Source organism: Methylosinus sp. Sm6, assembly GCF_019802345.1.
Lineage (GTDB): Bacteria > Pseudomonadota > Alphaproteobacteria > Rhizobiales > Beijerinckiaceae > Methylosinus.
Genome location: NZ_JAINDZ010000031.1, coordinates 1 through 52,301 on the forward strand (window position 1 = coordinate 1; position 52,301 = coordinate 52,301).

41 protein-coding genes and 2 pseudogenes are annotated in these 52,301 nt (G+C 65.0%); 20 read left to right on the forward strand and 23 right to left on the reverse strand.

Going from position 1 to position 52,301, the window contains the following annotated elements:
• The first annotated feature begins 3 nt into the window (after window positions 1-3).
• Window positions 4-468 carry an IS200/IS605 family transposase gene (tnpA, locus tag K3F48_RS18020; RefSeq protein WP_255609332.1) on the forward strand — a complete coding sequence of 155 codons (465 nt, stop codon included), beginning with the start codon at window positions 4-6 and terminating at the stop codon, window positions 466-468.
• 269 nt (window positions 469-737) lie between these two features.
• Here the strand turns inward: tnpA and K3F48_RS18025 are convergent, their stop codons facing one another.
• The 6 genes and pseudogenes from K3F48_RS18025 to K3F48_RS18055 form a co-directional block, all read right to left on the reverse strand.
• Window positions 738-1,148, reverse strand: coding sequence for a type II toxin-antitoxin system VapC family toxin (locus tag K3F48_RS18025; RefSeq protein WP_222576819.1), 411 nt, complete (start codon window positions 1,146-1,148; stop codon window positions 738-740).
• A complete protein-coding gene (locus K3F48_RS24515; protein ID WP_255609313.1) occupies window positions 1,145-1,948 on the reverse strand; it encodes a recombinase family protein in 804 nt (267 codons plus the stop codon). Before K3F48_RS24515 ends, K3F48_RS18025 begins: the two co-directional genes overlap by 4 nt.
• Window positions 1,949-1,989: 41 nt before the next feature.
• Window positions 1,990-2,184, reverse strand: a pseudogene (locus K3F48_RS18040) (DDE-type integrase/transposase/recombinase); the annotation flags it as partial.
• Between the two features lie 144 nt (window positions 2,185-2,328).
• On the reverse strand, window positions 2,329-4,098 hold the full coding sequence (locus K3F48_RS18045) for an ATP-binding protein (protein ID WP_222576820.1): 1,770 nt from the start codon (window positions 4,096-4,098) through the stop codon (window positions 2,329-2,331).
• Between the two features lie 129 nt (window positions 4,099-4,227).
• A complete protein-coding gene (locus K3F48_RS18050) occupies window positions 4,228-4,929 on the reverse strand; it encodes a response regulator transcription factor (RefSeq protein WP_222576821.1) in 702 nt (233 codons plus the stop codon).
• Between the two features lie 125 nt (window positions 4,930-5,054).
• Complete coding sequence (locus K3F48_RS18055; RefSeq protein WP_222576822.1) at window positions 5,055-6,398, reverse strand: methyl-accepting chemotaxis protein; 1,344 nt, start codon at window positions 6,396-6,398, stop codon at window positions 5,055-5,057.
• 706 nt (window positions 6,399-7,104) lie between these two features.
• On the opposite strand from K3F48_RS18055, the gene K3F48_RS18060 reads away from it, so the two are divergent.
• The 9 genes from K3F48_RS18060 to K3F48_RS18100 all read left to right on the forward strand — a co-directional run bounded on the left by K3F48_RS18060 (window position 7,105) and on the right by K3F48_RS18100 (window position 17,407).
• Window positions 7,105-9,033 carry a methyl-accepting chemotaxis protein gene (locus tag K3F48_RS18060; protein ID WP_222576823.1) on the forward strand — a complete coding sequence of 643 codons (1,929 nt, stop codon included), beginning with the start codon at window positions 7,105-7,107 and terminating at the stop codon, window positions 9,031-9,033.
• Window positions 9,034-9,047: 14 nt separating this feature from the next.
• Window positions 9,048-10,583 (forward strand): chemotaxis protein CheW, encoded by a 1,536-nt coding sequence (locus K3F48_RS18065; RefSeq protein ID WP_222576824.1) that lies wholly within the window; start codon window positions 9,048-9,050, stop codon window positions 10,581-10,583.
• A 10-nt stretch (window positions 10,584-10,593) separates the two neighbouring features.
• Window positions 10,594-11,676 (forward strand): chemotaxis response regulator protein-glutamate methylesterase, encoded by a 1,083-nt coding sequence (locus K3F48_RS18070; RefSeq protein WP_222576825.1) that lies wholly within the window; start codon window positions 10,594-10,596, stop codon window positions 11,674-11,676.
• Between the two features lie 52 nt (window positions 11,677-11,728).
• Window positions 11,729-12,361: a HEAT repeat domain-containing protein gene (locus K3F48_RS18075; RefSeq protein ID WP_222576826.1), complete on the forward strand. Its 633-nt coding sequence runs from the start codon at window positions 11,729-11,731 to the stop codon at window positions 12,359-12,361.
• Complete coding sequence (locus K3F48_RS18080; RefSeq protein WP_222576827.1) at window positions 12,358-13,212, forward strand: protein-glutamate O-methyltransferase CheR; 855 nt, start codon at window positions 12,358-12,360, stop codon at window positions 13,210-13,212. Before K3F48_RS18075 ends, K3F48_RS18080 begins: the two co-directional genes overlap by 4 nt.
• On the forward strand, window positions 13,212-13,583 hold the full coding sequence (locus K3F48_RS18085; RefSeq protein ID WP_222576828.1) for a response regulator: 372 nt from the start codon (window positions 13,212-13,214) through the stop codon (window positions 13,581-13,583). Before K3F48_RS18080 ends, K3F48_RS18085 begins: the two co-directional genes overlap by 1 nt.
• Entirely contained in the window at window positions 13,580-16,258 is a 2,679-nt protein-coding gene (locus tag K3F48_RS18090; RefSeq protein WP_222576829.1) for a chemotaxis protein CheA, read from the forward strand. The genes K3F48_RS18085 and K3F48_RS18090 overlap by 4 nt, the downstream gene beginning before the upstream one ends.
• Complete coding sequence (locus tag K3F48_RS18095) at window positions 16,258-16,494, forward strand: hypothetical protein (RefSeq protein ID WP_222576830.1); 237 nt, start codon at window positions 16,258-16,260, stop codon at window positions 16,492-16,494. The genes K3F48_RS18090 and K3F48_RS18095 overlap by 1 nt, the downstream gene beginning before the upstream one ends.
• A 61-nt stretch (window positions 16,495-16,555) precedes the next feature.
• Window positions 16,556-17,407 (forward strand): ParA family protein, encoded by an 852-nt coding sequence (locus K3F48_RS18100; protein WP_222576831.1) that lies wholly within the window; start codon window positions 16,556-16,558, stop codon window positions 17,405-17,407.
• A gap of 48 nt (window positions 17,408-17,455) precedes the next feature.
• On the opposite strand, the gene K3F48_RS18105 is transcribed toward K3F48_RS18100, so the two are convergent.
• Entirely contained in the window at window positions 17,456-17,830 is a 375-nt protein-coding gene (locus K3F48_RS18105) for a response regulator (protein ID WP_222576832.1), read from the reverse strand.
• Between the two features lie 193 nt (window positions 17,831-18,023).
• Window positions 18,024-19,118: a diguanylate cyclase gene (locus K3F48_RS18110; RefSeq protein WP_255609319.1), complete on the reverse strand. Its 1,095-nt coding sequence runs from the start codon at window positions 19,116-19,118 to the stop codon at window positions 18,024-18,026.
• Window positions 19,119-19,501: 383 nt separating this feature from the next.
• Here K3F48_RS18110 and K3F48_RS18115 point away from each other — a divergent pair, with 383 nt between their 5' ends.
• Window positions 19,502-20,167 (forward strand): transposase, encoded by a 666-nt coding sequence (locus K3F48_RS18115; protein WP_222576857.1) that lies wholly within the window; start codon window positions 19,502-19,504, stop codon window positions 20,165-20,167.
• A 47-nt stretch (window positions 20,168-20,214) separates the two neighbouring features.
• On the opposite strand, the gene K3F48_RS18120 is transcribed toward K3F48_RS18115, so the two are convergent.
• The 5 genes and pseudogenes from K3F48_RS18120 to K3F48_RS18140 all read right to left on the reverse strand — a co-directional run bounded on the left by K3F48_RS18120 (window position 20,215) and on the right by K3F48_RS18140 (window position 26,293).
• Complete coding sequence (locus tag K3F48_RS18120) at window positions 20,215-21,765, reverse strand: transposase (RefSeq protein WP_222576834.1); 1,551 nt, start codon at window positions 21,763-21,765, stop codon at window positions 20,215-20,217.
• A 51-nt stretch (window positions 21,766-21,816) separates the two neighbouring features.
• Window positions 21,817-22,209: pseudogene (locus K3F48_RS18125) on the reverse strand (LLM class flavin-dependent oxidoreductase); the annotation flags it as partial.
• A gap of 189 nt (window positions 22,210-22,398) precedes the next feature.
• Window positions 22,399-23,148: an ABC transporter ATP-binding protein gene (locus tag K3F48_RS18130; RefSeq protein WP_222576835.1), complete on the reverse strand. Its 750-nt coding sequence runs from the start codon at window positions 23,146-23,148 to the stop codon at window positions 22,399-22,401.
• Window positions 23,136-23,879, reverse strand: coding sequence for an ABC transporter permease (locus K3F48_RS18135; RefSeq protein ID WP_222576836.1), 744 nt, complete (start codon window positions 23,877-23,879; stop codon window positions 23,136-23,138). Before K3F48_RS18135 ends, K3F48_RS18130 begins: the two co-directional genes overlap by 13 nt.
• Window positions 23,876-26,293, reverse strand: coding sequence for a DUF3604 domain-containing protein (locus K3F48_RS18140; protein WP_222576837.1), 2,418 nt, complete (start codon window positions 26,291-26,293; stop codon window positions 23,876-23,878). The genes K3F48_RS18135 and K3F48_RS18140 overlap by 4 nt, the downstream gene beginning before the upstream one ends.
• 91 nt (window positions 26,294-26,384) lie before the next feature.
• Here K3F48_RS18140 and K3F48_RS18145 point away from each other — a divergent pair, with 91 nt between their 5' ends.
• From K3F48_RS18145 to K3F48_RS18165, 5 genes are all read left to right on the forward strand, one after another.
• Complete coding sequence (locus tag K3F48_RS18145; RefSeq protein ID WP_222576838.1) at window positions 26,385-27,407, forward strand: ABC transporter substrate-binding protein; 1,023 nt, start codon at window positions 26,385-26,387, stop codon at window positions 27,405-27,407.
• Between the two features lie 131 nt (window positions 27,408-27,538).
• The gene (gene soxC / locus K3F48_RS18150; RefSeq protein ID WP_222576839.1) at window positions 27,539-28,810 is read left to right on the forward strand and encodes a sulfite dehydrogenase; all 1,272 of its coding nucleotides are present in this window, start codon (window positions 27,539-27,541) and stop codon (window positions 28,808-28,810) included.
• Window positions 28,797-29,324 (forward strand): c-type cytochrome, encoded by a 528-nt coding sequence (locus K3F48_RS18155; protein WP_222576840.1) that lies wholly within the window; start codon window positions 28,797-28,799, stop codon window positions 29,322-29,324. The genes soxC and K3F48_RS18155 overlap by 14 nt, the downstream gene beginning before the upstream one ends.
• A gap of 313 nt (window positions 29,325-29,637) precedes the next feature.
• Window positions 29,638-30,738, forward strand: a complete 1,101-nt coding sequence (locus tag K3F48_RS18160; protein WP_222576841.1) for a fatty acid desaturase — start codon at window positions 29,638-29,640, stop codon at window positions 30,736-30,738.
• A 55-nt stretch (window positions 30,739-30,793) separates the two neighbouring features.
• Window positions 30,794-31,561 carry a phosphate/phosphite/phosphonate ABC transporter substrate-binding protein gene (locus K3F48_RS18165; RefSeq protein WP_255609325.1) on the forward strand — a complete coding sequence of 256 codons (768 nt, stop codon included), beginning with the start codon at window positions 30,794-30,796 and terminating at the stop codon, window positions 31,559-31,561.
• A 49-nt stretch (window positions 31,562-31,610) separates the two neighbouring features.
• Here K3F48_RS18165 and K3F48_RS18170 read toward each other — a convergent pair whose 3' ends face one another.
• Genes K3F48_RS18170 through K3F48_RS18180 form a run of 3 tightly spaced genes read right to left on the reverse strand, consistent with a single transcriptional unit; the run spans window position 31,611 to window position 34,687 of the window.
• Window positions 31,611-33,035 carry an ABC transporter substrate-binding protein gene (locus K3F48_RS18170; RefSeq protein WP_222576858.1) on the reverse strand — a complete coding sequence of 475 codons (1,425 nt, stop codon included), beginning with the start codon at window positions 33,033-33,035 and terminating at the stop codon, window positions 31,611-31,613.
• A gap of 33 nt (window positions 33,036-33,068) precedes the next feature.
• Window positions 33,069-33,911 (reverse strand): ABC transporter permease, encoded by an 843-nt coding sequence (locus K3F48_RS18175; RefSeq protein WP_222576843.1) that lies wholly within the window; start codon window positions 33,909-33,911, stop codon window positions 33,069-33,071.
• Window positions 33,908-34,687, reverse strand: coding sequence for an ABC transporter ATP-binding protein (locus K3F48_RS18180; RefSeq protein ID WP_370631449.1), 780 nt, complete (start codon window positions 34,685-34,687; stop codon window positions 33,908-33,910). Before K3F48_RS18180 ends, K3F48_RS18175 begins: the two co-directional genes overlap by 4 nt.
• Window positions 34,688-34,827: 140 nt before the next feature.
• Between K3F48_RS18180 and K3F48_RS18185 the strand changes: the two genes are divergently transcribed.
• From K3F48_RS18185 to K3F48_RS18195, 3 genes are read left to right on the forward strand one after another with little or no spacing between them, the layout of a single operon-like run.
• Window positions 34,828-36,564, forward strand: coding sequence for a fumarate reductase/succinate dehydrogenase flavoprotein subunit (locus tag K3F48_RS18185; protein ID WP_222576844.1), 1,737 nt, complete (start codon window positions 34,828-34,830; stop codon window positions 36,562-36,564).
• A gap of 7 nt (window positions 36,565-36,571) precedes the next feature.
• The gene (locus K3F48_RS18190) at window positions 36,572-36,805 is read left to right on the forward strand and encodes a ferredoxin family protein (RefSeq protein WP_222576845.1); all 234 of its coding nucleotides are present in this window, start codon (window positions 36,572-36,574) and stop codon (window positions 36,803-36,805) included.
• A 5-nt stretch (window positions 36,806-36,810) separates the two neighbouring features.
• Window positions 36,811-37,782: a HEAT repeat domain-containing protein gene (locus tag K3F48_RS18195; protein ID WP_222576846.1), complete on the forward strand. Its 972-nt coding sequence runs from the start codon at window positions 36,811-36,813 to the stop codon at window positions 37,780-37,782.
• 11 nt (window positions 37,783-37,793) lie between these two features.
• Here K3F48_RS18195 and K3F48_RS18200 read toward each other — a convergent pair whose 3' ends face one another.
• The 7 genes from K3F48_RS18200 to K3F48_RS18230 form a co-directional block, all read right to left on the reverse strand.
• Window positions 37,794-39,164, reverse strand: coding sequence for an amidase (locus K3F48_RS18200; RefSeq protein WP_222576847.1), 1,371 nt, complete (start codon window positions 39,162-39,164; stop codon window positions 37,794-37,796).
• A 684-nt stretch (window positions 39,165-39,848) separates the two neighbouring features.
• Complete coding sequence (locus K3F48_RS18205; RefSeq protein ID WP_222576848.1) at window positions 39,849-43,004, reverse strand: efflux RND transporter permease subunit; 3,156 nt, start codon at window positions 43,002-43,004, stop codon at window positions 39,849-39,851.
• Window positions 43,001-46,105, reverse strand: a complete 3,105-nt coding sequence (locus K3F48_RS18210; protein ID WP_222576849.1) for an efflux RND transporter permease subunit — start codon at window positions 46,103-46,105, stop codon at window positions 43,001-43,003. The genes K3F48_RS18205 and K3F48_RS18210 overlap by 4 nt, the downstream gene beginning before the upstream one ends.
• Entirely contained in the window at window positions 46,102-47,397 is a 1,296-nt protein-coding gene (locus K3F48_RS18215) for an MdtA/MuxA family multidrug efflux RND transporter periplasmic adaptor subunit (RefSeq protein ID WP_222576850.1), read from the reverse strand. The genes K3F48_RS18210 and K3F48_RS18215 overlap by 4 nt, the downstream gene beginning before the upstream one ends.
• A 46-nt stretch (window positions 47,398-47,443) precedes the next feature.
• On the reverse strand, window positions 47,444-48,949 hold the full coding sequence (locus tag K3F48_RS18220) for a PepSY domain-containing protein (RefSeq protein ID WP_222576851.1): 1,506 nt from the start codon (window positions 48,947-48,949) through the stop codon (window positions 47,444-47,446).
• Window positions 48,950-49,155: 206 nt separating this feature from the next.
• Window positions 49,156-50,292 (reverse strand): GTP cyclohydrolase II RibA, encoded by a 1,137-nt coding sequence (gene ribA / locus K3F48_RS18225; protein ID WP_222576852.1) that lies wholly within the window; start codon window positions 50,290-50,292, stop codon window positions 49,156-49,158.
• Between the two features lie 67 nt (window positions 50,293-50,359).
• Complete coding sequence (locus K3F48_RS18230; protein WP_222576853.1) at window positions 50,360-51,202, reverse strand: class I SAM-dependent methyltransferase; 843 nt, start codon at window positions 51,200-51,202, stop codon at window positions 50,360-50,362.
• 297 nt (window positions 51,203-51,499) lie between these two features.
• Here K3F48_RS18230 and K3F48_RS18235 point away from each other — a divergent pair.
• Window positions 51,500-52,301: aryl-sulfate sulfotransferase (locus K3F48_RS18235; protein ID WP_222576854.1), on the forward strand; the 802-nt coding region annotated here is incomplete at its 3' end.

Here is a 52,301-nt window from a genome sequence, read left to right on the forward strand (position 1 = left end):
CGCCTGATCCTGCCGGCCAAAGCCGGAAATCCCAGTGTCCGCCTCGATCCAGCTACACCACGCTCTGGGACACGATCCAAATACCACGTCGTGTTCATCCCGAAATGCCGCAGGAGGACGCTTTATGGGGAACTGCGGCGACATCTCGGGGAAGTGTTCAAGAGACTGGCCGCGCAGAAGGAGAGCCGGATCGAGGAGGGGCATTTGATGCCCGATCACGTGCACATGATGATCGCGATCCCACCGAAATATGCAGTGTCGCAGGTGGTCGGATACATCAAGGGGAAAAGCGCGATCCATCTGGCGCGCGTTTACGCGGAGCGTAAACGCGGCTTCGTCGGTCAGCATTTTTGGGCGAGGGGGTATTTCGTCTCGACCGTAGGTCGAGACGAGGAGCTGATCCGAGAATATATCCGCAACCAGGAACGAGAGGATGCGCGATTGGATCAGTTGAATCTGTGGCGATGACGCCGCGCGGCCGCCTTTAGGCGGCCAACAGAAGTTGGGGCCGCGTCAGCGACCCCATAGCCGCTTTGAGCGGCTCACATCCTAAAGCCCCCGGCTTTGCCGGGGGATACTTACAGGACGAGCATTTCAGTCTGGGGCGAGACGCGCTCGGCGCGGCGTGGCGCTCGACAGTTTGGCGACCGATCGCATCTCGCAAGCCGGCGGACGAATTTCTCTCGAAATCCACGACGTTTCTGGAGCCGTCATGCGACTTGGCGGCCCGCCTTGAACTATCCGGCGACGTCCCAGTTTTCCATTCTCAGCGGTTCAGGAACACGAGAGAACGCCTTATCCTTCGTCACCAGCACGGCGCTTGCGGCGACGGCGTGGCCGGCGATCATCATGTCGAGCGGTGCGAGCGACACGCCCTTCGCTTCGCACGACGCTCGCAGATCGGCGTAGGTCCGCGTCACGTCGCTATCCCAGGCCAACACATCGACCCGCAAAAGAAACTGCCTGACGCGCTCGGTCAGGACAGCAGGGTAGTTGCGCTTCGCGAGGCCATAGAGCAACTCGCCTTCCGTCACGGCGGATATGGCGATCTCCTCCATCGGGAGCGAAGCCAGCCGATGGCTAATTTCCGGCCGGTCTCCCCTGATGACATGGCTCGCGATATTAGTGTCGAGCAGATATAAGCTCATTCCTTCCAGCCCTCGAAGGGATCGCGGACGGAATCGCGGTCCTGGCGCGGCTGGTCGCGGTCAGCCGGACCCATGAAGTCGCCAGGCACGTCGCCTTTGCCGTAAAGCTCGAACAGGCCGTCCCATGAATCCGGCTTGCTGGAGAGGATCACGTCGCCCGTTTTCGGGTCACGGCGCACGAAGACCTCACTCCCCTCGAAACGGAATTCCAAGGGAAGTCGCACCGCTTGGCTGCGTCCGGTCGTAAAGAGCTTGGCGGTTTTCGTTCCCATGGTCGCCTCACAACGCTGATAGCTACCATGATATATGGCAACGACGGTAGATATCAAGATAGGAATCGGCAGGCAGCCATCCATTCTGGCAGAACCGACCATATGACGGGTCATCGTGGGATCTTCCACATAAAACGCACTCCAAGAAATTATCTTGGATGGTGGAGTGGCGCGGGCATGGGAGACGAACCGTGAGATCGTCCCGCGGTGGACATTGAAGAGCCGGGCCATTTCGGCGGCAGATTTGCGCCTGGAGGCGACGGCTTCGACGATTTCTTTCTTCTGCTCCGTGGATATCCGAGGCTTTCGGCGGGGAACGCGGCCTTTCTCGTGGGCTTCGCGTAGGCCGGCACGGGTGCGCTCGCGGATCACCTCGCGCTCGAACTCGGCGAAGGAGCCGAGCATCTGCATCGTCATGCGGCCGGCGGGGCCGGACGTGTCGATCGACTCGGTGAGCGAGCGGAACTTTGCTCCCATGGCGTCGATGCGTTCGAGAATGACCCGCAGATCCTTGAGCGAGCGCGACAACCGATCGGCCGCGTCACTCGCTTCACCGCTCGATGGTCCTATTCCACAATATTATTGAGGTATTTGATGCGGCGGATTTCGATGTCCGCTTCATGCTCCGCATTATCGCTTTCGATCGCCGCCGTGTTGGCGCCGCTCTTTTCGATCGTGATCTTCTCCAGCGCGCCATGTTGCCCGATCGCCTTGCGCACGAAGCGCAACGCGGCTTTGCAGTCCCTCTTGGCCGTTAGCAGGAAATATCCCACTATTCCGCCTGCTCCACGTCCGGCGATCGTAGCCCCAACCGACCCGCAATAAAAATTTGCGACAGAGCCAAATTTGCACCGCAGCCACAAAAATGACCGCCCGACGGCTGCTCGCTGACGCGGCGGCTGGACCCGCTATTGCCGATCGTCGCCCTCGTCGAAACGTTGGCCGCGGACGGGGGTCTCCTGCCGGGGAAACCAGAGCCGCACATTCGTGCCCTTTCCGGGCTCGGAGGCGATCGACACGGCGCCTCCGGATTGCTCGACGAAGTCGAAGACCATGCTGAGGCCGAGCCCGGTTCCGCTTCCCGTCTCCTTCGTCGTGAAGAAAGGTTCGAAGGCCCGCGACAGTGTCTCGCGATCCATGCCGTTGCCGGTGTCGGAGACCGTGATCGACACATAGCGGCCGGGATTTAGATCGATAGGCTTGGAAGGTTGCCGGGCGTCTATCTCGACGTCCGCCGCCTCTATGGTGATCGAGCCGCCGCTCGGCATGGCGTCGCGGGCGTTGAGGCAGAGGTTGAGAATAGCGTTCTCGAATTGCGAGACGTCGGCCAGAACGTAGAGCGGCGCGCCGACACTGATGGAGCAAACGGCGATATGGCTTCCGATCACGCGGTCGAGGAAGGATGTCAATCCTGCGACGACCTCCGCCACGTCGATCACGCTCGGATCGAGCGGCCGTCGCCGCGCGAAAGCCAGCAGGCGGCTCGTGACGGCCGCGGCCTTCTGGGCGGTGACGCGCACCAGCTCGGCCCAGCTGCGACGCGGGTCGTTCGCCAGCAGGCCTGCCTCGAGCGCCTCGGCATTGCCCATGATGACCGTCAGCAGATTGTTGAAGTCGTGCGCGACGCCGCCGGTGAGCTGGCCGAGCGCGTCGAGACGTTGCATGTGCCGAAGCCGTTCATCGGCGGCTCGCTGCTGCGTCACATCGGCGATCATCGCGCAAAAGGCCCGCTGATCGCGCCATTTTATCGCGGCGACCCGCAGCTCGAGATCGAGCCGCGCGCCGTCGAGCCGCCGCGCCGTGAAATCGAATCGCGCCGGCGCGGGCCGCGCAAGCGCGAGAGCGGTCAGATGGATGGTCAAGCGCTGATGCGTGTCGGGCGTCAGATGTCGAAGCAGCGCGACGCGCAGATCGGTCCAGGCGAGAATCCCGCGCTCGTCCGCATAGCCCAGCAGTTCCGCCAGCGCCTTATTGGCGGCGATGGGCGCGAAATTCTGATAGACGAGGATCGCGAGCGGGGATTTGTCGATCAAGGTCTCGAGAGCCTCCCCGATCTCCTGCCGACGCTCTCGCGTCAGCCTGTCGTCGGTGATGTCGATATGAAGGACGAGCGCGCCTCCGGAAGCGTCGTCGGTCAGAGGCGCGACGATCAGTCGAAGCCATACGTGCGAGGAGAGCGATGCGATGCGGCACTCCTGGCTGAAGCTCCCGCGCCGGCGGTCGAGCACGGCCTCGATCGCCGTGATCGCCTCGGCCGCTTCAGCGCAGCCGCACGAGCTCTCCCGCCGCCAGAAATCGAGATAGTCGTCCCCGACGCGACAGCCCCGATCGTCTCCCGTTTCGGCGGCGCCGGCTCGCCAGGCGGCGTTGACGACGCGAATGTCGCCTTCGGCGCCGAGCAGCGCCGCATGCATGGGGATCGCCTCGAGAATGGCGTCCCGTTCCGCCTCGGCCCTGCGGCGGGCGGCCGCCTGATCCCGAAGATGCGCCTGGACGACGGGCAGCCGCAGCAGAGAGCCGGAGGCCTGCGCCAGCGCGTCGGCATGCGCCTCGGTCAGATCGAGGATGCGCTGCTGAGTCGCGTGCAGGCCATCGAACAGCCGGGCCAGCTCGTCACGGGCATCATGTTCGGGGCTGTCTTCTGACGTCACATCGGGCTCGCCGCGTAATATGAGCATGTCGAACGACATCGACACGTCGCCGAGAGCGCCGACGACACGCCGGTTGATAGCGCAGGCGGAGTCGAGTCAACGCCATATTCACGCCGCTTTGCGGTCGACGCGGCGCGCCGGCTCGGGCGAAAGTGCCTATGAAGCAGAGCTCTCGAGCTTGTATCCGGAGCCGCGAACCGTCTGCAGGAGAGCGACGCTGTCCGAGTCGAGGCTGGCGAGCTTCGCGCGCAACCGTCCGATATACACGTCTAGGGTTTTGTCCCCGGAGACATACTCGCGAAAGAACGCATGCTTGTAGATCGCCGACTTGCTGCAGCTGCGTCCCGCATTCTCGTGGAGATAGCCCAGAATGCGCCCTTCAGTGTCGGTGAGCCCCACCATCCGGTCGTGACGGCGCAGCCGCCGGGTCTGCAGATCGCAGACGATCCTCCCGATCTGAAAGATCGTGGGAGCGGCGGCGCGAGACGTGCTCGCGCGCATCGTGACCAGCCGGGCGATGCGCGCCTGCAGCTCTCGCACCGACAAGGGCTTCATCAGATAGTCGTCGGCGCCGACGTCGAAAGTGCCGGCGCGCGTCTCGGCGGTTCCCCAGCCCGAGATCATCACGATCGGCACCGAGGACGTGCGTCGAATCGACCGCAGAATGCTGAGGCCGTCGCCATCGGGAAGATGAATGTCGACGACGATAGCATCGAAGAAGGCGAGTTCTGGACCGAGGATCAGGCTGAGCGATTGGCTGTAGCTCGACGCGAAACGAAGGGCGTCGCCGGGGGTCGGCCAAGCATTGCGGATCGTCTGGCAGACCGCTGGATCGTCGTCGATGATCAATATGTCCATGTCGCCCTCGACCTGGCCTCTCCTTTGTTCGATGCGCGACGTCGCGACCGATGAATGAATTTCGCCGCTCGCGCCACCGCCGCTCGTCGGAGGGGAAAAGCGTGAACCATCGGGGCCGGCCGCCTTCAGAACAACTCGATCCGCGGAGCGACGTCGACAACAGCCCTGCCGCGGCTCGCGAGCCGATGGACGTTGCGCTGCTCCTCGGTCACATAGTCGGACGACAGACCATCCAGGAGATCGGCGAGGCTCGGCTCGCCCAGCGGGGGGCGGCCGGCTTCGTCCAGCCTGCCGCGGAGCGTGGCGATATGCGCTCCCACCGCTGAGGACATTTCGACGAGCTGCTCGACTTGCTGACGGACGATATCCTGGAACTGGATGCTGCCCATCATCGCCATGATGGGCTCAGCGAGACGCTCGTTCTCGTTGGCCATCTGCTTGATGAGGTCGGCATGATAACCGCGGACTTGCTGTTGCAGAACTCGGGCGAGATTTCCCGATAGTCCGTCGAGAAAGGATGCGATTCTTTCCATCGCTTCCCGATGATGCTTCTCGCGAGTCTCGGATTGCGTCAGCAGGCTGTCGCTGATCGACGTCATCAGCGCGTGGACGCGCGCATGCAAATTGTTCGCCAGCTGCTGCACCTCATCGGCGAGCGTGCGAATTTCCATGCCGATGATGGAAAAGCCCGGACCCAGCTCGCCGGCGCGCGCGGCCTCGATCGACACATTGAACGACAGCATGGTCGTCTGCTTGGCGATTCGGCGCACGTCGTGGAGGGCGGTGAGCAGTTCTTTCGTTTCGTCGGCGATCTTGCAGCGGAACTTCTCCGCGTTCGCCGCCTCGTTCCCTTCCCGTGTCCGTTCCCTCGCGCCGAAATCGTCGAGGAGAGCTTTGTAGGCGGACAGGCTCTGCTCGATATCGCACAGAGCCTCGTTGATGCGATGCTCGGACTGGCCCTGGCGCTGTCGAATGAGATCGAGAAGAGTGTCGAGCCGTCGGTCGACCGCGGACAGATCGGAGAGCAGCGCCTCGGCGGCTTCGCTGCTGGTGTCGCTGATGGCCCGGAGCTGACGATTCAATATATCGACATACAGCGGAAAGCCGTCGAAGGTCGTGACGAGAGTCTCGAAGTCGGTTCGTTCCACGACGGCCATGGCGACAGGCGGCGCGGCGGCAATGGACGCGGTCGATTCGGCCTCGCTCGCGGGGGCCGTCTGGTCGAAAGCCGCCTGCGGTCCTTTTTCGTTCCGAACGAGAGCCGTCCGGCCGTTCTCGACGGCGACGTCCTTCGCCAGGCGATAGCCGGCGAGCAGAGCGCCGAAAGCGACGAGCGACGTCGCGCCGGTCGGCGGCCTCCAGAGCGACAGGTCGACGCCGATCGCGGCGGCGGCCGACAACACGGCCACGGTCAGGGCGCCCCGAGGCAGGCTCGCGCCGAGCGACGGCTTTCGATCGATCTGGTTCATCTCGTCTTCCCTCCTCGTTCGATCGAGACGCCGTCCTCGCCGCTTCTCGAGACCGGCTGGCGCGCTCTCGAGCGTCCAGTCGATCGCGCGCGCCGAGCATCGTCGCGACGAAGAGGTCGAGGCCGATTGCAGCCACGAAAGATCGCCATCGAACGCCGTCGGGCTTCCGAGACGGCTTTCGGCCGCTGCCGAAAGCGGCGCGTGGCTTTTCCGAGAGCGCGCTCCCGAATGGTCTTCGGGCAGAGTGAGCGATACGCTCTTAAATAAAGCTCTTCCGATTGTAAAATTGGGTAAACTCCGGCCGTTGCCGCAATATCGGCGAACCGCTTCGACGCCTGCGCTCGGTCGCTCGACCCCCGCCTTTTCCGCGCGCCATCGAAACAGCGAGATCACTCGTGGATCACGAAAATATACTCTTGTCATTGTGCGGCAGAACGCACGATCTGCAACGATATTTTCGATCGCCGACCCGATCGCTCGATCGAAACAACGCCACGATTTGCTTGGCGCGATCTGCGACTGCTCCCTCCAATAGCGCAAACGTAAACCTGGGTAAAATCTAGCATTTGAAATAATGTACAATGGTAAAATAATGTAAACTCAAATATATTTTGAAACTATATTACTAATATTCCATCCCCGCGCAAGCAACGTAGAATAGTAATTCGCTCCGTCTTGGTTTGCGTCCGATAACGGAGCGGAGAGGATGACGATCGTCAAAAAATACCAGAGGCAGATAAACGACGCGATGACCGAGGTCGTTCAGGCGCGCGCGTCTGGAGCGGGATCGCGTGACGCCGATCAGCAGCGCAAGCGGGCGCGCACGCTCGCCAAGCAGCAGCAGGCCGCCGAGCGCATCGCCGCGGCGACGGCCGAGATCTCCAGCGGCGTCAAGGACGCGGCCTCCTCTTCCGAGGAGCTGAAGCGGGCGACGGACCAGATCGCCTCGGGCGCCGCCGAAGCGGCCAGCGCCGCGCAGGAATCGCTGGTGGCGTGCCGCACGATGGGCGAAGCGATTTCCCGCCAGCTCCGCGCCACCGAGATGAGCCAGACCAAGGCGGAGGCCACGACGGCGCTGGTTCAGCGCGCCGGCGCCGAGATCGCCACGCTCATCTCCAATGTGTCGACCGCCGCGGACCGGCAGGCCGGTTCCGTGAAGCTCATCGCCGAGCTCGAGCGGCAGGCCGCCAATATCGGCGATATCGTCAAGGCCGTCGGCCGCATCGCCGATCAAACCAATCTGCTGGCCCTCAATGCCGCCATCGAGGCCGCCCGCGCCGGCAAGCACGGCAAGGGCTTCGCGGTGGTCGCCGACGAAGTGCGCACGCTGGCGGAGACCTCCGAGAAGTCCGCCAAGCAGATCGCCGATCTCGTCGGGCAGATCCAGGTCGACGTGAAGGCGATCACCGAAGGAATCAACACCTCGGCCGAAAGGATCAACGGCGAGGTCGAGAAGGGAAAGACCATCGGCGAGCAGCTCGAGCAAATCCGCGGCAGCGCCCTCGAGATCGTCGATGGCGCGCGCGAGATCGCCACCGGCGCGACGCAGTCGAACGCCGCCGCGCTCCAGGCCCTGAAAGGCTCGGAGGAAATCGCGGCGGCCGCCGAGCAGCAATCGGCCGCCGCCGAGGAATCGGCCAAGTCGGTGCAGGAGCAGGCGCAGGCTCTCGCCGAATGCGAGCAGACCGCGCAGGCGCTGACCGAGCTCTCAGAGGATCTGCGCAATTCGACCGACATAGCGAAGAGCTCCGAAGAAGTGGCCTCCTCCTCCGAAGAGCTTTCGACCGCCATTCAGGAGATCAATCGTTCCGCGACGCAAATCCTGGCGGCGCTCGACGAGATTCGCCGCGGCACGCAGACGGCGGCCTCCGCCACCGCCGAGAGCGCCGCCGCCATGGGACAGATCGAGCGTGGGCTGGAGATCGCGCAGGCGCGATCCCAGGCGAGCGTCGACAAGCTCGGCGTCATCAAAACTCTGCTCGGCTCCAACAAGGCCGCCGTCGATCAGCTGATCTCCGGGATTCAGAATTCGGCCGCGGCCACGCGCTCCTCGATCGATCAGGTCAAGGATCTGGGCGTCGTCTCGCGACGGATCGACAAGATCGTCGAAGCCATCGCCAATGTGTCGATCCAGACCAACATGCTGGCCGTCAACGGCTCGATCGAGGCCGCGCGCGCTGGCGAATATGGCAAGGGCTTCGCCGTGGTGGCGACGGACATTCGCAATCTCGCCCGCGATTCGGCCGAGAACGCGGATCGCATCAAGGATCTCGTCAAGAATGTTCAGGATCAAATCCAGGCCGTCAGCCGCGATCTCGACGAGATCGTCGAAGCCGCGCTCGTCGAGGTGGAAAAAGCCAAAGCGACGACAGCCTATCTCGTGACGATCGAGAACGACGTCTCGGACGTGGAGCGCGGCGCCGTCGACATATCGGCGACCGCCAACGAGATCGCCGCCGCGATCGGCCAGGCGAAGCGGGGTGTGGAGCAAATCTCCGCCGCCGCCCAGCAGGCGGAGCGCGCCGCCGACGAAGCCGCCGCCGCCGCCCGCCAGCAGTCGCAGGGCGCGGAAAGTCTCACCAATGCGGTCGAGCAGGTCGCCTCTCTCGCCGACGAATTGCAGACGGCCGCCTGACGGGAGCGCTTCAGATGTCTTCAGACGACATGGTCCTCGACGAGGAAGACGCGCCCGAGATCGAGACGAACGACAATCAGTTCGTCACCTTCCATGTGGCCGGCGAAATTTTCGCGGCCCCGATGGCGCCGGTGCAGGAGATCATACGGGTGCCGGGGCTGGCGCAGGTGCCGCTCGCGCCGCTTTCGCTGCTCGGCCTCGCAAATCTGCGGGGCCGCATACTGCCGATCGTCAATCTGCGGCGAATCTTCGGCCTCCCCGATGTCGAGGAGAACGAAGCGACGCGAGCCCTGGTCATCAACCTCGGCTCGCCGCTCGGCTTCGTGGTCGATCGCGTGGCGAGCGTGATCGCGGTCGACAAGGCCAGCATCGAGCCGGCCGCCTCGATCGGCGCCATCGGCGACTCCAAATATCTTACCGGAGTCGTCAAGAACGCCAATGGCGAGCTGATCATGATCCTCGACTTTTCCGCCTTGATCGAACGGGAGTTCTCGAGCGCGATGGCCCGTCGGACGATCGGCCTCGACATGGCGAGCGAGGCCGCGGTCGATCGCGAGCCCAATGACGACGACGCCAATGCGGACGAGATCCAGCTCGTCTCCTTCCACATCGACGGGCAGGAATATGCCGCGGACATCGTCGCTGTTCAGGAGATCGTGCAGATGCCCGAGCGGATGGCGGCGGTTCCCAACGCTCCATCGCATGTTCTCGGCCTGATGACGCTGCGCGAACGGCTGTTGCCGCTGGTCTCGCTGAGAGCTCTGCTCGGGCTCTCCGAGATGAGCGCCAACGATTCGCAGCGCATCGTGGTTCTCGGTCTGCGGGAAGGCCATGCCGTCGGCGTGGTGGCCGATTCTGTCGACGAGGTGCTGCGCGTGCCGCGCGAGCAAACGGAACTCCTGCCGTCGATTCTCTCGCAGAAGGGCGGACTCGAGGAAATCTCCGCCGTCTGCCGCCTCGACGGCGGCAAGCGGCTGGTGTCCGTGCTCGACACCGCCCGCATGTTCACCGACGCGGAAATGCGTCAGACGCTTGCCGCGATCAATGAAATGGAGACGGACGTGGCCGATGGTGACACAGAAGAGCAGGACACGATCGAAGACGAGGAGCAGGTCGTCGTCTTCCGGCTCGGCGGCGAGGAGTTCGGAGTTCCGATCGCCACCGTTCAGGAAATCGTGCGCGTACCCGAGGCGCTCACCCATGTGCCGAAAGCGCCGTCTTTCGTCGAAGGCGTGATCAATCTGCGCGGAGCGGTGCTGCCGGTCATCGATCAGCGCCGGCGCCTCGATCTGACCACGATCGAGCGCAACGACCGTCAGCGGATCATGGTCTATGCGATCAGCGGACGACGGACCGGCTTCATCGTCGATTCGGTGACCGAGGTGCTGAAGATCCCGCGCGCGACCATCGAGCCCGCGCCGAAGCTGTCCGCAGATCAGCACCGGATTCTCGGACGCGTGGCCAATCTCGAGAGTCAGAAGCGCGTGATCATGCTGATGGATCCCGACGCTCTGCTCTCGGACACGGAACTCGGCGAACTCGCTGCGTGAGCATCCGCACATGGGACTGAAAGTTCTCGTCGTCGACGACTCGGCGCTGATGCGCAAGCATCTGACCTCGCTTCTCGCCTCGGAGGGGTTCGAGATCCGCGCCGCCCGCAATGGGCGGGAGGCTCTTTCCGAGCTCGTCGTCTTTCAGCCCGACGTGATCACGCTCGACATCAACATGCCGGAGATGGACGGCCTCACCACCCTTTCCCACATCATGACGGAACGGCCGACGCCGACCGTCATGGTGTCCTCGCTGACCAAGAGGGGCGCTCTTGCGACCTTCGAAGCGCTGGCGCTCGGCGCGGTCGATTATATCGCCAAGCCCGGCGGCACGATCTCGCTCTCGATCGACGACATCGCGCGCAAGCTCGTCGAGAAGGTGAACATCGCCGCGAGAGCCCGCGTCAAAGGCCGTATCGAACGCAGGCTCACGGATGCGCCCGCAACGGCGCGCCCTCTCGCGGCGCAAGCGGCGCCCATGCGCGCGCGCGCACGCGCCTATGCGACCCAGCCGGCCGCGTTCGGCCTGGTGCTCGTAGGCGTATCCACAGGCGGTCCGCGCACGCTCGAGGAAATTTTGTCGCGACTGCCAGCCAATCTGCCCTGGCCAGTGCTGATCGCCCAGCATCTTCCGGCCGCCTTCACCGCGTCGTTGGCCAATCGCTTGAACGGCGTCTGCGCGCTCCATGTCGAGGAGGCGACCAATATGAAAGAGATTCTCCCGGGCAATGTCTATATCGGCCGAGGCGGATCCGACCTCGCCGTGGCGCGGCGAGGCGGTCGCCTCGTCATGCTCAATCAACCGGAGTCTCCAGATCATAATTGGCATCCGTCGGTAGAAATTCTGGTGTCGACCGCGCTCGACAACGTGCCGCCCAAGAGCCTCGTCGCCGTCCAGCTCACCGGAATGGGAAACGACGGGGCCGAAGCGATGGCCGAGCTGAAAGCGGCCGGCGGCAGGACCATCGCCGAAAGCGAGGAGACGGCCGTTGTTTTCGGCATGCCAGCGGAGCTGATCAAACGCGGCGGAGCCTCCTGCGTTCTGCCGAGCGGCCGGATCGCCGATCAGATCAGGCTGTGGCTCACCCATTGAAGGCGGTCGCGACGACAAAGCGGCGCGCACATTTGCTCGAGGGAACAAACGCATGCCGATTCGCAAGGCGACACATGCAACGCCCGTCGAGCCCGACGAGACGGTCCGTCCGTCTCGCGAGCTCGGCGAATTGATCCAGCTGATCCAGAAGGGAGCGATCGCGCAACGGCTCGACGCCGCGCATAGTCTCGTGGCCTTCGGCGAAGTCGCGGCGGAAGCGCTTTGCGCCGCGCTGTTGAACGAGGCGGACCACGCGCTTCGCGACGCCATCGCCGTCTCTCTCGCGCGTGTCGGCGGACGCAGCGTCGTGAGCGGGCTAGCGCCGATGCTCCGCTCCAACGACCCCGCCATTCGCAACATCGCCGTAGATATATTGAAGGAGCTGCCACATGACGTGGCGCCGCTCATGGAGACGCTCCTCGGCGATCCGGACCCGGATGTGCGCATCCTCTTGGTCAATGTTCTCGGTTCTTTGCGTCACGCCAAGGTCGAATCGTGGCTGATCGGCGTCGTCGACCGCGACGAGAACGTCAATGTGGTCGCGGCGGCCATAGAGGCGCTCGTCGAGATCGGCGGCGCGGCCGCTCGAGGCGCGCTGTCGCGAGCGGCCGACCGCTTCTCCCATGAGCCCTTCATCGTCTTTTCCGCCGAAAGCGCTCTCCATCACATCAGCAGCCGCGCATGATGGCCACGACCACGATCAGCGCTGAGGATTTCGCCCGCTTTGCGGAGTTCTTCTATCAAAAGACCGGCATTCTGTTCGACGACAGCAAGCGCTATTTCGTCGATCGACGGCTCGCCGATCGCATCAAGGCGACCGACAGCGTCGACGTCCCCGCCTATCTCAGGCTGCTTCGACTGGACATATCGGGCCGGGAAGCGCAGGCGCTGACCAATCTGATGACGGTCAACGAGACCTACTTTTTCCGCGAGGCCTATCAGTTTTCCTGCCTGACCGATCATCTGCTCGGCGAGATCATACGCAGCAAGCGCTCGGCGGAGCCGATCCGCATCTGGTCGATGCCGTGCTCCACTGGCGAGGAGGCTTATTCCATCGTCATTCATCTGATGGAGCGCTGGGGCGCCATCGACAGCTACGATGTCGAGATCCTCGCTTCCGACATCGACACGCATGTCCTCGATCAAGCGCGCAAAGGCGTCTACTCGCCGCGCTCCGTGCAGAGCATTTCCGCCGATCTGCTCGCGCGCTATTTCTCGCGCCACGGACATGGCGCCTGGCAAATCAGCTCGGATCTTCGCGACTCGGTCGAGTTCATCCGGGCCAATGTCATCGATCGGCCGGACATGTCGCGCTTCGCGAAGATGGACGTCATCTTCTGCCGCAACCTGCTCATCTATTTCGACGACATGTCGCGGCGGGCGGCGGCGGAGGCGTTCTATGAGGCCATGAACCCCGGCGCCTTCATCTGCCTCGGCCATTCCGAATCGATGAGCCGCATTTCGAGCCTGTTCAAAGCGCGTCGCTTCGGCTCGACGATCGTCTACCAGAAGCCACTGCTCGGGGAGGCGCTGTGATGAAGAAGGCTCTCGTCGTCGACGACGCCACGACCATGCGCATGTATCACCGCCGAATTCTCGTCGACCTCGGCTTCGAGGTCGACGAATGCGTCAATGGCGTCGAGGCGATCGAGAAGTCGCTGCAGACGCGCTACGATCTCTTCGTCGTGGACGTGAACATGCCGAAGATGGACGGATACCGCTTCTTGAAGGAGCTGCGCTCGCGCCGCGACGTCCACCAGGCGCCGGCGATCATGGTGTCGACCGAATCGGAGGCCAAGGATCGCCACGCCGCCTATGTCGCCGGCGCCAATGTCTATCTCACCAAGCCGCGGCATACGGGCGCGCTGTTGCGCGCCGCCGCTCTTTTGACGGGGGAGGTCCAGTGAATCCGCTTCTCCAGCAATTTCTCGTCGAGGCCCGCGACTATCTCGATCAGATCGATCACAAGCTCCTGCTGCTCGAGGAGGCTCCCGAGGACGACGCGATCATCGGCGAGATTTTTCGATTGGTTCATACGCTCAAAGGCAATTCCGGCCTCTTCGACATGCCGAGCCTGACGATCGTTCTGCATGCGGCCGAGGATGTCCTCGATCGGGTGCGCGATCACACGCTCCTGATCGACCCGGAGCTGACCGATGCGCTGCTCGCAGCCCTCGATTTCGTCAATCGCCTGCTCGACGACGTCGAGGCGACCGGCGCCGTTCCCGCCCGCTACGCGGACGACGCGTCGGAGCTCGCGGGCGCCTTGCGTGACAGGCTGCCCGAGCGAAGCGAGACCGGAGACGACCCGAGCAGACAGGCGTGCGCGCCGCTCGAGCCGCCCGCGGACTGGTTCTGGTTGAGCGCCATTCCCGACCTCGAACGTCTCGAGGCTTTCGAACGGCTCGCGCCAGACGAGAACGCCGTCGCGGTGCGCTATCGGCCGGAGCCCGACTGCTTCTTCAAAGGCGAAGATCCGTTGCAGCTGCTGCGGACGACGCCGGGGCTTCTCTTGTTCGACATCGGGCCCGCCGAGCCATGGCCGGAGCCCGACAGCCTCGACGTCTATCGCGCCAATCTCGTCGTCGACGCCTTGACCAGCGCAAGCCTCGAGGAGATCGAGCGCCATTTCCGCTATGTGCGGGATCAGACGGCGATCTATGAGATTCCCCGCTACGCGCTGGCGCTTCCCGAGGCGTCATTGGCGATCGACTCGACCGATATGATCGCCTCGGCGTTCCTGGACGAAGCGCGCAGGCTCACGGCCGCCGCCGATTGGAGAGGGCTGAGCGCGGCGGCGGAAGCCGCCCTCGACGTCATCAATCCCACGCGAGCCTGCGTATCCGCGCTACGCTGGATCATGAAGATCGCGGGCTCGACGGATCGCGCCGACATCGTCGAGCCCTTGATCGCCGCAACCGTCGGCGGGCCGGCGCGGCCCGACTGGCGCGCCGTCTCCGTCGCGGGAGCGCTCCGAGGCGCCGGCGCGCCGCTGGCGGAGCGCGCGATATCCGACCGCTCGAACAGTTCCGACGAGACGGCCGTGAGCTATCGCGCACTGGCGCTCGCGCAAATCGAAATGCTGTCACTTTCGACGACGGTCGCGGAGCAGCCGGGGCGCATCGCCTCGGTCCGCAATGCGCTTTGCGGACTGCTGACCTCCGCCGGCAGGACGGACGCGCTCGACGAGCTCGACAGGACGGCGGCAGCATGCGACGAACATGCAGATGCGAGCGGGCTCGTCGCCTTCATTCGTTCGGTCGTGTTGAACGAGGAAGCGGCCGCGTCCGTTAAGCCGGCGCTCGCTGTCGCGGGCGGCGGAAATTCATCGGAGCCGCTCGACGCGCGCGAGGCGGCGCCGCTTTCGGCTAAGCGGTTCGCCGCCGAACCCTCTCCAACGGACCGCGGCGTGCGCGTGCTGAAGGTCGGTCAGGAGAAGGTCGACCGACTGATGGATCTGATCGGCGAGATGGTGGTCGCCAAAAATGCGCTTCCCTATCTCGCCGCACGCGCGGAGGTCCATTACGGCTCACGCGAGCTGAGCCGCGAGATCAAGGCGCAATATGCGATCATCAACCGCATCGCCGAGGAGATGCAGGACGGCATCATGCAGGTGCGCATGCTGCCGGTCGGCGCGATCTTTCAGCGCTTTCCACGCCTCGTGCGCGACGTGGCGCGGCAGCTCGGCAAATCGGTCCGGCTGACCATCGAAGGCGAGGAGACCGAAGCCGACAAGAACATCGTCGAATCGCTCGCCGATCCGATGATCCATATCCTTCGCAACAGTCTCGATCACGGACTCGAGCCTCCCGACGTTCGCCGGGCTGCAGGAAAGCCCGAGGAAGGCCGGCTCACGGTGCGCGCCTTTCAAGAGGGCGACCGCGTTCTGATCGAGGTGGAGGACGACGGCAAGGGGATCGATCCCGAGGTGATCAAGCGCAAGGCGCTGGAGAAGGGGCTGATCGACGAGCAGCGGTTGGAGACGCTCGCCGACACTGACGCGATTCAGCTCGTCTTCGCTGCAGGCTTCTCGACCGCCGAGCAGATCTCCAGCCTCTCGGGGCGCGGCGTCGGGATGGATGTCGTCAAGTCGAGCCTCGAGAAGGTCGGCGGACAGGTCCAGCTGACCAGCGAGAAGGGCAAGGGCGCGCGCATTCTCCTGTCGCTGCCGCTGTCGATCAGCGTCTCGAACGTCATGATGGTGGACATCGGCGGCCAGCACTACGGCGTGCCGATCGATGTGGTGGTCGAGACCGTGCGGGTGGCGCGCAAGGACACGCATGTCATCAAGCAGCATCGTACCGCCGTCCTCAGAGGGCGCGTCGTTCCGCTCTACAGCGCTTATGATCTGCTCGGCTCCGTCGGCGATCCTGCGCCGAATGCCGACGACGAGTTCGCGGTGCTGGTCGCGCGCGTTGCGGGCCACACTGTCGGCGTCATCGTCGACGGCTTCGCCCAGACGATCGATGTGATCCTGAAGCCGCTCGAAGGACCGCTGGCGCATTTGACGGGTTTCTCGGGCAGCGCGCTGCTGGGCGACGGAAGCGTGCTGCTGGTGATCGATCTGAAGGAGCTGATCTGATGACGCAACGTCTGATGAAAGCCAAGGCGGTGCTCAGCGGACATGTGACGGTGGAGGCGGCCGCGTCGCTGCTGCAATGGATGATCGACCATCCGAAGGCGGAGCTGCATTTGAGCGGCGTGACGCATCTTCACGCCGCGGCGCTGCAGGCGATCGCGGCGTCGAGCAACCGCATCGCGAGCGCGCCGGAAGATCCTTTCTGCGCGAAGGCGCTGGCGCGGCTCGGCAGGACATGATGTGATCGCCGGATAGACGCGGGACTGTGAGTCCGCGGTGCACTTTCGGAGCGGGGCGTTCATGACGAGCGACGATGCCGGCGGCGGAGCCTTCGTGATCGCGGTCGCCAACCGGAAGGGAGGGACCGGCAAGACGACGACGGCGGTCAATCTCGCCGCGGGCCTCGCGCGCCGGAATCTGGCGACTCTGCTCGTCGACCTGGACAGTCAGGGCCATGCGGGGCTGGCGTTCGGCGCGGTTGCGGCGGCTGGCGAGGCCAATGTCCATCGGATATTCACCGAGGGCCCCGGGGCGCTCACTTCGGCCATCAGGCGGCTGTCGGGGCCGTCGCCCTGGCCCGATCTCGTCGTGGCCGACACACGGCGCCCGCATCCATCGGACGCGCCGCCCGACCTTCTCGCGCAGGCCTTGTCGAGCGATGCGATCCGTCGACGCTATGATGTGGTCGTCGTCGACACGCCGCCGTCCCTCGACGCTCTGATGGTCACCGCTCTCGCGGCCGCCCATGCGGTGCTGATCCCGTTCGTGCCGCATCCGCTCGCCGTCGAGGGCGTGCGGCAGTTCACCTCGATCTTCTTCAAGGTGCGCCTGAGCAGCAATCGGCGACTCCGCCATCTCGCGCTGCTGCCGGTGATGGCAAATGCGCAATTTCTGATTCACAGGCGCATGATCGACGCTGTGACGCAGGAGTTCGGCGAGCACCGTCTCGCCGGCCTCATCCGTTCGGATATTCGTCTCGCCGAAGCATTCGAGATCGGACGGCCGATATTCGATCACGCGCCTTCGAGCCGTGGGGCGCAGGACTACGAAGCGCTCAGCGAACGGCTGTCGTCGCTCTGGCGACCGAATGGCGCCGCCGCTTCGGCCATGGCGGAGGCGGTCGAAGGACTCCGCGTGCGCCGCGCCGATTGACGCGGCGGCGATCGCGACGCCGCTCCGCCATTTCGCATTCTCGCACCTTCAGGCGGCGTTCACCACCACCTGTTTGACGACTTGGACGAGGGCGAGCGCATCGACTGGTTTCACGAGCCAGCCAGTGGCGCCGGCCGCTTTCGCGGCTCCGCGCTTTTCCTGCTGCGAGTCAGTGGTCAGCACCAGTATCGGAGTGAAGCGGGTCGGGGCGAGACGACGAAGTTGTGCGATGAGCTCGACGCCATTCATGCCCGGCATGTGGTAATCGGTGATGATGAGGCTCGGCGACAAGCCGCCCTGGACCTTGGCGATCGCGGTATGGCCGTCAGTGGCCGTCGTGAAGGCGTAGCCGGCTTTCGAAAGGATGCCGGTCAGGCTCGCAAGCATCGTGGTGGAATCGTCGACCAGAAGAATGGGCTTCATTTGTGGGGGTCCTCGCGAACGGCTGGTGTCTGCGCGCGAAAGCAGATGGCGGTAAAGCGTCTTCTCTACCTTCAGCATAAGCGGCGGCGCTTAAGAATTTCTGTATGGGATCGTCGACCGGCTTCCAAAATCGAACGCCGATAATGTCTGACAGAGCGCTTTGCATCCTCTGGAGTTTTGTGACTCGGTAGAATTAGGATCCCGCGAAAACGACCCTGTTCCGCCCGGTCGCCTTCGCCCGGTAGAGCGCCGCGTCGGCTGCCCGCGTCGTCTCCCGATAGTCCGGGGCGCGCCCTTCGACCAGCGCGACGCCTACGCTCACCGTCGCCTGACCCTCGGCGAGAAACGAGGCCTCCTCGATGAAGGCGAGACGAATCCGTTCCGCGACCGCCAATGCGATCTTCTGGTCTGCCGGATAAAGGAGAGCGGCGAATTCCTCGCCGCCGATCCGCGCCAGCGTGTCGCTGGCGCGGATGTTGCGCGTCGCCGTTTCGCCGAACACGGTCAGGACGTGGTCGCCGACCGCATGGCCGAACCGATCGTTGATGTCCTTGAAATTATCGAGGTCGAAGACGAGCACCGCGCTCGTCTGATCCGCGGAGGCCGATTTCGTCGCGCGTTCGATGGCCCGGTCGAAAGCGCGCCGATTGGCGACGCCCGTCAGCGGATCGCTCATCGCAGCGATCTCACGGCGGCTCGCCAAGCGCTCCTTCGAGAGGGCGATCAAAGTGAAGCCGAGGACTGCAGTGTAGCACGAGAGCTCCAGCCAGCGGTATTTCGTAAACGAGCTGCTCGTGAAGTGGGCGGCATCGATTTCGAGAAATGGAACCGAAACCGAAAGGATCACATCGAGCCCGGCCTGGAGCGCCGTGGCCCAGGCCGCGACGCGCGCCAGGACCAGACGCCCGTTCTGGTCGCGATTGTACGAAAACAGCTCGTAAGCCGTCATGATTTCGTAAATCGCGGCGATCGCGGCGATTGCCGCGGTCCGAAGGTGAATGTCCTGCGTCCACAGTCCAGACAGCCAGACGAGCCCCCCGAGCAGCGCCGAACGAGATCGAAGAGGTCTGTCGGCGAAAACCGCGGCTCCCGTCCAGAGAAAGCCGCACGACCACAGCATGAGGGCGTTGCCGAGGACGATCGAGAGCGATTCGATCTGATTGCGGAACGCAAAGCAGAAAGCCGAGCTTCCCGCCATCAGGAAAGCCGCGGCCCACCAGCACAGTTCTCTCGCCTCCTCGTCGCTGCGCCAGATCACATAAATAAAGGCGCACAGAAGCAAGAGCATGAATGCGCTGAATAGAAACAGTGTCGGCGCCAAAGCGATCAAGGCGACTCCAGATGTTGCGAATACGCCGTTACGGTGGGGCTGCCGAACGAAACGTCGAACACGGATAGGTCCAAACGACTTTCGTCGGCAATAACCGAGCGATGGTCGGAGTCAGAACAGATCGCAATGGTTAAATGTTTATTGATAACGGCTATTCCGCGACGATCGACGGTTATCGCGGGTCGGTTGGGGCTTCGATCGACGTGACGCCGGCGCACTTCGAGATCGTCGTCACACGCCGTCCCAAATAAACGCCTGCCGGAGCTGCGAGGGTGAGGTCGCGCAGGCGCCGGCGCAAGAGCGGTTGATCGAGAACGGCGTGCCGATCGAGGCGCTCGAGTATCGCTGACCCGAAGGCCTTTCGATCAGGAAGGGGTTTCTCGGCTTGGGTCGGGGTCGCGCCAAAGCAAAACTCCAGCGGCGGCAAGGAGAGGCTCGGCGGGATCACAAAGCAGGGCGACCGAGATCTGCGCAGTCTGTTCACGGCTGGCGCCATGGCAAACATCCGCTACGCCAAGCTCCATGGAACCACGCATCGGCCCTGGACGGACGGTAACACGGCGAAGTTCGATTTTGGAGAGGCGGAAGGGTGTCGGATCGAGGCGCGCTTCGATGGCGGGACGTTGACCTCGAACGCGGGCGCGCCGCTGCTCGGCAAGGTCGAGGCCAGCCCCTCCAAGACACCTTCCGCCCTTACGAATCCCCCGCAGCGACTTCTTCGATGCGGCTTAGCGAACAATTTGGAACAGATTCCACGATTACCCGGCACCCGCGCCTTGTGTCACATCGATGGCGGACGCAAAGGGCTCGAAATCGGCGACCGTCAGTCGGTAGAGCCTCGTCCCCTCTCGCTCGCCGCTGTCAGGCAGGAGATGGAACCCCATTTTGTCGAAAAAATCCGCAATGAGGCCGTTGCGATCGGTGCGCCGATATTCGCCGACGATCTGTTCGACGCCACGCGCCGCCGCCAGCTCGACCAGCTCGTTCATCCTAAAAACCGCAGTTGAGCGAACGGTCGACTGATGGAGATACGGGTTTTCGGCTTCAGGTTGCATCAGCATGGCGCGAGGCGCTGCGGCGGACGTAGCAGGCGGCCGCCGAGGAGCGCCTGGAACGCCCGCGAGAGGATCGCGCGCCATTTTTGCCGCAACGTCGACTGCTCCGCATTTTCGACGAGCCCCCGTAGGAAGGCGGCGACCGCAGCCAGCGCCTCGGCGGCCGTCCGCGCGCCGGCATGCGCGCTCGTCACGCGCAGCGTCGTCTGCCGGGCGTGCCGCGTGCGCGTCGCTATGGCCGAGAGAAACAGCGGACGGCTGGTGATCGCCTCGCGATGCAAGCGCGGCTCGGCGAGGAGCACGAATATGTTCCACCAATCGTAGAACAGCGCCATGAGCCGCGCCGACAAGCGACAGCGCGCCAGATCATGCGTCGTGAAGCCGCCCCAGCCCCATTGGTTCTTCATCTCGTCAAAAATATTCTCCGCGTCACCCCTGTCGCGGTAGAGCTGACCGAACGCTTCTGTCTCTTCCACGAGCGAGGTGACCAGAACCGAATATTCGCAAGGCTCGCCGCCATGGTCGAACTCGGGGAAGGACAGCTGCGGCGCGCCGTTCTCGTCATCATAGGACAGCCCTACGGCACCCTTCAATCGCCGGCGCAGCACGATCACGCGACGCTCGCGGCTCCATCCCAAAAGGCGAACCGCGCCTTCCTTCGCTTGAAAGCCGTGGCCCACATAGATCCATTCCTGCGCGCGGCTCAGCTTCTCGATCATGCGCACGACATTCCTGGTCAGGCGCAGCTTGAACAGATAAGGCAGTCCGCGCGCCTCGGCCTCGCGCATGACGCCTTCGTTTTCAAAGCCGCTGTCGCCGCGCAGCAGCGTCGGCCAGCAGTCGCGCGGCAGACGATCGATCAACGCCCACAGGCTCGGCGCGGCGTGCTTCGACGCATGCTCGTCGCCAGGACACACGTCGACGTCGAGCACGAGACGCGCCTGCGCCATCGAATAAGTGTGATAGCAATGGCTCGGACGTCCCGGCTTTTTGGGATTATAGCCGAGGACCGCCCCTTCCTGATGGCCGTAGAGCGGCTTGACGGTCGTGTCGACGTCGAGGATCCACGGCTCGGCCAGCAAGGGCGCCACGCAATATTGCAAATGGCCGCGCAGCCATGCCGCGCCTTCGCTCTCGTCGATCGCTTTGAAGGCGCGCCGCACTGCATCTTCGCTGACGACCTTCTTCATGCCGAGCAGCTCCGGCAGCACGGCGTCGCAGCGCAGCGCCACTATATGAGCGTAGCGCTTGTGCCCGGCGAGCATGGCGAGCATCGCCGTGCCGAGAACGTCGCGCTTCTTGGGCGCATTGGGGCTGGCATAGCGCGGCGGACAATCGGCGACGAAGGCGTCGAACAGTCCGCTCGTTTTCAGGAAGTCGATGAAGAACGGCAGCTGCCCGAGCCGCGTCATCGCCGCTTCCTGATCCCATTCGACCCGGATCGCGCCGAAGAAGCTGTCGAGATCGACGCCCGCCGGCGCCTCGCCGACCACAACCGGCGATTGCTCACCCGCAGGGTGAGCCGAAGGAAGAGAGGAATCGTCCATCATGCGCTTGATAATGCGCCTCTCGCCTCATCCCTTCAAAGGGGAAACGCCCGGATTTAGGATGAAACTGTCGACGCCGAGCGCTGCATATTCACGCAAGCGCGCCTCGACCTGCGCCGGATTGCCGACGATCGCCGTTCCTGCGCCGCCCCGCGTCAATCCGACGCCGGCCCAGAGATTGGGGCTAATCTCGAGGTCCGCGCGCGTGCGCCCATGGCCTTTGCGCAATTCGAGCATTCTCTGCTGGCCGATCGAGTCCATTCTCGCGAATGTCTGCTGCGCCTCGGCAATCGCCCCGTCGTCTAAGCGGCTGATGAGAGAGTCCGCCGCCGCCCAGGCTTCGTCCTCCGTCTCGCGCACGATCGCGTGAAGCCGCACTCCGAAGCGGGGCGCGCGTTCAAATGCCGCCGCGCGACGCTGCACAACCGCGATCTTCTCGGCGACCGCGCGACGGTAGATCGGCGGCGAAGGCGGCGTTCGCGCAGACGAGCGCGCCCGCCGCACCGATGACGCGGTAAAGGAGATTCATCTAACTGCAGCCGGAGGCCTCCGCGTCAATCGATTCGAAGAGCAAGCGTTCAGGCTCGCTCTTCGGCGGATGACGCGAGTCGCTAGTCTCGCCGCGCGTGAACGCGATCATTCGCTGCGCAGCTTCGTCTCAACGAGGGAGGCGATGTCGCGCAAGCGTTGGTCGGCGCGTCGTCGCGGACGCGCGACGTCGATCGTGATGGAGGCGCGGACCTCGCCCGGCTGGCCGCCGAGGGCGATCACGCGGTCGGCGAGATAGACCGCTTCATCGATGTCATGCGTGACGAACAGGACCGTCTTGCCGGTCTCGCGCCAGAGCTCGAGCAGATCGTCCTGCAGGCGTTGTCGCGTCGGCGCGTCCAGTGCGGAGAAAGGTTCGTCCATCAGCAGCAGGTCCGGCTGCACCGCGAGCGCGCGGGCGAGGGCGACGCGCTGCCTCTGTCCGCCGGAGAGCTGATGCGGAAAGCGCTCCGCATAGTTCTCGAGCCCGACGCCGCGCAATGCGTCCAGCGCGCGAATGTGGCGCTCCGCTTTCGAAAGCTTCATCTTTTCGAGGCCGAGCGCCACATTGGCCTCGACGCGCCGCCAGGGAAGCAATCGCGCATCCTGAAACACCAGCGCCATGGCGCAATCGGATCGCGCGTCGAATCGCAATGCGCCGGCCGAAGGCGCGGCGAGGCCGATCAGCACGCGCAGCAAGGTCGATTTGCCGACGCCGGAGGCGCCGAGGATCGCGATGAATTCCCCGCGCGTGATCGTCAGATCGAGCCGCTCCAGCACGGCGACATGGGCGCCGTCGTGCTCATAGCCGAGCGCCAGCCCCTCGATCTCGATGAGCGGCGCCATCACGCCTTCCATGTGAGAAGCCTCGATTGCGCGAAGATGAATGCCATGTCGATCAAGCCGTAGAGCGCCGCCATGGTCAGCATGTAGACGACGACGATATCGGTGGCGAGCAGGCTGGAGGCTTGGTTCATCCGCTGCCCGAGGCCGGCGACGCCGAACAGCTCGGCGGCGACCACGGCCATCCAGGCCTGGCCGAGCGAGGTGCGCACGCCGACGAGAATGCCGGGGAGGCTCGCCGGAAACTGCACCTTCACCAGCTTCTCCCAGCTGGTTCTGAAGCCGAAGGCGGCCGCCACCTCGATGAGATCGCGATCGACATTGCGAATGGCGCCGTGGGCGGAAAAATAGACGATCCAGAACACGCCGATGGCGATGATGAACACCGCCGCCTTCTCCTCGACGCCGAACCAGAGAATGGCGAAGGGAATCCAGGCGAGGCCGGGAATGGGGCGAAGAATGCGCGTGATCCAGGCCGTCATCCATTCGAGCGGCGGAAGCACGCCGGTCGCGACGCCCGCCGCGACGCCGAGCGCCACGCCGACGCCGAGGCCGATGAGATAATGCGACAGGCTCGCGCCAACACAGGCGAGCCAGACGCCGTTCTGGAACTCGCGCCAGAAGGCTCCGGGCAATTGGCTGGGGACGGGGAGAAGCGCATGCGCTCCCGGGGTGAGCAGGGGAGCGAGCTCCCATGCGCCGAGGAACAGCGCGAGGCCCAGCAGGGCGGCGAGACGCTGCTTCATCTCGCTTCGCTCTCGTTCGGCCCGCCGACAAAGGTAATGAATTGCGCGGACGACCACACTTTCGCGTCGTCGCGCTGACGGCCGAACAGATAGACCGGACGAAATCCGAACGGCCCGTTGCGCGGCTCGACCGTGAAGCGTCCCGCGATGTCGCGCGGCAGCGGCGCGTCCGCGAGACGCTCGAGCGCGAGGAACAGCTCGACGCCGCCGAGGTCGAGCCGCAGCTCGCCTTTCTCGATCAGCTCGCGGCCGGTCGCCTCGAAGCGAAACTCCGGCGCATGGACGAAAGGCGCGGGAAAGCGGGGATCGCCGACCTTCACGAAGCCGCCGATCGTTCCCTCGACGAGAAAGCGCGCGGCGGAAAGATCATCGATTTCCAGCTCCAGCGCATCGGCGTCGCCATAGGTTTCCGAGCGAAAGGCGATGTCGGTCGCGCCGGCGCGCCAGGCGTTCTCCTCGTCATGCTCGAAGCCGACGCAGGCGAAGCCGCGCACCACGGCGCCCTGCACGCGCAGACGACCGTTCCAGCTCGCCCAGCGATAGCGATCCTTTATTCGCGCGCCGCCCCAGCGCAGCCGGGCGCGCGTCCGCGAAAAGCCGAGCTCGGCGTGGAGATTTCGGCGCCAGAGCAGCCCCTCATGGTCGAAGGCGGCGATCTCGTCGAAGCCGGCGTCGCCGAGGAAGCGATAGTCGATCTCGGCCGGCCCCTCATTCTCGAAGGCGTCGCCTTGGAGGCGATCCCCGCATCGGACGATGAGCGCGAGCCGCTCGCCGGTCGTCGCGAAACTATGGCGCGCGCGCAATGCGCGGCCGATCGCGGCGCGGTCCAGGCTTTCGGCGAAAACGCCGGTCAGCCCGCCGCGAACGCCGAACACTTGCACGCCGGGCGCGCCGCCGCCCGGCCGTCCGCGATGCTCGTCGCTGTTCGCGCAGACGCCGAGCCGATAGCCGCGGGCGATCACATCGCGATAGAGCCAAGAGAAATGGCCCCAGGCCGAGGCGATCTCGACGAGGCGCTCGAGCTCGGGGTGGTGCCAATCGGCGATATAGCGTCGCCCGCCGACATGCGGCACGACGAGATGGGTTTCCGGCGAATGGCCATAAGCGTCCCACAGCTCATTCACCGGCCAGCGGCCGAGCTCGACCTTCGGCGACTTCATGTCCTCGTTCCAGGACAGGGTGCGATTGTGCCGCCCTTGCGCGTCATAGGGAAAGTCGGGCTCCTCCTCGCCGAGGAAGATCACCTTGTGGTCGCCGCCCGCCGTCGAGCTTCCGCACCATTCCTGCACCGGATAGGTCACGAAGCGCCCGGGCGCGTCGAGCGCGTTCACCGCCGCGACGCCGTCGCGCCAATTGGCGTCGGTGATCTGAAAGTCGTTGGCCGTATAGCCGAACACGTCGACGCCGCCGACATCGCGCGCGAAGGCGGCGTTGTAGGAAGGGCTGTTCGTTCCGACCGTGTCATGCGCATGAACATGCAGATCGGCGTAGAAGCCGCGCGGCGCCGGCGCATCGGCGAAGACCGAGAGAAAGGCCGAAGCCGTGGGAATCCCATGCGCGTCGGGCTCGGCGACCAGCGTCACGTCTCCGTGGTCGGTCGGGACATCCTCTATCGCGACGCTCGCCCAGCCTTCTACCGGAAAGGCGAGGTCGCGTGACGCGATCGTCTCGGCGCCCGCGAGGATCGATAGTCGGAGGGAGCCGGGACAATCGCGGACGATATTCCCCCAGCGATCGAGCGCAGAGAGGCGGAATGGCGCGTGTGCCCCGGGCCGCGCGAAACGCGGGCCGACGAGCGACAGCCGCGCCGGCGGACCGGCGACGATGCGCAGCGAGACATCGCCAGGCACGGCGACATAACGCGACGTGCCCAGCGGATCGACATAGGTGCGAAAGCGAAAATCATCGTCGACGAAGGTCTGGAGGCGCGTGCCCGGTCCGCCGGCGCGGCGATCGCCCAATCGGATGACGATGTGGTCGCCCATATTGAGATAGCCGTCGATCACATCGACGATCACGGCCTTCTGATAAGGCCGCTCATGTCCTTTTTGGTCGAAGCGGACCGCGAGATGCTGCACGCTCGCCGGCGATTGGCCGGGGGCCAGCGGGCCGGCCTGATAGTCGACGCTGAGATAATCGGCGCCTTTCGGATCGGCGGTCTGGAACAGCGCCCAGTCGGAATAGAATTTGAACGTGACCTTTAAGGTCGCGCCATCGGCGACGCCGCTCGCGCCCACCTCATAGTCGAGCAAGATCTCCCGCCAGGATCCGGCCTCCGCTTCCTCGAGGCTGCAAGCGAGCCGGCCGGCGAAGGGAGCTTCCTTCATCTTGTCATAGAGACCTTCCGGCGCGACCGGCGCCAAGGGTCGCGAGCCCGATAACGGGGGGCGCGCCCTATCCTCCTCATTCGACAATCGAGCCCTCCTTCAGTCTATTTCTACTATAGACTATATCGTTATCTTGACGCAAACTCGCGCCCGTTGCGAGCCGAGAGGAGGACGATTAATGTCGAAGAAGCTCGTCGCGATGGCCATGGCCATCGCCTTCCATGCGACCGGCTCGGCTGCCGAGACGGTGACCGCGCGCGTTGGAGTCATCCCGGTCATCGGCGCGGCCCCTCTGTTTGTGGCGGAGAAGGAAGGCTGGCTCCGCGAGAGCGGACTCGAGCTGCAGACCAAGATCTTCGAGAGTGGCCCCAATATCGTTCAGGCGGCGGCGAGCGGCGGCATCGACATCTACATCGGGGGAATCGCTCCGGCCGCGGCCGGACGGGCGAAAGGCGTCGACCTGCGCGTTGTGGCGGCCCTCGCGGTGGACGAGAATGTGCTCGTCGGCGGCCCCAAGCTCGAGGCCTTCTTCAAGAAGGGCGTCGCGCCGGCGGCGGCCTTCAAGGCCTTCCGGGCCGCCAATGGTCGGCCGGCCCGCATCGCCACCCAGCCGCCCGGCTCGGTGCCGGCCGCCAATCTCCAATATTGGCTGCGCGAGGCGACGCATACCGACCCTTCCGACGTCGAGGTCGTCTCTATCGGCATAGACGCGACGCAGCAGGCTCTGCTCGCGAGCGCCGTGGAGGCCGCGACCGTGCGCGAGCCGACTCTGACGATCGTGCAGAAGGCGAACCCTGAAATAGCGCTGATCGCGGGCGGCTCGGAGCTGTTTCCAGGTCAGCCGGGCACGGTGGCCGCGGTCTCGGCGGATTTCCTCGAGAAACATCCGAAGCTGGTTCAAGCGCTGGTCGGCGGTCTCGTCCGCGCTGTGGAGGAGCTGCAGAAAGATCCCGATCGCGCTGCGCCTCATGTCGAAGCGGCATTGTCCAAAGGCATTGTCGATGGCGCGACCATCCGCAAATCGCTGTCGTCCCCCGCCGTCCGTTTTGTCGTGGATCCGAAAGCGATCACCGAGCCGACCAAGGCTCTGCTCGCCTATCAGGCGACGCTCGGCGTGGTCGATAAGGCGCCGAGCGTCGACGGCCTCTTCGACTCGCGCTTCTTCGACAAGACGAGGAGCGAGAAATCCTCGAAGAAGTGAGCCGCAGCGCAAGTCGGCGTCGCAAGCAGGATGAGGGCGTCGATTTCGTTTCACGCTTGTCGGCGTCGACTCCCTTACAATATCACCCGCCGGTGCCGCGCGCCGTCCGGCGAATTTTCGAGACGATGAAAATGAAACGAAGACGAAGGACGCCGACGCCCGACCTCGAGCAGGCCGCGGGCGCAGGCCTCATGCATCGCCGGGCCTTCATCGCCGGCGCCGCGATCGCCGGGGCAGTCGCGGCGGAGCCGGCGCGCGCCGAGGGGCTCGCGGTCGAGCCGTGGATGACCGCTCCGGGCTCGCCCTTCACCGGCTATGGCCAGCCCTCGCGCTTCGAGGCCGGCGTCGCCCGCGTGTTCGCCAATCCGCCGAACGCGCCGGGCTCTGGCGCCGCACGCACGCCGCTGCATCGGCTGCAGGGAATGATCACGCCCAATGGCTTGCATTTCGAGCGCAGCCACAGCGGCGTTCCGGACATCGATCCCGACAAGCACCGTCTGCTCATTCATGGGCTCGTCACGCGCCCCTTGGTCTTCTCGCTCGAGACCCTGTCGCGCTATCCTATGGAGTCCCGCATCGCCTTTATCGAATGCGGCGGCAATAGCGCGCAGCTCTATCAGACCGAAGCGCTGGACGCCGATGCGCAGCGGCTGCACGGCCTCGTCTCCTGCGCCGAATGGACGGGTGTGAGGCTGTCCACGCTGCTCGACGAAGCGGGCGTCGATCCTACCGCTCTCTGGGTCCTCGCCGAGGGCGGCGACGCGGCCGGCATGAGCCGCAGCGTGCCGATCGCCAAGGCGATGGACGATGCGCTGATCGCGCTCTATCAAAATGGCGAGCGCATCCGCCCGTCCAACGGCTATCCGATGCGTCTGCTGCTGCCGGGCTACGAAGGCAATATGCAGGTCAAGTGGCTGCGCCGTCTGAAGCTCGTCGAGACGCCGGTGATGACGCGGGACGAGACGGCGAAATATACGCTGCTGCGGCCCGACGGCTCGGCGCTGCAGTTCGTCTTCGGCACGGAGGTGAAATCGGTCATCACCCAGCCCTCTCCCGAATTGTCGTTGAAGGAGCCGGGGCTCCACGAGATCTCCGGCCTCGCCTGGTCGGGCGCCGGCCGCATCGTCAAGGTGGAAGTGTCCGCCGACGGCGGCCGCAGCTGGGCCGAGGCGCATTTGCAGCAACCGATCCTTTCGAAGGCGCTGACGCGCTTTCGGCTCGGCTGGCGCTGGGATGGCGGACCCGCCGTGCTGCAGAGCCGCGCGACCGACGAGGAGGGCAATGTGCAGCCGACGCGCGAAGCGCTGCTCGCGCGTCGCGGCGCGCGAGCGCTCTACCACTTCAACGGGGTCGCGAGCTGGGGTGTGGCTGCGAGCGGAAGGGTGACGCATGTCTATGCGTGAGGCCGCCGCTCTGGCGCTGCTGCTCGCTTTGGCGTGCGCGGGCGCGCGAGCCGAAGGACCGGAGCTCGGTCGACCAGCTACGCCGAGCGAAATCGCGCGCTTCGACATCAGCGTCGGCCCGGACGGCGCAGGCCTGCCGCCGGGCTCGGGAACGGCGCGCGAGGGCCGTGTGGTCTATGAGGCGAGATGCGTCGCTTGCCATGGCGAGAAGGGCGAGGGCAAGCCGAATGATCGGCTGGTCGGCGGCGTCGGCGCGCTCGCGGGGCAAAAGCCGGCGACAAAGACCGTCGGCAGCTATTGGCCTTATGCGACGACCGTTTTCGATTATGTGCGCAGGGCGATGCCCTTCGACGCGCCGAAGTCGTTGCGCGACGAAGACCTCTATGCGGTCACGGCCTATCTTCTTCATCTCAATGGCGTGATCGGCGAGGACGCGACGGTAGACGCCGCGACTCTGCCCAAAATCGTGATGCCCAATCGAAACGGCTTCGCGCCTTTTGCTCCTGGCGACTGACCTGCTGGCGAAGACAAGTCGGCGCGATAAGGCGGGCGGGGGCTCCGCGACGCCCGAGCTGACGCCGGCCGAAATCCGACCGCGATCGCCGATCTGCCGCCCATGACCCGGGCGGAGGCCAAAAAAATGACATTGTCTACCGAATTACTATATATTCAGTGTCGTATCGGAAGCGGTGCCTTCCACACCGGACGACAGCGCCGCGCAGGCGCCCGGGAAGCAGGCTTCCGCATAATCTCAGCGCCGGGTCGTCGCTACGGTGGATGGCCTGCGCTGATGGTGAGTGCATCGCCATGACAAGGGAGACCTGTGCTTGACAGATTCGCACTTCATTCCAGATCATGAAGCCGAAATTGGCGGCGACAAATCCCTAGTCGGCTCGGAGGGAGCGTCGCAAGGCCTGAAGCTCGCCCTTTCGCGAGATGCGGCTGCGAACTCGTGGTTCGAGCAGCATGAAGGGCCGACGCTCCTGGTTGCGGCGGCGATCTATGCCAGCTGGCTATTGCTGCTCGCTTCTCATGAACATGTCCCTTGGTGGATCACGGCTCCGCTGGCGGGCTACGTCGTGCAGTGGCATTCCTCTTTGCAGCACGAGGCGATTCACGGCATGCGCGGGATCCCGAAGGGGCTGCGTCGCGCGCTCGTCTGGGCGCCGATCGGTGTGTGGTGCCCTTTCGAAATCTATAGGAGGCTGCATTCGCAGCACCATCGCAACCGCTATGTCACCTATCCAGGGCAGGATCCAGAATCGTACTATAACAAGGAAGAGGACTGGAAAGAGCATGGCGATCTGTGGAGGGGGCTGCTCACAGTCAACCAGACCTTCTTGGGAAGGCTGTTCATCGGTCCGTTCTTGCAAATGCCGCGGCTCCTGATCGACGAAGCTGGCAAGATGATCGCCGGCGACACGGCAAACGCCGGCATTTGGCTTCGCCATTGCATCGGCTCGGCCTTGGTGCTGCTGCTCGTGACGCGGGTATTCGAAATGTCCGTTTGGTCGTATCTCGTTGAGTTCACCTATAGCAGCTTTGTCTTTGGCATGATGCGCAGCTTCACCGAGCACCGCTGGAGCGAGCGGGCGAGCGAACGCGCTGCCGTGGTCGAATCGAACTGGGTGTTCGGGCTTCTGTTCTTGTGGAACAACCTCCATGCCGTTCACCATCTCTTCCCGACGGTGTCATGGTGGAAATTGCCCCATGTCTGGCGCCGGCATCGTGCGCGCATCGAAGCGCACAACGGCGGCTTCGTGTTTCGAGGTTATTGCGAGATCGCTCGGCGATGGCTCACCACGCCGAATTTCATCCCGATCCACCCGCCCGGCCGCGCCAGCGAGAATTCATTGTCTGACGCGGCTGTGCTCGAGCCCGGCCCTGCGACGCAGCCGCGCATCACGTTGCGTACGCATGCGACGTGATGCAGCGCGTCCATCGCGGCGGACGGCCAGCCTGCCGATGTACTGTCTTCCCGAGATGGCAGCCGCGAATGCCGCCCTCTGGACGGCCTTGCAGCTCGGGCTTTGCGCCAAGGGCGTCGAAACCGCCGACATCGAGTTCCACACCGAAGGATGCGCGGTTTCGGAGGGCCTCGGGCCGGGGGTATTCTTCACCCAGACGTGCGGCTATCCGCTGTTCAAGCATCACCGCGACAAAGGACGCGTGCTTGGAACGCCGCATTACTCGACTCCCGGATGCGTGGGATCCACTCATCGCGCCTTCTTCATCGTCAGAAGCGATGATCCCGCCGAATGTCTTAAAGACATGCGCGGGCGGATATTCGGGTGCAACAGCTTGCTGTCGAACTCCGGCATGAACTTGCCGCGACTGTCTCTCGCGCGGATTGCTGGAGGACAGGCCTTCTTTTCCTCCGTCGTCATGACCGGCGGGCATGTCGCGAGTCTCGAACGTCTCGACGAGGGACGCATCGATATCTGCTCGGTCGACAATGTGACCTGGGGATTTTTCAAGAAGTTCCGCCCCGTCAACGCCGAACGATATCGGATTCTCGACGAGACCGTATCTAGCCCGTCATTGCCATATGTGACTGCGGCGAACACGAGCGAATCCGATGCGGCAGCTATTGCCGAGACACTGCATGAGATTATGGACGATCCACAGATGGCCGGCATGCGCGATGCGTTGGAGCTCGCCGGCTTTTCCGCGCCCGACGTCGACGCCTACGAACGTCTGACGGAATTCGAGCGCGAAGCCGCCGAGCTGGGCTTTCCCGAGCTGAAATAGGCGCGACAGCGAAGTGCGCGCCGCCGCGGGCTCGGGCGACTCGGCTCGGTCACGGGTCGATGGGCTCGGAAATCCGGCCGAGCGCTCTGGCTTTGGCCTCTGTGAAAGTTCTGACAGCGCCGTTCACGCCACGGGCGAATTCAGAGGCGGCGGCGCTCGAGAGAAAGGCGCTCGATCGACCATCCGGTTCCGAGACGAACCAGGCACGATCCGCAAAGAGCTTGACTCCGCTCACGCGGTCCCAGGCGTAAATTGCGCGTGCGGTTCTTCCCTGCCGCTCCCCCTCCGTGAGCGCCGCCAATGCGGCTTCGAGCGATGAAAATCGCCACACTCGGGGTTCGTCCGTCAGCCAAATCTCTGTCGCGCGTAAGACGCCTGCGATCGGGTTGCCAGTGGATGTTTCCGTCAGCGCAGGCGCGGCAAAGCCGGCCGAAAAACGCGACTCATAGTCGAGTCCCGCTTCCTTCATCGCCCTGCGGATCAATGCATCGTCGATAAAGGTTTCGAGGTCGAGCCCCTCGTCGGCTCGCTTGAGCAATCGCAGCGTGTCGATCGACGTCGCGAGATCCTGTCGGAACTCCTTGCTCCACACGAGATCGCGCCTCTGCAATCCGAGCGGGCCATGGAAAAGATAGACGACCGGGGCCTCGATTCCGGTCGCCCTCGCGATGAGCTCGCTGTATTTCTCGGGCTCCTCATCGAGAAGCCTCGTCGCCTCGATCACGGCGCGCAGATAGGCGACGACGACTTCCGGATACGCTTCGGCATAGACCCCGTCGACGAGCGTTCCGTGAAATGTCGGAACTCCCGCCTGCGAGCCATCGAAAATTTTTCGCGCCACGCCTCGATAGGGAAAGAGTTCCGCGAACGGGACGAATCCGGCATGCGCATCGATCTGGCCGCTCTGCAGTGCCGAGCCGGCGACTTCGGGCGCTTGCGCGACGATCTTGACGTCCCGGTCGGGGTTCCAGCCGAGATCGGCGATCGCGCGCAACAGCATGCCATGCGCCGTCGAGGCGAATGGGACCGATATCGTCTTTCCTCTGAGCTCCGCGAGTGACTGGACGGGGGAGCCGATCGGGACGACGACGCCATTGCCGCTGCCCTTCGTGCTACCGGACAGCGCCACGATGAATTTGCTGCGCTTGCCCGCCTTCTTGAAGGCGACGCCGTTCAGCGCCCCGGGAAAGTCCGCCATCACGCCGAAGTCGAGCTTGCCGGCGATCATTTCATTGGTGATCGGCGCGCCGCTGGTGAAATTCTTCCACTGAATGTCATAGGTCGCGCCGGCGTATTTGCCGTCGTGCGGCAGATAGCGGTCGAGAAGACCGAGCTCGCGGATGAGCAATCCGCCCGCCGCGCAATTGATCGTCGTGTCCTGCACGCCGATCGCGACGCGGATCGTCTCGGCGGTGGACTGGCTCGTCGGCGCCGCGAGAAACATCGCCAGCAGCAAGAGACGCGCGATCGGCATCATCGACATCGACTCCTCGAGGTTTCGAGCGATTTATGAATTTTTGCGTCGCCATGGCATGACGACTGCGCCGAGGCCACGCACGGCGGCGCTGCTCGCCGAGCCGAGGACGCCGATGACGAGCATGCCGACGACGATATCCGGGTAATTCTGCAAAGTGTAGGACTCCCATGTGTAATAGCCGATGCCGAGCTGTCCCGAGATCATTTCGGCCGTCACCAGGCAGAACCAGCATGTGCCCATGCCGATCGACAGACCGGTGACGACGCCGGGCATCGCGCCCGGGATCACGATCTCGCGGATGATCGTCGTCTCGTTCGCTCCGAGCGAACGGGCAGAAGCGATCAGCCGGCGGTCGACCTCGCGGACCGCGTCGATGGAGTTGAGCAGGATCGGAAACAGCGCGCCGGTGAAGGTGATGAAGATCATCGACGCTTCCGACGATGGAAACATCAGAATGGCGAGCGGTATCCAAGCGACCGCGGGAATGGGACGCGCGAGCTCCAAGGTCGGCATCACGATATCCTCGATAGATCGCCCGCGCGCGACGAGCACGCCGACCACGACGCCGACCGTCGCGGCCAGAAAATAGCCAGCGAGCACGCGCGTGAGGCTCGCTGCGATGTGCGATTGGAGCTTTCCCGTGTTCGCGAGCGCGAGGAAGGCCTCCGCGACCTCGGCCGGCGCGGGAAGGTTTGCGAAGGAGACGAAAGGCAACCGGAGCCTGACCGCCGACACCCCGTTCCAGAGCAGGAACAGGGTCAGCACCGACAAAGCGCGCAATGTCCATCTTCGCCAGGATACGCGTGAGCTCGAGGAGGCCGCTTCGGCCGAGCCAGCGCTCGGGCGCGCGCGAAGTCTCGGCGCGCCCGTCATGCGAGCGCTTCCGCTCGCTCGAAAGCGCGCCGGCTCTCGCAACGGATGAGGTCCCGGCACCGAACCTTGGCCTCGTTGAAGGCCTCGCTTGCATGGACCTCCCTCGGACGTGGCCGCGGAAGATCGATCCGCAAGTCGAGGAGGACACGTCCCGGCGCCGCGCTGAGAACCACGACGCGATCTCCCAGAAACAGGGCCTCGTCCAGATCGTGGGTGACGAAGACGACAGTGTTGCGGATATCGCGCCATTGCTCGAGGAGATGCTCCTGCATCAGCGCTCGGGTCTGCGCGTCGAGCGCGCCGAAAGGCTCGTCCATCAGCAGCACGGCCGGTCGAGTGACGAGCGCGCGGGCGATGGCGACGCGCTGCTGCATTCCACCCGATAGCGTCGATGGATAGGCTCGCGCGAAACGCGCGAGCCCGACAGACGACAGATAATCAAGCGCTAGGCGGCGCGCCTCGGCGGTCGACGCGCCGCGCATGCGCAGGCCGAAGGCCACATTGTCCTGCGCGGTCTTCCAGGGAAAGAGCGAATAGTGCTGGAACACGACGCCCCGATCCGGGCCGGGTCCGCAGACCCGTTCGCCATCGACGAGCGCCATACCGGACGTCGGCGCGACGAAGCCGCCGATCACATTGAGCGCCGTCGACTTTCCGCAACCCGACGGCCCGAGGAGGCACAAGAATTCGCCGGGCCGGATCACGAGGCTCGTCTCGGTGAGCCCGGCGCCGCGGCCATAAGCGACGGTGACCTCGCGCAATTCGACGCGCCCCACGCCCGCGCCGGTGGCAGCGGGTCGAGGGTCGGCCTTCGGGCGTGAATTAAGGCTGGTCGAAAGCATAGACAATATATAGACTAATAGGTGAATGAAACGCAACGGGCTCGACGCGGGCGAAGCGATCCGAAAGAGGCGATGTGAGCCAGAACCTTGACACCGACTCCGTCTTCGACGCCGATGTGCTCGTGATCGGCGGAGGAACGGCCGGCCCGCTCGCCGCCTATAAGGCGAAGGCCGCGAATCCGGCGCTTCGCGTCGTCCTTCTCGAGAAGGCGAATGTGAAGCGCTCCGGCGCGATCGCCATCGGGATGGACGGGCTCAACAACGCGGTCGTTCCGGGATTCGCCACGCCGGAGCAATATGTCCGCGAGATCACCATCGCCAATGACGGCATCGTCTATCAGAAGGCGCTCCTCGCCTATGCCGAGCGCTCCTTCGACATGATCCGCGAGCTCGACCAATGGGGCGTAAAGTTCCTCAAGGACGAGAACGGCGATTTCGACGTGAAGAAGGTCCATCATCTCGGGACCTATGTGCTGCCGATGCCGGAAGGCGGCTCCGTCAAGAAAATTCTCTATCGTCAATTGCGCAAGGCGCAGGTGCTGATCTCCAATCGCTTCATGGCGACGCGCCTGCTGACCGCGAAGGACGGACGCATCGCTGGCGCGATCGCCGTCAATAGCCGCAGCGCGGAGCTCCTCGTCATTCGCGCCAAGGCGGTGATCCTCGCCGCGGGCGCGGCGGGACGGCTCGGCCTGCCGGCCTCCGGCTATCTCTGGGGAACCTATGAGAACCCCGCCAATTCCGGCGACGGCTATGCGTTGGCCTTCCACGCGGGGGCCGAATTGACCAATCTCGAATGCTTCCAGATCAACCCGCTCATCAAGGACTATAATGGTCCGGCCTGCGCCTATGTCGGCGGGCCTTTCGGAGCCTATACGGCCAATAGCCGCGGCGAGCGCTTCATCGAATGCGACTATTGGTCGGGGCAGATGATGCTCGAATTCTACCGCGAGCTGCAGAGCGGCCGCGGGCCGGTGTTTCTCAAATTCGATCATCTCGCGCCCGAAACCATCGCGGAGGTCGAAGGCATCTTGCACAAGGTCGAGCGTCCGTCGCGCGGGCAGTTCCATGCCGGGCGTGGAACCGACTACCGCCGCGACATGGTCGAGATGCATATTTCGGAGATCGGCTTCTGCTCCGGACACAGCGCCTCGGGCGTATGGGTCGACGAATTCGCGTGCACGACGGTCGCGGGCCTCTATGCGGCGGGCGATATGGCGAGCGTGCCGCACAATTATATGCTCGGCGCCTTCGTCAATGGCGCGATCGCCGGAGAGCATGCGGCCGAATTTTCACGCGACTCCGATCTCGCCGAGCTCGACCCCGGCCAGATCGAGGCCGAGCGGCAGCGCACAAGGGCGCCGCTGCGCAATGCGACGGGGCTTCCCGCCAATCAGGTGGAATATAAGATCAGGCGCTTCGTCAATGACTATCTGCAGCCGCCCAAATCGCCGCGCAAATATGAGATCGCGCAGAAGCGTTTCGCCGAGATCCGCGATGATCTGAAGCGTCTCGTCGCCCGCGACGCGCATGAGCTCATGCGCGCGCTCGAGGTGCATTCGATCCTCGATTGCGCGGAGATGGCGGCCGCGGCGTCGCTCTATCGCAAGGAGAGCCGCTGGGGCCTCTATCATCATCGTCTCGACTATCCGGAGCGCGACGACGACGAATGGTTCTGTCATGTGCAGCTCTACAAGGATGCGAGCGGCGCCATCGCCTGCCGCAAGCGCGCCGTCGATCCCTATATCATTCCTGTCGAGACCGCGGAGCGCGACGCTTATGATCGGCTTCGCATTCTCGCCCGCAACTGAGGCTTCGATGTCCTTCGCGGAAAATCCATCCGAATTTCCGGTCACGGTCGACCCCGAAAAATGCATCGCCGACAAGGGATGCACGATCTGCGTGGACGTGTGCCCGCTCGATGTTCTGCGCATACATCCTGAAACGGGAAAAGCGCATATGAAATACGACGAATGCTGGTATTGCCTGCCTTGCGAGCTCGATTGCCCGACGCAGGCGATCGCCGTGTCGATCCCCTATCTCTTGCGGTGAAGAGAATGGCCGAGCGGAGCTTTTTCGAGGAGCAGGGCGTCGATCTCGACGATGTCGCGGAGCGGCTGCAGAGTGAAGACGCCGACGCGAGGCGCATAGCCGTCGTGGAACTCGCCGAGAGCGGCGAGCCCGCAGGCGAGGCTCTGCTCGTCGCGGCCCTGCGCGATCCGCACTCCGGCGTGAGGCGCGCAGCGGCGAGCGCGCTCGAGCAATTCGACGGCGCCGCGGCGGCGAGCGCTCTGGCGGAGGCCCTGCTCGACGAGGATGCGGAGGTCGCAGCCGCGGCCGACGCCAGCCTGCGCCAATTTCGCGCGCCCGAGGCCGCTCCGCCGCTGCTCTCGCTCGTCGGCCATGAACGCGCCGATGTCCGCGCGGCGGCTTGGCGCGGCCTGCGCGGCCTTCGTGTCGCGGCGACGCTCGTCCCGGCGCTGCGCGCGCTCGACGATGTGGACGCGCAGGTGCGGCGCGAGGCGATCGGCGCGCTGGCCTATCTGAAGGACGAGACGACGACGGCGGCGCTGATCCGCGCAGGACGCGACGATCATCTCGAGGTGCGGCGCGCGGCGCTTGCGGCGCTCGCCTTCGCGCCGGCTTCCATGATCCTCGAGGCGATCCTCGACGGTCTCGCCGACCGGCATTGGCGCGTTCGCGAAACCGCCGCGTCTCTCGCCGGAAGAGCCGGCGCGGCCGGCGCCGAGGCGTCCCTGATCGCAGCGCTGGCCGACGACGTCTGGCAGGTCGCTCTCGAAGCGGCTCGCTCTCTGGGGCGCCTGCGCGCCGGGGGCGCAGTCGTAGCGCTCGGGGCGCTGGCGACGCATCCGGTGAGCAATCTGCGCAAGGAGGTCGCCGCGGCGCTCGGCGAAATTCGCCGCCACGAGGCGCTATGCCACCTCTCGCTGCTGGCCGAGGACTCGGACCCCGATGTGCGCAAGATCGCGCGTTGGTCGATCCATCTCATCGATTCTTCCGCGCGCTGAGGCGTCCCGCCTCAGAGGCGGCTCAGCCAATCGAGATGCGGCGTCGGGAAAGGCTGGAGCTTTTCGAACGCCCTCGCGAGACGCAGCACCGTCGCGTCGCCGAACTGCGGCCCGACGATTTGGAGCCCCACCGGCAGGCCATTATTGTCGAAGCCGGCGGGCGCGGAGGCGGCCGGCTGCTGCGTGATGTTGAAGGGGACGGCGAAGGGCGTCTCGGGAGCGACGCCGAGGCGCGGAACGGGCTTGGACTGCACGGGCGTGACGAGCAGATCATATTTCTCGTGGAATCGGCGCAGCCTTATGCCGAGCTCCGCGCGGCGCTCATTGGCCTCGACGACCTCGGCGAGCGTGTAGCGCTCCAGCCGCTCGACGCGCTTTCGTATAGCAGGATCGATCAGCTCGAGGCCGGCGTCGCCGATGTCGCGCCGCAGGCGGATCGCGCGCTCGGCGTTGATCGCGTCGATGATCGCGGACGGGTCGGAGAAGCCGGGGTCCGCCTCCTCGACGATCGCGCCCAATTCGGCGAGCCGCGCCACCGCGCGGTCCACGACGGCGGCGACGCCCGGATCGACCTGAATATAGCCGAGCGTGCGGCTATAGGCGATGCGCAATCCTTTCACGCCGCTGTCGAGACCATTGGTCCAATCGCGCCCGTCGCTCGGCAGGCTGGTCCAGTCGCGAGCGTCCGGCTTGCCGATGACGTTCAGCAGCAGAGCGGCGTCGGTCACCGTCCGCGTGATCGGGCCGATATGGAACAGCGAGCCATTATGCGGATAGCCGGCGACGCGGCCGAAGGTCGGCTTGAACCCGAAGACGCCATTGACGGCGGCCGGATTGCGAATGGAGCCGCCGCCATCGGTTCCGACCTGCAGCGCGCCGAGGCCGAGCGCCGCCGCGACAGCGGCGCCGCCGCTGCTGCCGCCGCTGACGTAGCTGCGATCCCAGGCGTTGGGCGTGACGCCGGCGAGCCGGGTCTCGGTCAGTCCCTTGAGACCGAATTCGGCGGTCTGCGTCTTGCCCAATATCGCCGCGCCGGATTCGCGCAGACGCGCGGCCGGGGGCGAATCCTCCTGCTGCACGACGTCCGGCGTCGCAAGGCTTCCCTTGCGTGTCGGAAAGCCGCGGACGTTCAGCAAATCCTTGAAGCCCACCGGCACGCCGTCGAGCATGCCGAGCGGCGCGCCTTTCGACCAGCGCGCCTCGGAGGCTCGCGCCTGCGCCAGCGCCCCCTCGGCGTCGACGGCGCGAAAGGCGTTGAAATGCGGCTGCAGCTCCCCGATCCGTTTCAATGTCGCGGCCACGACCTCGACCGGCGAGAGCGCCTTGGAGCGATAGGCGGCGATCAGCTCGCTCGCGGAAAATTGCGTCGGATCCTGGGGCATGGCGTTCCTCGTGCGGGCTGACATGCTATCGGGCGGTCATCGCCGTCGTCGAAGACCGCTCATTCATCTCGGCGCGAGATTGGGATGTGTGTGCGTCCGCAGCGGGCGGCGTCCAGATCAATGCGGCCACGCCGAGAATCGCTAGCGACAAATGCTTCGACGCCATCGCGTTTTTCCCACTTTGGAGTCCGCACATCGCAAAGGAATGTCGCGATTGCCGTGGCGACGCCCTTCATGCGCAGGAGCGAGGATATGCGATCCCGCGCCCAAGTCAACGCATAACCATATATAGTAGCTATATATTAGTCAGCAGAAGGCGCTTTTCCACGCCCTCGCCGGTCGCTCGCGGCGCTCCCTATTCCATGAGAGCATGGCCACGCCCGCCTTTGAGCCTTCGGCCCCTGAGGATCCCGCACGGTTTTATTAAGCCTATAACTCGCGTCGCGCCCGGCCACAGCTTTCGCGTCGGGCTTCGCAAAAAAGCTCGCACCTTCCATCGCCCGCGCCAGCGAGACCGCCAATCAACGATGCGCGAACTGTCCCGACGAGGCGCCTGCGCAATTCCCGCCATCTTGCTCGACGTTCGTGAATCGATTGCCCTCGTTCTCGATCGCACGAGCATCGCCTCGCTGCGCAACAGAGCCAGCAGCGAGACGATAGCCTTACGCTGACCTGTCCGGCGTATTAGAGCCGCGCGGGTCGGCGTCCGAACATCTTTCTCAGCCGGTCGACATACAAGAACACCACAGGCGTGGTGTAGAGCGTCAATATCTGGCTGACGAGCAGTCCTCCGACGATGGCGATCCCGAGAGGACGGCGCATTTCGGCGCCCTCCCCCGAGCCGATCGCGAGCGGCAGGGCGCCGAACAATGCGACCAGAGTTGTGATGAGAATCGGACGAAAGCGCGTGCGGCAGGCTTCACGTATCGCCGCCTCGGGCGACAACCCGCGCCGCCGTTCCGCGTCGAGCGCGAAATCGACCAGGATGATGGCGTTCTTCTTCACGACGCCGATGAGCAGGAGCACGCCGATCATGGCGATGATGCTGAGCTCCGTTCCGCAGCCGAGCAGCGCGAGAAAAGCCCCGACGCCGGCCGACGGAAGCGTCGACAGAATCGTCAGCGGATGCAGGAAGCTCTCATAGAGGATGCCGAGCACGATGTAGACCACGGTCAGAGCGGCCGCGATCATCAAGGGTTGATTGGCGAGCGCGTTCTGATAGCCGGCGGCGTTGCCGGAGAAGACGCCTTGGATCGAGCCGGGCGCGCCGGATTTGGCGATCGCTTCGGCGATCACGCTCGCGGCGTCGCCCAGCGACTTGCCGTCGGCCAGATTGAAAGAGATGGTGATCGCGGCGAAATGGCCCTGATGATTGACTTGCAGCGGCGTCACGCCGTCATCGAAACGCGCGAGCGACGACAGCGGAATCATCGGCGCCGGCGCGCTGTTGACGGCGCCGCTCGCGCTCGTCGAAGCGCGCGGGGAGAACACACGCCGCGCCGCAGCGGCGTCTGCGCCGATGTAGAGATTGTCGAGCGATTCCCCGGTCCCTTGAAATTTTGGAGCGACCTCCATCACCACATGATATTGGTTGAGCGGCTCATAGATCGTCGAAACCTGTCGCTGCCCGTAGGCGTCGAAGAGCGTGTTGTCGATCGCGCTCGCAGGAAGGCCGAAACGCGCCGCTTTGGAGCGATCCATGACGATGCTGTGGCGAAGGCCCTTGTCCTGCTGATCCGAGCTCACGTCGAGAAGCGTCTTGTCGCGTCGCAGCGCCTCTACGATGAGCGGAACGAATGTGCGCAATTGCTCGAGATCGTCGGAGAGCAGCGTATATTGAAACATCGCATTGCCGGTTCGCCCGCCCATGCGGATGTCCTGCACCGATTGCAGAAACAGGCTCGCGCCGCCGACACGCGCGAACTTCGGACGCAGACGCGCCATGATCTCGTCGGCGGACGCCTTGCGCTCGTCGAGGGGCTTCAAGGTCACGAGCATGTCGGCGATATTGACCGGGCCGCCGGGCCCGAAGCTGCCGCCGATCACGGCGGACGCCGACTCGACTCCCGGATCGGCTTCGAGGATCGCGACGAATTGCACGAGCTTCTCCTTCATCGCCGCGAAAGATATGCTCTGATCGGCGACGATCGCGCCGCGCATTCGTCCCGAATCCTGAATGGGGAAAAAGCCTTTGGGAACGATTTGGAGCAAATGGAAATTGAGAAGGATCGTCGCGAGGAGCGTCGCGAATGTGACGCCCGGCCGCGCCAGCGCGACGTCGAGCGTGCGCACATAAGCGTGATGCAGCGCCGAAAAGGCGCGCTCGCTCCACCGCAGCAAGAAGAATTGCGGAGGCCCGGCGTGGCCGCGCAGGATGCGTGAGCACAGCATCGGCGTCACGCTGACCGACAAAATCAGCGAAACGAGGATCGCAACCGACAAGGTCATGGCGAATTCACGCATCATTCGGCCGATGATGCCGCCCATGAACAAGATCGGCAGAAACACCGCGACCAGCGAGAGGCTCATCGACAACACCGTCGGCGCGACCTCGCGGGCGCCCGTCAGCGCTGCGGCGCGGGGCGGTTCGCCCGCTTCGATCCGACGCGCAATATTCTCGACGACGACGATGGCGTCGTCGACGATGAAGCCCGTGGCGATGGTCAGCGCCATGAGCGACAGATTATCGAGGCTGTAGTCGAGGAGATACATCGCGCCCAAGGCGCCGATCAGCGAGACGGGAACGCAGAGGCTCGCCGGAGCGGTCGCGCGGGCGTCCCGCAGCGATAGGAAAACGATGAACACGACGAGCAGAACCGTGAAGAATAGCGTCGACTCGATCTCGTGGAGAGATGCGCGAATGGTCAGGGTCCGGTCCTGCACGATGCGCAGCTCCACATCCGCCGGCAGAGCGGCCGCCAGCGGCGCTGTCAAAGCCCTGATGCGGTCGACGACCTCGATGAAATTGGCGCCCGGCTGCCGATAGATGCGAATCTGCACGGCGGTCCGGCCATTGCTGAGTCCATGGTTGCGGACGTCCTCGACCGAATCGACGACATCGGCGATGTCCTTCAACTTCACGGCGGCGCCGCTGCGATAGGCGACGACGAGACCCTCATAGTCGGCCGCCCTGCGTGACTGATCATTGGCGTAGAGCGTCAGACGCCGGTCGCGCTCGTCGATGAAGCCCTTCGGTCCGTTGAAATTGGCGGCATGCAGCGCGGCGCGTACATCCTCGAGCGAGACGCCATGCGCATACAGCGCCGGCGCATCGAGCTCGACCCGCACCGCCGGCAGAGCCGCGCCGCCGACCGAGACCTCGCCCACACCCTCGATCTGCGCATATTTCTGCTGCAGAACATTGGAGGCGACCTCGAACAACTGCCCCGAGGTCAGCCGATCCGAGAACAGGGCCAAGATCACGATCGGGACTTCGGCCGGATTCGAGGTACGAAAGGTCGGGTTATTGCGCAGCGCCTGCGGAAGATCGGCGCGCGCCGCCGCGATCGCCGCTTGAATGTCGCGTTGTGCGCCGTCGATATTGCGGTCGAGATCGAATTGGAGCGAGATGCGCGTCGAGCCGAGCGAACTCGACGACGTCATTTCCGTTACGCCGGCGATCTGTCCGAGACGGCGCTCCAGAGGCGTCGCCACCGAGGCCGCCATGGTCTCCGGGCTCGCGCCCGGCATCGACGCGGTTATTCCGATCACCGGAAAGTCGATATTGGGAATCGGCGCTCTCGGCAGAAGGAGCGAGGCGGAGAGGCCGGCGAGCACGACGCCCAGCGTCAAGAGGCTCGTGGCCACGGGACGGGCGATGGCCGCCGCGGTGATGCTCATGCCGCTTCGCGCTCCTTCGCATGCCCGACGCGGAGAGAAGCGGATTTCGTCCATCCGTCGAATGCGAGATAGATCACCGGCGTCGTGAACAGCGTGAGGATCTGGCTGAAGATCAGCCCGCCGACGATCGATGCGCCGAGCGGCTGGCGCAGCTCCGCGCCTTCGCCGGAGCCGAGCAGCAGGGGCAGCGCGCCGAGCAGCGCTGCGAGCGTCGTCATCAATATCGGCCGGAAGCGGAGAATGCAGGCTCTGTAGATCGCCTCGCGTGGCGCGAGGCCTTCGTCCCGCTCCGCCTGCAACGCAAAGTCGATCATCATGATCGCATTTTTCTTGACGATGCCGATGAGGAGGATGACGCCGATGATTCCGATCACGCCGAGATCGTCGCCGGCCAGCATCAACGCGAGCAAGGCGCCGATGCCGGCCGAGGGCAGTGTCGAGAGAATCGTCAGGGGATGGATGTAGCTCTCATAGAGCACGCCGAGCACGATATAGACGGTGACGATCGCCGCGAGAATGAGCAGCAGCGTGCTGACCGACGAAGCGTTGAAGGCGTGCGTCGCGCCCTGGAACACGGTGATGACGCTGGCCGGCGTTCCGATGGACGCCTGGGCGGTTCGCAACGCCTCCATGGCGGCGCCGAGCGAATAGCCGGGAGCGAGATTGAAGGAGATCGTCGTCGCCGGAAATTGCGCGAGATGATCGATGGAGAGGGGCGCCGCGATCTCGCTGACGGAGACGAAGGTATCGAGCGGCGTCTGCCGGCCGCCATTGGTCGGCACGCGCAATTCCGCGAGCGTCTCGCGCCCCGACCGCGCGCGCGTCGCCGCCTCGAGAATCACACGATATTGACTGGTCTGCGTGAACAGCGTCGAGACGATGCGTTGACCGAAGGCGTCGTAGAGGATGTTGTCGATCGTCGCGACGCCGACCCCGTATCGCGCCGCCTTTTCACGGTCGATCTCGACGAACAGCGCATTGCCGCCGTCGCGCGCGCTGCTGGCGACGTCACGCAGCGCCGGAGCATGGGACAAATCGTCGACCAGGCGGCGCGCATAATCGGCGAGCTCGGCGGGATTGGCGTCCTGCAGAGCGAAATGGAATTCGCCGCGGCTCACGCCGGAATCGATCGCGAGATCTTGCGCGGGCTGCAGATAGAGCGCGCCGACGGCGCGCAATCGCGCCGCATCCTGCAATCTCCGTGTGATGGCCGCGATCGCGCCGGAGCGCTCGGCTTTCGGCTTCAGCTTGATCAGCAAGCGCGCGCTGTCGAGCGTGCGATTGACGCCGTCCACGCCGAGGAAGGACGAGACATTTCCGACGGCCGGATCCTCGAGCAGCAGCGCGACGAGATCGAGCTGCTTGCGCGTCATCGCCTCGTAATTGAGCGACTGTCCGCCCTCGAAGAAGCCTTGCACGAGGCCGGTGTCCTGCGTCGGGAAAAACCCCTTCGGGATCGTCACGTAGAGGACGCCGGTCAGCGCCAGCGTCGCGGCGAACACGGAGAGCGTCGTGCGGGAGTGGGCGAGCACGAAGCGCAGGGCGACGGCATAGGCGTCGCTCAGGCGATCGAACCAGTCGTGCATGTCCTTCGCATCATGCGCATGGGCGTCGCGCGCCGTCAGCAGCTTGGCGCACAGCATGGGCGCCAGCGTCAACGACACGATCGCCGAGATCACGATGGTGACCGAGAGGGTCACTGCGAATTCGCGAAACAGACGCCCGACGACATCGCTCATGAACAAGAGCGGGATCAGGACGGCGATGAGCGAGATGGTGAGCGAGACAATGGTGAAGCCGATCTCGCGCGCGCCGATGAGGGCGGCGGCGAGCGGCGTCTCGCCGCGTTCGATATAGCGGGAGATGTTCTCGATCATGACGATGGCGTCGTCGACGACGAAGCCGGTGGCGATCGTCAGCGCCATCAGCGTGAGATTATTGAGGCTGTAGCCGAGCAGATACATCACGGCGAAGGCGCCGATCAGCGACAAGGGAACGGCGACGCTCGGAATGATCGTGGCGCGCGGGCTGCGCAGAAACAGGAAGATCACGGCGACGACGAGCGCGATGGAGAAGAGAAGCTCCATTTCGACGTCGTGAATAGAGGCGCGAATAGCCGTCGTTCGATCGGTGAGGACGACGAGATCCACCGTGGCTGGAAGCGAGGCGGCGAGCGCGGGCAGCAGCGCCTTTATCTGATCGACGACGGCGACGACATTGGCGCCGGGCTGCCGCTTCACATCGACGATGATCGCGGGCTCGAGATCGGTAAAGGCGCCGAGCTCGCGATTCTCCGAGCCGTCGGTCACCTCCGCCACATCCTGCAGACGCACCGGGCCGCCGGCGCGATAGGCGACGACGAGCCCTTCATAGTCATGCGCGCTCTGCAGCTGATCATTGGCGTCGATGGCGAATTGGCGGCTACGCCCGTCGATGGTTCCCTTCGGCAGATTGACATTGGCGTTGGAGATCGTCGCGCGCAGATCTTCGAGCGAGAGATTATGCGCGGCGAGCTTCGCCGTATCGGCGCGCACCACGACGGCCGGGCGATGGCCGCCCGAGACGCTCACCAGTCCGACGCCCGAGAGCTGTGAGATTTTTTGCGCGACGCGGCTGTCGGCGAGATCCTGCACTTGCGTCAAAGGCATGGTCTTCGAGCGCAGCGCCAGCGTCAGAACCGGCGCGTCGGCCGGATTGATCTTGGCGTAGACCGGCGGCGCCGGCAGATCGGTCGGCAGAAAGCTCGCGGCCGCGTTGATCGCCGCCTGCACCTGCTGCTCGGCGGCGTCGAGCGACAGTTTCAGGCTGAATTGCAAGGTGATGATCGAAGCGCCGCCCGAGCTCGTCGAGGCGATTTCGGTGAGGCCGGGCGTCTGTCCGAGCTGGCGCTCGAGCGGCGCCGTGATCGTCGCGGCGACGACGTCGGGACTGGCGCCGGGATAGAAGGTGCGGACCTCGATCGTCGGATAATCGATCTGCGGCAGCGCCGCAACGGGAAGAAGGCGAAAGCCGATGAGCCCGGCGAGAAAGATCGCCGCCATCGTCAAAGTGGTCGCGACCGGCCGCTCGATGAAGGGACGCGAGATATCGAAGGCGCTCATCGCGCCTCGGTCTTTTCGGCGCGGCGCTCCGCCGGCGCCTCCTTGCGCTTGCCCGCGGCCGGCTCGCCGACATTGGAAGGCCCGCCCTTCGGCGGTCGGGTCACGACGACCTTGGCGCCGTCGCGCAGGCGATCGACGCCTTCCACCACGACTCGCTGGCCGGGCTCCAAGCCGCTTTCGATCACCGCCCGCTCGCCGTCGCTGGGGCCGAGGCGGACCGAACGCACGGCGACCTTTTCGTCGTCGTCGAGCGCATAGACGAAAGGTCCCTTTGCGCCGCGCTGCAGCGCGGCGGCGGGAGCGAGGACGACGCCTTTCAATGTCTCGACGGTCAATTCGGCGTTGACGAATTGATTGGGGTAGAGAGACTCGTCGTCATTGGCGAATTCCGCACGCAGACGCACGGTTCCGGAGGAGGCGTCGATCTGATTGTCGATCGCATAGAGCGCGCCGCGCGCGATCTGCTCGGCGCGATCGTGGTCATAAGCGACGACGGCGAGCTTCTCGCCGAAGCGGAAGCGCTTCAGCACGCTCTGCAGCTTCGCCTCCGGCAGGCTGAAGATCACTGTGATCGGCGAGATGCGGGTCACCACGGCGACGCCATTGGGATCGCTCGTCTGCACGATGTTGCCGGGATCGACCTGGCGCAGACCGATACGGCCGCCGATCGGCGCGGCGATATGCGTATAGTCGAGATCGAGCCGTGCCCGACCGACCAGCGCGCGGTCGATGTCGACCGCCGCGCGATATTGCCCGATCAGCGCCTTCTGCGTGTCGAGCTGCTGTCCGGAAACGCCATCCTTGATCTTGTTGCGTAAAGATTCGTAACGGGCGAGATCGCGCTCGGCGTTTCTGAGCAGCGCCTCGTCTTTTTGCAGCTGGCCCTCCGCCTGCGCCAATGCGAGCTCGAAAGGGCGCGGATCGATCTCGGCCAATATGTCTCCCGCTGCGACCTCCTGCCCTTCCGTGTACCGCACCTTCAGCAAGGGCCCGGAGACTTGCGGCTTGACGACGGCCGTCGCGGTGGCCGTCACCGTGCCGAGCGCCGAGACGACGACGGGAAAATCGCCGCGCATCACCTCCGCCGCCGCGACGGTCGTCGCTGGTCCGCGCGCGCCGGCCGGCGGCGTTCGGACGGCGTCGGTCGAATAATAGCGCCATGCCGTGAAGATTGCGCCGGCGAGCAGCGCGACGAGCGCGACGCGCGATGCGATTTTTCGTTTCACCATGCGCCGCAGGGCGAGCTCGAAAGCGTGTGGCGCCTGGGCGACGTCGCCGACATCGGAACTCATTTTGCAACTCCGCGCGAATAGGGGGCTGACGTCGCAGGCCGGTCGATCAAGCCTTCTGCGCTGCGAGCGCGCGCCGCTCCCTTTGCGGGATGCTGCGGCGCAGGCGCCGCCAGGCGAGCACGACCGCGGTGGTCGACAGAGCGAGGCCGAAGAACACCCACAGCGCCATCCAGCCGTTCCACAGCCAATGATCTCGGAACGGGCCGAAATCCCAATGGTGGACGGCGGAATAGAGCCAGCGATAGACGCGCCGGCTCGCATCGATCTTGGCCAGCAGGCGGCCGTCGACCGGATCGATGTAGAGCGAGCTGCGGCCGGCGTCCGCGAGGTCCACGCGCAGGACCGGAAGCGGCTTGTCGATCCGCGACTGGTGATGATTGGGGTAGTAATAGCTGTCGTAGTCGATCAGCAGCTCGCGGCCGGAGATCGGCGCCGTTCCGGCGAGGCGCGCCGCGGCGGCGGCGAGGGCGTCTTCGCCGAAAGCCGCTTTGGTTCGTCCCGTCTCGAGGGCGCGCCGCTCTCCGTCACGCGAGACGGCGAGAAGAACGGCGTCGTCGCCGATGCGGCTCCAGGACAGAGCGACCGTTTCCGGCGCCAGCGCCGCGACGCCGGCGGATGTTGCGCTCGCCATCGCGTCGGGCCCCCCGACGGCGCGATAGCGCGCGATCTCGTCGGGACTCGGCGTCGGCTGCGAGAAGATTTGCCCGGGATTGGTGGAGAAGAAGCCGCTCGCCGCCCATGAGAGGGCGAAGACGCCGCCGATTAGTCCGGCCCAGAAATGATAGGCGAAAAAGAACTCGCGATAGGGCTGCGTGCGGCCGCGCGAATAGGTCGGGCGGCCGAAGAAGCCGGGCCTCCATTTCACGAAGCCGAGAATGACGCCGGTGAGCGCGGCGGCGGCCGCGAAGAAGCCGGCCCAAGACAGCGCCGCGCGGCGATAGTCGCCGGCGCCGACGAGGTCGAGCCAGCGGAAGAGATGAAGCCAATTGCCGGCGTAGATCAGAGCGCGCTCGCCGCGCGTCGCGGATTGCACGACCTCGCCGGTGCGCGCGGAGACGACGATCTCTCGGCTGTCCGGGGCTGCGAAACGATGGAAGGGCCGCAGTGCTTCAGCGTTGCGAACGCCGACCGGCGCCTCTTCGGCGCCGCTGTAGACGAGATCGGCGCCCTCGGCCCAGAGATCGGCGATGCGACGCGCTTGCTCGGGGGAGAAGACGATAGGCGCGCCATCCAGCGCCGAAATGGCGGAGCGCCGTCCGAATTGGTTCTCGATCAGCCAAGCCGGCGCGCCGGCGACGCGAACAAGCCGACCTTCGACGATAACGCCGTCCTCCTGCTCGTGTCGCCCGCCGAGCGCGCGCGCCGCGAGCGCATCGCCGAGCGAGAGCCAGCTCGCCTCCGGCGCGAGGCTCTCGGCATGGGCGAGCTGCTGCGCGCGGGTGATCGGCGGCGCGGCCAGGAAGGCGATGACGAGTCCGGTGGAGAACCAGACGAGCATGAACAGCGCCAGCACGACGCCGATCCAGCGGTGCAGAAAGATGAGACTCTTCATGGGTCCGATGTTTCCTTCGAGACGCGCGCCGACGAGGCGCCGAGCGCTGGGTGCGCCGCAGATGAAATGTCTGGGTTTGGTCGCGGCGCGTTTCGACCGGCCGCGCCCGCGGGCTCGGCAGCTGCGCGCTGCTTCCGATTATATTATATAATATCGATAGGATTAATCAATACTCGTTTGCGGCGTCGGCCTTCGCCGGCGCCCCGTCACAAGGGCGAAGGGTCGGCGAGGGAGCGGGCGCGGCCGTTCGCGCGCGGAGCGCGGTCGAGATCGATGAGATGGCCGGCTTTGTCGCGCTTGGCGGCGAGATAGCGCTCGTTATGCGCATTGCGCCGTCCCATGACGCGCTGATCGGCGACGACTTCGAGACCGGCGGCGCCGAGCGCGGCGATCTTCTCGGGATTATTCGTCAGCAGCCGCACACGTTGCGCGCCCAGGGCCTTCAGCATGGCGGCGGCGAATTCGAAGCGGCGGCCGTCCTGCTCGAAGCCGAGCGCCTCGTCGGCGTCATAGGTGTCGAAGCCATGGGCCTGGAGGTCATAGGCTAGGATCTTGTTGCCGAGTCCATTGCCGCGGCCTTCCTGATCGAGATAGAGCAGCACGCCGCCGCCGTTCTCGGCGAAATGGCGCGCCGCATGGCGCAATTGGTCGCCGCAATCGCATTTGAGGCTGCCGAACAGATCGCCGGTGAGGCAAGCCGAATGCAGCCGGACGGAAACCGGCTCGGCGAAATCCGGCTTGCCGATGATGATCGCCGTCTGGTCGCGCAGACCTTCGCCGCCGCGGAACACGACGAATTCGGCGTCGGCCGCGCCGTCGAGCGGCACGCTCGCCCGCGAGACGATGCGCAGCGCCGCCGCGCAGTCCCTGCGATAGGCGGTCACATCCGCCAGTTCGACGCCGAGCAGTCCGGCGAAGGCGCCCTCCGCCGCCGGCGTCTCGGCGACGATCGCCGCGGGCAGCGCTTGCGCGAGCCGCATCAGTTCCAGCGCGCCTCGCTCGGAGGAGGTCGCGGCGTGCAGGGGTTCGGCGAGGCGGGCGTCTGGATCGACGGCGAGCGTCGCCAGCCGATCGAGATCGAGTTCGGCGAATGCGAGGGCGCCGGCTTCCCGCGTCGCTACGCCGAGGCGCCGCAGCCGCGGCGCCGTCAGCGCGAGCCGCGTCGTCGCAGGCGGCAGCAGCGTGGCGAGCGCGGCGTCCAGCGCATCGACGGCGACGACGAGCGCGCACGCCGCGGCATCGCGGAGGATGACCGGCCGACCCGCGCGAATCTCGGCGATCGCGCGCTCGACGTCGATGCGCGCCGCCCCGGGCGCGCCTCGTGAAACAGATGGAACCGACACGCAGCCTCCCAATCGAGCGAACAACATGCCCGAGGTATAATTCGTTTATCCGATCTAACAAGTGGATTTATCGGGCGCCGCTCGGCGGCCGGGCGAGGAGGTCGACATGGCCGATCCGGCACGCGCTGCGCCTCTGCGCGCGCCAATCGCCGATCGTTTCAGCCGGCGACAAACCGGTTTGAAGGACGGCCTGCGCCGCGCCGTCCGCGAGCGCGTCGATCAGCGGCGCGTCGTCTGCGCCGAGCCGCCACGGACTGGCGGCGCGGGAGACAAGATAGCCTTGCGCCTCCAACGCCTCTCGCAGGATCGTCGCGGCGCGCGGGCCGGCGGCCGGGCCGAAGCCCTTGTCCCTGCCCTGATGAGCGTGGAACGCCGCCAGCATGGCCGCGTCCTGTGCATGCGCCGGGGTCCAGCGTTCGTCTCCGTCATAGGTGAGAGCGGCGTAGAGCGGCACGCCGCGCGTGGCGAGCGCTCGGGCGAAACGCGCGATCCAGTCCGGCGAAACCAGATCGAAGAACGCGGCCGCGGTCACGAGATCGATCCGCCCATCCAGCGCGGCCTCCGCCCCCGAGGCGAGATCGGCGAGGCGGAACTCGACGAGGATGCGCCGTCCATTGTGCAGGATGACGAACGGAACTCGGCTTTCGACGCGGTCGCCCCAGGCGGCGAGCCGGCTGCGCGCGGCCTCGAGCAGCGCGAGATCGTGATCGACGAGGCGCCATCTCTGACTTGCCGGAAGGACCGATGCGAGGCCGCGCAGATTGGAGCCCGCGCCGCAGGCGAGGTCGACGATCTCGACATGGCTCCGCGCTTCGAACATCGCGCCGACGGCGTCGCGCAGTTCGACGCTGCGGGCGCGATGGTCGGCGCCTTCGCGCAAATCGAGCCAGTCTGCAGAAAAGCCGCTCATTGCGCCGACTCCGCGGCGGCGCCGATCGTCCATGTGGGCGCTCGCTGCGCGCCCGGGGGACTGCCTCGGCGGGAATCGTTTGCCATCAGCCTCTTCGTCCCTGCGCCGAAAGGCTCGGCGCTCGCATGGTTCGCAGCAAAAAGTCATGCATAATCCTTAGCTGATAAGTCGATATTTCTCTCGAGGGAGGGCGTTTCGACACGATAATCTCGGTGGAAAAATCTTCGGACGCACCATTTATCATATCATTTGGATATGATAAAAGCGCCTATTATCGCGGCAGTGCGGGAGGCTCACATGGCCGAGACGCGTCTCAGGTCGACCAAACCCCTGATCTCTACGATTTTCGCCTGCGTCGTCGCTTCGGCGGCGACGAAAGCCTGCGCCGAACCGAGCGTCTTTCCCACCGGAACGACGATCTACGATCCGGCGCGCGCTCATAGCTCCTATGTCCTCTTCACGGGCGGCGACGATGTCTCGCGTCTCATCGATCTCACCGGCGCGGTCGTCCACGAGTGGAAGTTTTCGGGCCAGCCGGTCGCCTTCATCGATCCGGCGCTCGTCGGCGGCGCGCGCGGACATGTCTTCGTCACGCTGGAGAGCGAAGAGGGCAAGGGAACGGATCTCGCGCCGGGGCGTGCGCAGACCCGCATTCGCAAGACGGTCGGCGAGGTCGATTGGAGCGGAGCGCCGCTGTGGAGCTTCGGCAAATCCGCGCCCGACGGCCGCGCGCATCAACATCACGACATCGCCCGGCTGCCCAACGGCAACACGCTGGTTCTTTCCAATCTCTCTTATCCTCTGCCCGGATTCTCCGCGCCGCAAGTGCTGGACGACGTCGCCTATGAGGTCGATCCGGAGGGAGAGATCGCCTGGACCTGGGCCGCGTCCGATCACATCGACGAGATCGGCTTCGCGCCGGACGAATTGAAGCTGATCAAGAGCTCCAAAAATCCCGACTATCTGCATGTCAACAGTCTGAAGCCGGTCGGCCCCAATCATTGGTTCGACGACGGCGACCAGCGCTTTGCCCCGGACAATCTGATCTTCGACGCGCGCAATGCGAATTTCATCGCCGTCGTCGACCGCAAGACACGCA

Excerpts from the sequence above, each read along its gene's own strand:
- K3F48_RS18025 (WP_222576819.1), bottom strand. The coding sequence starts at position 1,148 with ATGAGCTTATATCTGCTCGACACTAATATCGCGAGCCATGTCATCAGG.
- K3F48_RS18045 (WP_222576820.1), bottom strand. The coding sequence starts at position 4,098 with ATGCTCATATTACGCGGCGAGCCCGATGTGACGTCAGAAGACAGCCCC.
- K3F48_RS18050 (WP_222576821.1), bottom strand. The coding sequence starts at position 4,929 with ATGGACATATTGATCATCGACGACGATCCAGCGGTCTGCCAGACGATC.
- K3F48_RS18055 (WP_222576822.1), bottom strand. The coding sequence starts at position 6,398 with ATGAACCAGATCGATCGAAAGCCGTCGCTCGGCGCGAGCCTGCCTCGG.
- K3F48_RS18060 (WP_222576823.1), top strand. The coding sequence starts at position 7,105 with ATGACGATCGTCAAAAAATACCAGAGGCAGATAAACGACGCGATGACC.
- K3F48_RS18065 (WP_222576824.1), top strand. The coding sequence starts at position 9,048 with ATGTCTTCAGACGACATGGTCCTCGACGAGGAAGACGCGCCCGAGATC.
- K3F48_RS18070 (WP_222576825.1), top strand. The coding sequence starts at position 10,594 with ATGGGACTGAAAGTTCTCGTCGTCGACGACTCGGCGCTGATGCGCAAG.
- K3F48_RS18075 (WP_222576826.1), top strand. The coding sequence starts at position 11,729 with ATGCCGATTCGCAAGGCGACACATGCAACGCCCGTCGAGCCCGACGAG.
- K3F48_RS18080 (WP_222576827.1), top strand. The coding sequence starts at position 12,358 with ATGATGGCCACGACCACGATCAGCGCTGAGGATTTCGCCCGCTTTGCG.
- K3F48_RS18085 (WP_222576828.1), top strand. The coding sequence starts at position 13,212 with ATGAAGAAGGCTCTCGTCGTCGACGACGCCACGACCATGCGCATGTAT.
- K3F48_RS18095 (WP_222576830.1), top strand. The coding sequence starts at position 16,258 with ATGACGCAACGTCTGATGAAAGCCAAGGCGGTGCTCAGCGGACATGTG.
- K3F48_RS18100 (WP_222576831.1), top strand. The coding sequence starts at position 16,556 with ATGACGAGCGACGATGCCGGCGGCGGAGCCTTCGTGATCGCGGTCGCC.
- K3F48_RS18105 (WP_222576832.1), bottom strand. The coding sequence starts at position 17,830 with ATGAAGCCCATTCTTCTGGTCGACGATTCCACCACGATGCTTGCGAGC.
- K3F48_RS18110 (WP_255609319.1), bottom strand. The coding sequence starts at position 19,118 with ATGCTCTTGCTTCTGTGCGCCTTTATTTATGTGATCTGGCGCAGCGAC.
- K3F48_RS18120 (WP_222576834.1), bottom strand. The coding sequence starts at position 21,765 with ATGATGGACGATTCCTCTCTTCCTTCGGCTCACCCTGCGGGTGAGCAA.
- K3F48_RS18130 (WP_222576835.1), bottom strand. The coding sequence starts at position 23,148 with ATGGAAGGCGTGATGGCGCCGCTCATCGAGATCGAGGGGCTGGCGCTC.
- K3F48_RS18135 (WP_222576836.1), bottom strand. The coding sequence starts at position 23,879 with ATGAAGCAGCGTCTCGCCGCCCTGCTGGGCCTCGCGCTGTTCCTCGGC.
- K3F48_RS18145 (WP_222576838.1), top strand. The coding sequence starts at position 26,385 with ATGTCGAAGAAGCTCGTCGCGATGGCCATGGCCATCGCCTTCCATGCG.
- soxC (WP_222576839.1), top strand. The coding sequence starts at position 27,539 with ATGAAACGAAGACGAAGGACGCCGACGCCCGACCTCGAGCAGGCCGCG.
- K3F48_RS18155 (WP_222576840.1), top strand. The coding sequence starts at position 28,797 with ATGTCTATGCGTGAGGCCGCCGCTCTGGCGCTGCTGCTCGCTTTGGCG.
- K3F48_RS18165 (WP_255609325.1), top strand. The coding sequence starts at position 30,794 with ATGGCAGCCGCGAATGCCGCCCTCTGGACGGCCTTGCAGCTCGGGCTT.
- K3F48_RS18170 (WP_222576858.1), bottom strand. The coding sequence starts at position 33,035 with ATGCCGATCGCGCGTCTCTTGCTGCTGGCGATGTTTCTCGCGGCGCCG.
- K3F48_RS18175 (WP_222576843.1), bottom strand. The coding sequence starts at position 33,911 with ATGACGGGCGCGCCGAGACTTCGCGCGCGCCCGAGCGCTGGCTCGGCC.
- K3F48_RS18190 (WP_222576845.1), top strand. The coding sequence starts at position 36,572 with ATGTCCTTCGCGGAAAATCCATCCGAATTTCCGGTCACGGTCGACCCC.
- K3F48_RS18195 (WP_222576846.1), top strand. The coding sequence starts at position 36,811 with ATGGCCGAGCGGAGCTTTTTCGAGGAGCAGGGCGTCGATCTCGACGAT.
- K3F48_RS18200 (WP_222576847.1), bottom strand. The coding sequence starts at position 39,164 with ATGCCCCAGGATCCGACGCAATTTTCCGCGAGCGAGCTGATCGCCGCC.
- K3F48_RS18205 (WP_222576848.1), bottom strand. The coding sequence starts at position 43,004 with ATGAGCATCACCGCGGCGGCCATCGCCCGTCCCGTGGCCACGAGCCTC.
- K3F48_RS18210 (WP_222576849.1), bottom strand. The coding sequence starts at position 46,105 with ATGAGCGCCTTCGATATCTCGCGTCCCTTCATCGAGCGGCCGGTCGCG.
- K3F48_RS18215 (WP_222576850.1), bottom strand. The coding sequence starts at position 47,397 with ATGAGTTCCGATGTCGGCGACGTCGCCCAGGCGCCACACGCTTTCGAG.
- K3F48_RS18220 (WP_222576851.1), bottom strand. The coding sequence starts at position 48,949 with ATGAAGAGTCTCATCTTTCTGCACCGCTGGATCGGCGTCGTGCTGGCG.
- K3F48_RS18230 (WP_222576853.1), bottom strand. The coding sequence starts at position 51,202 with ATGAGCGGCTTTTCTGCAGACTGGCTCGATTTGCGCGAAGGCGCCGAC.